Origin of the sequence: Terrabacter sp. MAHUQ-38, assembly GCF_014518425.1 — a bacterium.
Taxonomy (GTDB): domain Bacteria; phylum Actinomycetota; class Actinomycetes; order Actinomycetales; family Dermatophilaceae; genus Terrabacter.
On record NZ_JACVCU010000002.1, the window covers coordinates 575,691 to 632,946 of the forward strand.

Annotated in this window: 50 protein-coding genes (2 of these 50 only partly in view); 16 read left to right on the plus strand and 34 right to left on the minus strand. The window is 71.2% G+C overall.

Translation table 11 applies throughout. The features are described 5' to 3' along the window. The 4 genes in view from bioB to bioD are tightly spaced (each overlapping or abutting the next) and all read left to right on the plus strand, a layout consistent with a single transcriptional unit that may run on beyond the window. Positions 1-630, plus strand: the 3' portion of a protein-coding gene (gene bioB / locus H9I49_RS09645; RefSeq protein WP_188030120.1) for a biotin synthase BioB. 447 nt of this gene lie to the left of the window's left edge; 630 of the gene's 1,077 nt are visible here — the last part of the coding sequence; the start codon falls outside the window, past its left edge; it ends in the stop codon at positions 628-630. Continuing rightward, entirely contained in the window at positions 623-1,963 is a 1,341-nt protein-coding gene (gene bioA / locus H9I49_RS09650; protein ID WP_188030121.1) for an adenosylmethionine--8-amino-7-oxononanoate transaminase, read from the plus strand. The genes bioB and bioA overlap by 8 nt, the downstream gene beginning before the upstream one ends. After that, complete coding sequence (locus H9I49_RS09655; protein ID WP_188030122.1) at positions 1,960-3,222, plus strand: 8-amino-7-oxononanoate synthase; 1,263 nt, start codon at positions 1,960-1,962, stop codon at positions 3,220-3,222. The genes bioA and H9I49_RS09655 overlap by 4 nt, the downstream gene beginning before the upstream one ends. Continuing rightward, positions 3,215-3,919 (plus strand): dethiobiotin synthase, encoded by a 705-nt coding sequence (bioD, locus tag H9I49_RS09660; protein ID WP_188030123.1) that lies wholly within the window; start codon positions 3,215-3,217, stop codon positions 3,917-3,919. The genes H9I49_RS09655 and bioD overlap by 8 nt, the downstream gene beginning before the upstream one ends. A gap of 59 nt (positions 3,920-3,978) precedes the next feature. Here bioD and cimA read toward each other — a convergent pair whose 3' ends face one another. From cimA to H9I49_RS09710, 10 genes are all read right to left on the minus strand, one after another. Beyond that, positions 3,979-5,559, minus strand: a complete 1,581-nt coding sequence (cimA, locus tag H9I49_RS09665) for a citramalate synthase (protein ID WP_188030124.1) — start codon at positions 5,557-5,559, stop codon at positions 3,979-3,981. A gap of 324 nt (positions 5,560-5,883) precedes the next feature. Next, complete coding sequence (locus H9I49_RS09670; RefSeq protein WP_188030125.1) at positions 5,884-6,606, minus strand: gamma-glutamyl-gamma-aminobutyrate hydrolase family protein; 723 nt, start codon at positions 6,604-6,606, stop codon at positions 5,884-5,886. A 38-nt stretch (positions 6,607-6,644) separates the two neighbouring features. Then, positions 6,645-7,412, minus strand: a complete 768-nt coding sequence (locus H9I49_RS09675; protein ID WP_188030126.1) for a 3-oxoacyl-ACP reductase — start codon at positions 7,410-7,412, stop codon at positions 6,645-6,647. Between the two features lie 39 nt (positions 7,413-7,451). Further along, positions 7,452-8,825 (minus strand): aldehyde dehydrogenase, encoded by a 1,374-nt coding sequence (locus H9I49_RS09680; protein WP_188030127.1) that lies wholly within the window; start codon positions 8,823-8,825, stop codon positions 7,452-7,454. Between the two features lie 50 nt (positions 8,826-8,875). Further along, positions 8,876-10,243, minus strand: coding sequence for a glutamine synthetase family protein (locus H9I49_RS09685; protein ID WP_188030129.1), 1,368 nt, complete (start codon positions 10,241-10,243; stop codon positions 8,876-8,878). 11 nt (positions 10,244-10,254) lie between these two features. Then, on the minus strand, positions 10,255-10,998 hold the full coding sequence (locus tag H9I49_RS09690) for a FadR/GntR family transcriptional regulator (protein WP_188030130.1): 744 nt from the start codon (positions 10,996-10,998) through the stop codon (positions 10,255-10,257). Between the two features lies 1 nt (position 10,999). Continuing rightward, the gene (locus H9I49_RS09695; RefSeq protein ID WP_188030132.1) at positions 11,000-12,574 is read right to left on the minus strand and encodes an amino acid permease; all 1,575 of its coding nucleotides are present in this window, start codon (positions 12,572-12,574) and stop codon (positions 11,000-11,002) included. 131 nt (positions 12,575-12,705) lie between these two features. Beyond that, positions 12,706-13,530 (minus strand): HAD family hydrolase, encoded by an 825-nt coding sequence (locus tag H9I49_RS09700; RefSeq protein WP_370587509.1) that lies wholly within the window; start codon positions 13,528-13,530, stop codon positions 12,706-12,708. A 40-nt stretch (positions 13,531-13,570) separates the two neighbouring features. Continuing rightward, positions 13,571-14,695 carry a branched-chain amino acid aminotransferase gene (locus H9I49_RS09705; RefSeq protein ID WP_188030134.1) on the minus strand — a complete coding sequence of 375 codons (1,125 nt, stop codon included), beginning with the start codon at positions 14,693-14,695 and terminating at the stop codon, positions 13,571-13,573. A 295-nt stretch (positions 14,696-14,990) separates the two neighbouring features. Next, complete coding sequence (locus H9I49_RS09710) at positions 14,991-16,055, minus strand: 3-isopropylmalate dehydrogenase (RefSeq protein ID WP_188030136.1); 1,065 nt, start codon at positions 16,053-16,055, stop codon at positions 14,991-14,993. Positions 16,056-16,657: 602 nt separating this feature from the next. Here H9I49_RS09710 and H9I49_RS09720 point away from each other — a divergent pair. After that, positions 16,658-17,938: an AI-2E family transporter gene (locus tag H9I49_RS09720; RefSeq protein ID WP_188030138.1), complete on the plus strand. Its 1,281-nt coding sequence runs from the start codon at positions 16,658-16,660 to the stop codon at positions 17,936-17,938. A gap of 127 nt (positions 17,939-18,065) precedes the next feature. Here the strand turns inward: H9I49_RS09720 and serA are convergent, their stop codons facing one another. After that, positions 18,066-19,649, minus strand: a complete 1,584-nt coding sequence (gene serA, locus H9I49_RS09725) for a phosphoglycerate dehydrogenase (RefSeq protein ID WP_188030140.1) — start codon at positions 19,647-19,649, stop codon at positions 18,066-18,068. A gap of 249 nt (positions 19,650-19,898) precedes the next feature. Between serA and H9I49_RS09730 the strand changes: the two genes are divergently transcribed. Then, complete coding sequence (locus H9I49_RS09730) at positions 19,899-20,654, plus strand: SDR family oxidoreductase (RefSeq protein ID WP_188030141.1); 756 nt, start codon at positions 19,899-19,901, stop codon at positions 20,652-20,654. A 141-nt stretch (positions 20,655-20,795) separates the two neighbouring features. Here H9I49_RS09730 and ilvC read toward each other — a convergent pair whose 3' ends face one another. The 3 genes from ilvC to H9I49_RS09745 all read right to left on the minus strand — a co-directional run bounded on the left by ilvC (position 20,796) and on the right by H9I49_RS09745 (position 24,266). Then, positions 20,796-21,824 (minus strand): ketol-acid reductoisomerase, encoded by a 1,029-nt coding sequence (gene ilvC, locus H9I49_RS09735; RefSeq protein WP_188030143.1) that lies wholly within the window; start codon positions 21,822-21,824, stop codon positions 20,796-20,798. Between the two features lie 67 nt (positions 21,825-21,891). Next, positions 21,892-22,404, minus strand: a complete 513-nt coding sequence (gene ilvN, locus H9I49_RS09740) for an acetolactate synthase small subunit (RefSeq protein ID WP_188030145.1) — start codon at positions 22,402-22,404, stop codon at positions 21,892-21,894. Positions 22,405-22,406: 2 nt separating this feature from the next. Next, entirely contained in the window at positions 22,407-24,266 is a 1,860-nt protein-coding gene (locus H9I49_RS09745; protein WP_188030146.1) for an acetolactate synthase large subunit, read from the minus strand. 366 nt (positions 24,267-24,632) lie between these two features. Here H9I49_RS09745 and H9I49_RS09750 point away from each other — a divergent pair, with 366 nt between their 5' ends. After that, positions 24,633-25,604 carry a GNAT family N-acetyltransferase gene (locus H9I49_RS09750; RefSeq protein WP_188030147.1) on the plus strand — a complete coding sequence of 324 codons (972 nt, stop codon included), beginning with the start codon at positions 24,633-24,635 and terminating at the stop codon, positions 25,602-25,604. 108 nt (positions 25,605-25,712) lie between these two features. Here H9I49_RS09750 and ilvD read toward each other — a convergent pair whose 3' ends face one another. The 4 genes from ilvD to H9I49_RS09770 all read right to left on the minus strand — a co-directional run bounded on the left by ilvD (position 25,713) and on the right by H9I49_RS09770 (position 30,763). Next, entirely contained in the window at positions 25,713-27,413 is a 1,701-nt protein-coding gene (gene ilvD / locus H9I49_RS09755; RefSeq protein WP_188030148.1) for a dihydroxy-acid dehydratase, read from the minus strand. 71 nt (positions 27,414-27,484) lie between these two features. Beyond that, positions 27,485-28,018 carry a histidine phosphatase family protein gene (locus tag H9I49_RS09760; RefSeq protein ID WP_188030149.1) on the minus strand — a complete coding sequence of 178 codons (534 nt, stop codon included), beginning with the start codon at positions 28,016-28,018 and terminating at the stop codon, positions 27,485-27,487. Positions 28,019-28,079: 61 nt separating this feature from the next. Further along, the gene (locus tag H9I49_RS09765; RefSeq protein ID WP_188030150.1) at positions 28,080-30,143 is read right to left on the minus strand and encodes a YhgE/Pip domain-containing protein; all 2,064 of its coding nucleotides are present in this window, start codon (positions 30,141-30,143) and stop codon (positions 28,080-28,082) included. Further along, positions 30,140-30,763 carry a hypothetical protein gene (locus tag H9I49_RS09770; protein ID WP_188030151.1) on the minus strand — a complete coding sequence of 208 codons (624 nt, stop codon included), beginning with the start codon at positions 30,761-30,763 and terminating at the stop codon, positions 30,140-30,142. Before H9I49_RS09770 ends, H9I49_RS09765 begins: the two co-directional genes overlap by 4 nt. Positions 30,764-30,858: 95 nt before the next feature. Here H9I49_RS09770 and H9I49_RS09775 point away from each other — a divergent pair, with 95 nt between their 5' ends. Next, on the plus strand, positions 30,859-31,488 hold the full coding sequence (locus tag H9I49_RS09775; protein WP_188030152.1) for a TetR/AcrR family transcriptional regulator: 630 nt from the start codon (positions 30,859-30,861) through the stop codon (positions 31,486-31,488). 34 nt (positions 31,489-31,522) lie between these two features. On the opposite strand, the gene H9I49_RS09780 is transcribed toward H9I49_RS09775, so the two are convergent. From H9I49_RS09780 to H9I49_RS09790, 3 genes are all read right to left on the minus strand, one after another. Then, positions 31,523-31,819, minus strand: a complete 297-nt coding sequence (locus tag H9I49_RS09780; RefSeq protein WP_188030153.1) for a MoaD/ThiS family protein — start codon at positions 31,817-31,819, stop codon at positions 31,523-31,525. A gap of 17 nt (positions 31,820-31,836) precedes the next feature. After that, entirely contained in the window at positions 31,837-32,919 is a 1,083-nt protein-coding gene (locus H9I49_RS09785) for an exo-alpha-sialidase (protein WP_188030154.1), read from the minus strand. A gap of 89 nt (positions 32,920-33,008) precedes the next feature. After that, positions 33,009-33,950 carry a 2-hydroxyacid dehydrogenase gene (locus H9I49_RS09790; protein WP_188030155.1) on the minus strand — a complete coding sequence of 314 codons (942 nt, stop codon included), beginning with the start codon at positions 33,948-33,950 and terminating at the stop codon, positions 33,009-33,011. A gap of 80 nt (positions 33,951-34,030) precedes the next feature. Between H9I49_RS09790 and H9I49_RS09795 the strand changes: the two genes are divergently transcribed. From H9I49_RS09795 to H9I49_RS09805, 3 genes are all read left to right on the plus strand, one after another. Further along, positions 34,031-34,690: an MOSC domain-containing protein gene (locus H9I49_RS09795; RefSeq protein WP_188030156.1), complete on the plus strand. Its 660-nt coding sequence runs from the start codon at positions 34,031-34,033 to the stop codon at positions 34,688-34,690. 40 nt (positions 34,691-34,730) lie between these two features. Then, positions 34,731-35,915 carry a sorbosone dehydrogenase family protein gene (locus H9I49_RS09800; RefSeq protein WP_188030157.1) on the plus strand — a complete coding sequence of 395 codons (1,185 nt, stop codon included), beginning with the start codon at positions 34,731-34,733 and terminating at the stop codon, positions 35,913-35,915. A gap of 118 nt (positions 35,916-36,033) precedes the next feature. Then, a complete protein-coding gene (locus tag H9I49_RS09805) occupies positions 36,034-36,726 on the plus strand; it encodes a DUF937 domain-containing protein (RefSeq protein WP_188030158.1) in 693 nt (230 codons plus the stop codon). Between the two features lie 94 nt (positions 36,727-36,820). Here H9I49_RS09805 and gatB read toward each other — a convergent pair whose 3' ends face one another. From gatB to gatC, 3 genes are all read right to left on the minus strand, one after another. Then, on the minus strand, positions 36,821-38,368 hold the full coding sequence (gatB, locus tag H9I49_RS09810; protein ID WP_188030159.1) for an Asp-tRNA(Asn)/Glu-tRNA(Gln) amidotransferase subunit GatB: 1,548 nt from the start codon (positions 38,366-38,368) through the stop codon (positions 36,821-36,823). A 1-nt stretch (position 38,369) separates the two neighbouring features. Beyond that, the gene (gene gatA, locus H9I49_RS09815) at positions 38,370-39,899 is read right to left on the minus strand and encodes an Asp-tRNA(Asn)/Glu-tRNA(Gln) amidotransferase subunit GatA (RefSeq protein ID WP_188030451.1); all 1,530 of its coding nucleotides are present in this window, start codon (positions 39,897-39,899) and stop codon (positions 38,370-38,372) included. A 115-nt stretch (positions 39,900-40,014) separates the two neighbouring features. Beyond that, positions 40,015-40,311 carry an Asp-tRNA(Asn)/Glu-tRNA(Gln) amidotransferase subunit GatC gene (gene gatC, locus H9I49_RS09820; RefSeq protein WP_188030160.1) on the minus strand — a complete coding sequence of 99 codons (297 nt, stop codon included), beginning with the start codon at positions 40,309-40,311 and terminating at the stop codon, positions 40,015-40,017. Between the two features lie 158 nt (positions 40,312-40,469). Here gatC and H9I49_RS23435 point away from each other — a divergent pair, with 158 nt between their 5' ends. Next, positions 40,470-41,006, plus strand: a complete 537-nt coding sequence (locus H9I49_RS23435) for a hypothetical protein (protein WP_223128476.1) — start codon at positions 40,470-40,472, stop codon at positions 41,004-41,006. 30 nt (positions 41,007-41,036) lie between these two features. On the opposite strand, the gene H9I49_RS09830 is transcribed toward H9I49_RS23435, so the two are convergent. The 6 genes from H9I49_RS09830 to ligA all read right to left on the minus strand — a co-directional run bounded on the left by H9I49_RS09830 (position 41,037) and on the right by ligA (position 48,346). Then, positions 41,037-42,056 (minus strand): branched-chain amino acid ABC transporter permease, encoded by a 1,020-nt coding sequence (locus tag H9I49_RS09830; RefSeq protein ID WP_188030161.1) that lies wholly within the window; start codon positions 42,054-42,056, stop codon positions 41,037-41,039. After that, on the minus strand, positions 42,053-42,922 hold the full coding sequence (locus tag H9I49_RS09835) for a branched-chain amino acid ABC transporter permease (protein ID WP_188030162.1): 870 nt from the start codon (positions 42,920-42,922) through the stop codon (positions 42,053-42,055). The genes H9I49_RS09830 and H9I49_RS09835 overlap by 4 nt, the downstream gene beginning before the upstream one ends. Continuing rightward, on the minus strand, positions 42,922-44,166 hold the full coding sequence (locus H9I49_RS09840) for an ABC transporter substrate-binding protein (RefSeq protein ID WP_188030163.1): 1,245 nt from the start codon (positions 44,164-44,166) through the stop codon (positions 42,922-42,924). Before H9I49_RS09840 ends, H9I49_RS09835 begins: the two co-directional genes overlap by 1 nt. Positions 44,167-44,310: 144 nt before the next feature. Beyond that, positions 44,311-45,090, minus strand: coding sequence for an ABC transporter ATP-binding protein (locus H9I49_RS09845; protein ID WP_223128477.1), 780 nt, complete (start codon positions 45,088-45,090; stop codon positions 44,311-44,313). Then, on the minus strand, positions 45,083-45,847 hold the full coding sequence (locus tag H9I49_RS09850; RefSeq protein ID WP_370587510.1) for an ABC transporter ATP-binding protein: 765 nt from the start codon (positions 45,845-45,847) through the stop codon (positions 45,083-45,085). The genes H9I49_RS09845 and H9I49_RS09850 overlap by 8 nt, the downstream gene beginning before the upstream one ends. A gap of 312 nt (positions 45,848-46,159) precedes the next feature. Continuing rightward, positions 46,160-48,346, minus strand: a complete 2,187-nt coding sequence (ligA, locus tag H9I49_RS09855) for an NAD-dependent DNA ligase LigA (RefSeq protein WP_188030164.1) — start codon at positions 48,344-48,346, stop codon at positions 46,160-46,162. A 128-nt stretch (positions 48,347-48,474) separates the two neighbouring features. On the opposite strand from ligA, the gene H9I49_RS09860 reads away from it, so the two are divergent. Further along, positions 48,475-49,986, plus strand: a complete 1,512-nt coding sequence (locus H9I49_RS09860) for a long-chain fatty acid--CoA ligase (protein WP_188030165.1) — start codon at positions 48,475-48,477, stop codon at positions 49,984-49,986. A 275-nt stretch (positions 49,987-50,261) separates the two neighbouring features. Beyond that, positions 50,262-51,491: an Ig-like domain-containing protein gene (locus H9I49_RS09865; RefSeq protein ID WP_370587511.1), complete on the plus strand. Its 1,230-nt coding sequence runs from the start codon at positions 50,262-50,264 to the stop codon at positions 51,489-51,491. Between the two features lie 62 nt (positions 51,492-51,553). On the opposite strand, the gene H9I49_RS09870 is transcribed toward H9I49_RS09865, so the two are convergent. Further along, a complete protein-coding gene (locus tag H9I49_RS09870) occupies positions 51,554-52,534 on the minus strand; it encodes a methionine synthase (RefSeq protein ID WP_188030166.1) in 981 nt (326 codons plus the stop codon). 145 nt (positions 52,535-52,679) lie between these two features. Then, entirely contained in the window at positions 52,680-53,333 is a 654-nt protein-coding gene (locus H9I49_RS09875) for a hypothetical protein (RefSeq protein ID WP_188030167.1), read from the minus strand. Positions 53,334-53,427: 94 nt separating this feature from the next. Here H9I49_RS09875 and H9I49_RS09880 point away from each other — a divergent pair, with 94 nt between their 5' ends. Next, positions 53,428-54,315, plus strand: a complete 888-nt coding sequence (locus H9I49_RS09880; RefSeq protein ID WP_370587512.1) for a GNAT family N-acetyltransferase — start codon at positions 53,428-53,430, stop codon at positions 54,313-54,315. A gap of 82 nt (positions 54,316-54,397) precedes the next feature. Here H9I49_RS09880 and mnmA read toward each other — a convergent pair whose 3' ends face one another. After that, positions 54,398-55,504: a tRNA 2-thiouridine(34) synthase MnmA gene (gene mnmA / locus H9I49_RS09885; protein WP_188030168.1), complete on the minus strand. Its 1,107-nt coding sequence runs from the start codon at positions 55,502-55,504 to the stop codon at positions 54,398-54,400. Further along, entirely contained in the window at positions 55,501-56,691 is a 1,191-nt protein-coding gene (locus H9I49_RS09890; protein ID WP_188030169.1) for a cysteine desulfurase family protein, read from the minus strand. Before H9I49_RS09890 ends, mnmA begins: the two co-directional genes overlap by 4 nt. A 181-nt stretch (positions 56,692-56,872) precedes the next feature. Between H9I49_RS09890 and H9I49_RS09895 the strand changes: the two genes are divergently transcribed. Further along, positions 56,873-57,256, plus strand: partial view of a S8 family serine peptidase gene (locus H9I49_RS09895; RefSeq protein ID WP_255523806.1) — the start only. It continues 1,137 nt past the right edge of the window; the window shows 384 of its 1,521 coding nt (coding positions 1-384); it begins with the start codon at positions 56,873-56,875; its stop codon lies off the right edge, out of view.

Genomic DNA, 57,256 nt, shown 5'->3' on the forward strand with positions numbered 1-57,256 from the left:
AAGGACGGTCAGGCCGAGCGCCTGCGCCAGGCCGGGGTCGACGCCTACAACCACAACATCAACACGGCCGAGTCACACCACGACGACATCGTCACGAGCCACACGTACGCCGACCGCGTCGACACCGTGACCAAGGCCAAGGGCGCCGGCCTGTCGCCGTGCTCGGGCCTCATCGCCGGCCTCGGCGAGAGCGACGAGCAGCTCGTCGAGGCGCTCTTCGCGCTGCGCGACCTCGGCTCGGACTCGATCCCCGTCAACTTCCTGATGCCCTTCGACGGCACGCCCCTCGAGGGCACGTGGGAGCTCACGCCGGGTCGCTGCCTGCGGATCCTGGCCATGGCCCGGTTCGTCTGCCCCGACAAGGAGATCCGCATCGCGGGCGGTCGCGAGATGCACCTGCGGTCACTGCAGGGGCTGGCGCTGCACGTCGCCAACTCGATCTTCCTGGGCGACTACCTGACGTCGGAGGGGCAGGCGGCAGAGGCCGACCTCGAGCTCATCCGCGACCACGGCTTCGTCGTCCTGGGGAGCGAGGCCCAGTCGACCGCCGGCCTCGCCGCCGCGACAACGACGCACGACCCCGCCAAGCGACGCCGCGGCGCCGGGACCGACCTGCCCGCCAATGCCTGACCCCGTCGGGACGCCGCTCGCCGCCCGCGACCGCGGCCTCGTCTGGCACCCGTACGCACCGCTCGACGGCCCCGAGCCGTACGCCGTCGAGGCGGCCTCCGGCGTGCGCCTGCGCCTCGTGGCCCCCGACGGGGAGACGTTCGAGGCCGTCGACGCGATGGCGTCCTGGTGGTGCGCCGTCCACGGCTACCGGCACCCCGTGCTCGACGCGGCGGCGCACGAGCAGGTCGAGCGGTTCAGCCACGTCATGTTCGGCGGCCTGACGCACGAGCCGGCGGTGAGCCTCGCGGAGCGGCTGACGGCAATGGCGCCGGGACCCATGGCGCACGTCTTCTTCGCCGACTCGGGCTCCGTCTCGGTCGAGGTCGCCCTCAAGCTGTCGTTGCAGTACCAGGCGGCGCGCGGCAGGCCGGGCCGCCAGCGCTTCCTCACCGTCCGCGGCGGCTACCACGGTGACACGTTCGCCGCGATGAGCGTGTGCGACCCCCTCGACGGCATGCACTCCGCCTTCCCCGGCGCGTTGGCACGACAGGTGTTCGCGCCTCGACCACCGGCGGCCCGTCTCGTCATCGGTCCGGACGGCGAGGAGCACTGGGAGGTCGACCGGTCCGCGGTCGAGCAGTGGGCCGTGGAGGTGCGTGCGCTCGCCGCCGCCCACACCGACGAGCTGGCGGCCGTCGTCGTCGAGCCCGTCCTGCAGGGTGCCGGAGGAATGCATGTCTACGACCCGGGCTGCCTCGGCGTGCTGCGCGAGGTGGCCGACGACCACGGCCTGCTCCTCATCGTCGACGAGATCGCCACGGGCTTTGGTCGCACGGGCCGGCTCTTCGCGTCGGAGTGGGCCGACGTGTCCCCCGACGTCATCTGTGTGGGCAAGGCGCTGACCGGCGGATACCTCACTCTTGCAGCGGTACTCACGACCCGGCGAGTGGGCGAGGCGATCACCCGGTCGGCGTTCCGCGCCCTGTTGCACGGCCCGACCTTCATGGCCAACCCCCTCGCGTGCGCGGTCGCCAACGCATCGCTCGGTCTCGTCGAGGAGCGCTGGAAGGACGACGTCCCGCGCGTCGGACGATTGCTCGCCGAGCACCTCACGCCGGCGCGAGGCCTGGCCCACGTCGCCGACGTGCGCACGCTTGGGGCGGTCGGCGTCGTCCAGCTCGACTTGCCCGTCGACGTGCAGGCCGTGACCCGCGCGGCCCTGCGCCGCGGGGTCTGGGTGCGCCCGTTCCGCGACCTCGTCTACACGATGCCGCCCTACGTCTGCACCGACGCCGAGGTGCGCCTCGTCGCCGAGGCGGTCGTGGGGGCCGTCGCGGAGGTGCACGCATGAGCGGAGTCTGGGACGCGTGGCTGCAGGAGCGGTCGGCCCTGCGCTCGGAGCGCGGCACCGAGCGCTTCGACCCCGTGCTCCGTCTCGGCGGCCGCCTACCCGGCCGCCACGACGCTCTCGACCTCGCCTCCAACGACTACCTCGGGCTCTCGCAGGACGAGCGCGTGGTCTCGGCGGCCCGTGAGGCGCTCGAGCGCTACGGCGCGTCCGCTACGGCGAGCCGCCTCGTCACGGGGACCCTCCCGATTCACCGGGACCTCGAGGCCGCGCTCTGCCGCCTCACCGGCCATCCTGCGGCCCTCGCCTTCTCCACCGGGTATGCCGCCAACCTCGGGGCACTGACCGCGCTGAGCGGGCGCGGGGCCGAGATCCTGCTCGACGCTCACGCGCACGCCTCGCTCCACGACGCGGCACGGATGTCGCGCGTCCCGTACGCGACCTTCGCGCACAACGACCCGGTCGACCTGGACCGCGAGCTGGCCGCCCGCGCCGGTCGCCGCGTCGTCGTGGCCATCGAGTCGATCTACTCGGTGCTCGGCGACGCGGCGCCTGTGCGCGCCTTCGTCCAGGTGTGCCGGCGACGCGGCGCCCTTCTCGTCGTCGACGAGGCGCACGGCATCGGTGTCGCCGGACACGGTCGCGGGCTCGTCCACGAGCTCGGCCTGACCGGTACGCCGGACCTCGTCGTGACGATGACCCTGTCGAAGTCGCTCGGGTCGCAGGGCGGCGCGGTGCTCGGTTCGACGGCGGTCCGCGACCACCTCGTCAACACGGCGCGCAGCTTCATCTTCGACACCGGCCTCGCACCCGCGTGCGCAGGCGCGGCCACGGCGGCGGCAGACCTCGTCGCCGACGACCCGACCCTCGCTGCGGCCGTGCGTGCCAACGCGCGCACGATCGCAACCGTGTGCGGGATCGACCAGGCGGCCGGGGCGGTGCAGTCGCTCCCCATGCCCTCTCCCGCCGCGGCCGTGGCCGCGGCCCTCCGGCTGCGCGAGCAGGGGGTCCTCGTCGGCTGCTTCCGGCCGCCGAGCGTCCCCGACGGCGTCTCCCGGTTGCGGGTCACCGCCCGCGCCGACCTGACCGGCGACGACCTGCTCGCGGCCGCCCGCCTCGTCGCCCGCGCCGTCGAGAGGTCACGGGCGGACGATGCTCCCTCGCCCGTCCGTGGCCTCCCGTCGGTCGCGGCCGGCGAGCCGGTCGACCCGGCCCGGCCGGCCGCGCTGCACGTCGTGCCGCCGCAGGACCCGCATGGCTGACGCCGGGTGGCCGAAGGTGCTCGTCGTCACGGGCACCGACACCGACGTGGGCAAGACCGTCGTCACGGCGGCTATCGTGGCGACGCTGCGTGCAGCGGCACGCACCGTGGTGGCCTACAAGCCGACGCAGACGGGCGTCGCGCCCGACGAGCCCGGCGACATGGCCGAGGTCGCCCGTCTCACCGGGGCGCCCACGTCGGAGGGCGTACGCCTCCGGGCACCGATGGCGCCGCGCCCGGCTGCCGCGCTCGAGGACGCGACGCTCCCGACGCTCGACGACCACCTCGCGGCCGTCCACCGGCTGGGCCAGCACCACGACCATGTCGTCGTCGAGGGTGCAGGGGGCCTGCTCGTCGAGCTGACCGAGGCGGGCGAGACGGTGGCCGACCTGGCGCGCCTGCTCCCCGGCAGTGGCATCGTGCTCGTCGCCCGCAGCGCACTCGGCACGCTCAACCACACGATGCTGACCCTAGAAGCGCTCGCGCACAGGGGCATTCGAACGCTGGGCGTCGTCATCGGTGGATGGCCCGAGGACCCGAGCGTCGTCGAGACCACGAACCGCGACTACCTCGAGGCCCTGCCGGAGGGCCTGCTCGGCGCCGTCCCGTGGGGGGCGCCGGCACTGGCACCCGAGGCGTTCCGTGCCGCGGCACCCACGTGGCTACCGCGACTGCACGACGGGCTCACCGGGCCCTGAGGGGTATCGGGCCACGCGGCATACCTGTCCGCGGTGTGCGACGCTGCCGCGGACGCGCCTCAACGACGCGGGATGCCCTGGCGCAGCAGGCCGTGGACGATGCCGTCGGTCAGGGCCCGCCACGACGCCGCGAGGATCGAGCCCGCCACGCCGATGGTGTCCCACGACGTCTCGCCGTCGGAGGTCTCGATGAGCACGCGCGTGATGGCGTCGGTGCCGTGCGAGGCATCGAGGATGCGCACCTTGAAGTCGATGAGCTCGATCTTCTCGATCTCCGGGTAGGCGCGGCTCAGGGCCTCCCGCAGGGCGTGGTCGAGGGCGTTGACCGGGCCGTTTCCCTCGCCGGTCGCGATGAGGCGTGAGCCGTCGGCGCGCAGCTTGACGGTCGCCTCGGACGTCGCGGCACCCTCCCCCGACGAGTCGGTGATGACGCGCCACGACTCGACCTCGAAGTAGTGGGTGCAGCCGGGCTCGAGCGCCTCGCGCACCATCAGCTCGACCGTGGCGTCGGCCGCGTCGAAGGTCCAACCACGCAGCTCGAGGTCCTTGACCTCTGCGAGCACCTTCGCCACGACGTCGGGCCGGTCGGAGAGGTCGAGCCCGGCCTCTCGCGCCTTGAGCTCGATGCTCGCGCGCCCCGCCATGTCGGAGACGAGCGTGCGCATGCCGTTGCCCACCAGGGCAGGGTCCATGTGCTGGTAGAGGTCGGGGTCGACCTTGAGGGCACTCGCGTGCAGGCCGGCCTTGTGCGCGAAGGCGCTCGCGCCCACGTACGGTTGACGGCTGTAGGCGGGGACGTTGGTCACCTCGCTGATGGCGTGCGCGATGTGCATGGCGCGCCGGAACGCGTCGGCCTCCATGGCTTCGAGCTCGAGCTTGAACTGGAGGTTCGCCGCGACGGTGACGAGGTCGGCGTTGCCCGTGCGCTCGCCGTAGCCGTTGACCGTGCCCTGCACGTGCGTCGCGCCGGCGCGGACAGCGGCGACGGAGTTGGCGGCCGCGCAGCCGGTGTCGTTGTGGCAGTGGGCCCCGATGCGGGCGCCGGTCTCGGCGATGACGTCGGCGACGACCACCTCGACCTGGTGCGGGAGCATGCCGCCGTTCGTGTCGCACAGCACGACGACCTCGGCGCCCGCCTCGTGTGCGGTGCGCACGACCGACAGTGCGTAGTCGCGGTCGAGGTGCCAGCCGTCGAAGAAGTGCTCGCAGTCGACGAAGACCCGGCGGCCCTGCGCGACGAGGAACGAGACGGTGTCGCGCACCATGGCGAGGTTCTCCTCGAGCGTGGTCTTGAGGGCGCGCTCGACGTGGCCCGTGTGTGACTTGGCCACCAGACACACGACGGACGCCCCCGAGTCGACGAGGGCGCGTACGAGGGGATCCTCCGCGGCGAGCCCGCCGGCCCGTCGGGTGGCCCCGAAGGCGGCGAGCGTCGCGCGGCGGAGGCTCAGCTCGCCCTTGGCGCGCTCGAAGAACTCGGTGTCCTTCGGGTTCGCGCCCGGCCAGCCCCCTTCGATGAAGTCGACCCCGAGATCGTCGAGCAGTGCGGCAATGGCGAGCTTGTCGGACACCGAGAGGTTGAGCCCCTCCTGCTGGGCGCCGTCGCGCAGGGTGGTGTCGTAGACGTGCAGCGCTTCCATGGCCCTCATTGTCCTCGATCTCGGGGATGCGGCCGACCGCGGCGTGGCGGTCGGCTCGGAGTGACGTCGCGTCTCGTTTCTCTTCTCGTGCGGTGGGGCCGGGGTGGTGGCCGCCGCGGGTCTCCCTCAGGGGTGGGTCGGGAAACAAAAAGACCCCCCAGGGTTGGGAGGTCTGCGCAACGAGGGGTGCTCGTCGCGCTATTCGATAATGAGCGTGCCGGTGGGCACGAGGCGCTTCATCACACGCCAAAGGTAGGGCTCACGAAACACGGGCGAAACACCCCGTCCGGATCGTGGACCCGCTGTCCACCTGGTGGCCGCGGCTCAGCCCTGTCGCACGGCGACCGCCGCCTCGACCAGCGCGCGGAAGAGACGCGGGTCGCTCCCGACCTCCGGGTGCCACTGGACGGCCAGGCGGAAGGCTGCGTCGGCGTCCTCCATGGCCTCGAGCGTGCCGTCGTCGGCCCAGGCCGAGGGCTCGTAGCCGGGGTGCGTCAGCACCGACTGGTGGTGGTAGCTCGGCACGTCGGTCTGCTCCCCGAGGATCTCGGCCAGCCGCGTGCCCGGCACCGTGCGTACGGGGTGGCTGCCGTACGTCGCGGGGCCCGGTGAGTGGTCGTCGTGCCCGACCCGGTCGGGGACGTGCTGCTCGAGCACTCCCCCGGCAGCCACGGCCATGACCTGCATCCCGCGGCAGATTCCGAGGAGCGGCAGGTCGAGCGTGGCCGACGCGCGGGCGATGGCGAGCTCGGTCGTGTCGCGGTCGGGTCGCGACGCCTGGACGGTCGCGTGCCGCTCGTCGGCGTAGAGCTCGGGGGCCACGTCGACGCCGCCCGCGAGCACCACGCCGTCGAGGCGCCTGAGGATCTCGAGGGCGACGCCGTCGTCGGTGTCGGGGCGCGGGGGGATGACGACCGCGATGCCCCCGGCATCCTCGACCATGCGCACGTAGCGATGCGGGACGAGTGCACCCGGGACGTCGACCCAGTGGCCCCACGAGGCGCGCTCGACGTAGGCCGTGATCCCGATGACCGGCCGGCTGGTCACGTGCGCCACCTCATCCCTCCCATGAGACCACGCGTGGCTCAGAGAGGTGTGACATACGCGCCGGAGATCCCGCCGTCGACCAGGAAGGTGGAGGCCGTGATGAAGCTCGACTCGTCGGAGGCGAGGAAGAGCACGGCGTTGGCCATCTCCTCGGGCTCGCCGAACCGCCCCATCGGCACGTGGACGAGGCGTCGTGCGGCGCGCTCCTCGTCCTTGGCGAACAGCTCCTGGAGCAGCGGCGTGTTGACCGGCCCAGGGCACAGGGCGTTGACCCGCACGCCCTCGCGGGCGAACTGCACGCCGAGCTCGCGCGACATCGAGAGCACGCCACCCTTGCTGGCGCTGTAGGAGATCTGCGAGGTCGCGGCGCCCATGACGGCGACGAATGACGCCGTGTTGATGATGGAGCCCTTCTTCTGCTCGAGCATGTAGGGCAGGGCGGCCTTGCAGCACAGGTAGACGGACGTCAGGTTGACCTCCTGCACCTTGCGCCACGCGTCGAGGTCGGTGTCGAGGATGGAGTCGTCCTCGGGCGGGCTGATCCCGGCGTTGTTGAAGGCGATGTCGACCGAGCCGTACGTGTCCTTGGCCGTGCGGAAGAGTGCGTCGACGTCCGCCTTGCTCACGACGTCGGTGCGCACGAAGCCGCCACCGACCTCCTCGGCGACCCGTGGCCCGTTGGTCTCATCGAGGTCGCCGATGACGACCTTCGCGCCTTCCTCGGCGAACCGCCGCACCGTTGCGAGACCGATGCCGGAGCACCCTCCCGTGATGACCGCGACCTTGCCGTCGAGCCTGCCTGCCATGTGGATTCCTTCCAGCCCAGTGGATGCGTGATGTGTCGGTCAGTCGGTCGAGATGAAGACGTTCTTCACCTCGGAGAACGCGTCGAGCGCGTCGGGGCCGAGCTCGCGGCCGAGGCCGCTCTGCTTGAAGCCGCCGAAGGGAGTCGAGTAGCGCACGCTGCTGTGCGAGTTGACGGAGAGGTTGCCGGCCTCGACACCGCGCGCGACGCGCAGCCCGCGACCGATGTCGCGCGTCCAGATCGAGCCGGAGAGTCCGTATGCCGTGTCGTTGGCCTTCGCGACCGCGTCGGCCTCGTCGTCGAACGGCATGACCGCGACAACCGGTCCGAAGACCTCCTCCTGCCAGACCCGGTCGCTCGTGGAGCGCGGGAGCACGACGGTTGCCGGGTACCAGTACCCGGCCCCGTCGGGCGCCCCGCCACGGAAGGCCACGTCGACGTCGTCGGTCGACTCCTCGACGAACGATCGGACGCGCTCCTGCTGCCCGGCGCTGATGAGGGGACCCATCTCGGCCGACTCGTCGTGCGGGTCTGTGACGACGACGCCGTGCACGGCCGTCTCGAAGTGCTGCATGAACGTGTCGAAGACGCTGCGCTCGACCAGGATCCGGCTGCGGGCGCAACAGTCCTGTCCCGCATTGTCGAAGACGCCGTATGGCGCCCGCGCCGCGGCCAGCTCGAGGTCGGAGTCTGCGAAGACGATGTTGGCGCTCTTGCCGCCGAGCTCCAGGGTGACCCGCTTGACCTGGTCGGCGGCGCCCCGCATGATTCCCTGCCCGACCGCCGTCGAGCCGGTGAAGCAGATCTTCCGGACGTCGGGGTGCGTCACGAACCGCTCTCCCACCACCGACCCCTTGCCCGGGACGACCGTGAACACGCCCTCGGGCAAGCCTGCCTCGAGGGCGAGCTCACCGAGGCGCATCGCGGTCAGTGGTGTCAGCTCGGCCGGCTTGAGCACCACGGTGTTGCCGGCCGCGAGGGCCGGTGCGAAGCCCCAGCCGGCGATCGGCATGGGGAAGTTCCACGGCACGATGATGCCGACGACGCCGAGCGGCTCCCGGAACGTGACGTCGACGCCGCCCGCGACGGGGATCTGCCGCCCGAAGTGCCGCTCCGGGGCGCCGGCGTAGTACGCGAGGACGTCGCGGACGTTGCCGGCCTCCCACCGGGCGTTGCCAATGGTGTGGCCGGCGTTCTCGACCTCGAGCAGGGCGAGCTCCTCCTGGTGCTCACCGACGAGGTCGGAGAAGCGGCGCAGCAGCAGGGCCCGGTCCGCAGGGCTCACGGCCCGCCAGGCCGGGCCCGCTGCCGAGGCGTGGGCGATCGCGGCGTCGGCCTCCTGCACCGAGGCGAGCTCGACCGTCCGGACCACCTCCTCGGTGGCCGGGTTGATGACGTCGTGGGTCGTGGTCATGTCGTGCGTGTCGCTTTCCGTGTCGGTCCTGCGGTCCGGTCGACGGTGGGTCAGAGTCGCTCGAAGCCGCGTCGGCGTTCCCAGTCGGTCACTGCGGCGTCGAACGCCGTGATCTCCACGTCGGCGGCGTTGACGTAGTGGTCGACCACTGCGTCGCCGAACAGCCGCCGGGCGAGAGCGGAGCAGTCCAGCAGGTCACGCGCCTCGCGAAGGGTGGCGGGGACGTGCTCCTTGTCGGACCGGTAGGCGTTGCCCTCGAAGGCGGGCTCGAGCTCGAGCTTCTGCTCGATGCCGTGCAGCCCGCCCGCCATCATCGCCGCGACGGCCAGGTACGGGTTGACGTCGCCGCCGGGGACCCGGTTCTCGACGCGCAGAGCGGAGCCGTGGCCGACGACGCGCAGGGCGCACGTGCGGTTGTCGTGCCCCCAGGCGATCGCGGTCGGCGCGAAGGTGCCGGGCTGGAACCGCTTGTACGAGTTGATGTTCGGCGCGTAGAAGTACGTCAGCTCGCGCATCGTGGCGAGGATGCCGGCGATGAAGTGGTCGAACACCTCGCTGTGTCCGTGCTCGCGGGAGTCGTCGGCGAAGGCGAGACCGCCGTCGGCCCCGCGCAGCGACAGGTGGATGTGGCACGAGCTGCCCTCGCGCTGGTCGTACTTCGCCATGAAGGTGAGCGACTTGCCGTGCCGGGCCGCTATCTCCTTGGCGGCGTTGCGGTAGACGACGTGGTTGTCGCAGGTCTTCACCGCCTCGTCGTAGAGGAAGGAGATCTCGTGCTGGCCGAGGTTGCACTCCCCCTTGGCACCCTCGACGACGATGCCTCCCTTGTACATCTCGTTGCGGATCTCACGCAGGAGCGGCTCGACGCGGTCGCCGCCGAGGATCGAGTAGTCGACGTTGTACCGGTTCGCCGGCGTCATGCCGGTGTAGCCGCGGTCCCAGGCGGCGTCGAAGGAGTCCTCGAAGACGATGAACTCCAGCTCGGTGCCGCAGAAGGCGGCGAGCCCCATCGACTCGGCCCTGTCGACCTGTGCCTTGAGCACCGATCGGGGCGCCTGCGCGACCATGCCGCTGCCGTCGAGCCACGTGAGGTCGCACTGGATCGTCGCCGAGTGCGGCGACCCGGGCGTGCGCCGCAGCGTCGAGAGGTCCATGTCGAAGAACATGTCGCCGTAGCCGCGTTCCCACGACGAGATGGCGTAGCCGTCGACGGTGTTCATGTCGACGTCGACGGCGAGCAGGTAGTTGCAGCCCTCGGTGCCCTGCTCGAGCACGTGGTCGAGGAAGTAGTGGCCGTGCAACCTCTTGCCCTGCAGGCGTCCCTGCATGTCGGTGAAGGCGACGATCACCGTGTCGACGGTTCCCGACTCGATGTCGGCGCGGAGCTGCTCCAGGGTGAGCGTGGGCGCTGGTGCCATGTCGTGCCGTCCTATCCGATGAGTCCGCGCAGCAGGGCGGAGGTGGCGTCGCAGTGCTCCTCCATGACGGCGCGGGCGCGGTCCGCGTCGCCGGCGAGGATCGCCCCGACGATCTGGTGGTGCTGCTCGTTGGAGTGCCCGATGTTCGTCTTGAGCACGGGGATCGCGACGAGCATCTCGTGCAGGGCCGCCTGCGAGCGCGTCACCGCGTCGATGAGCATGGCCGAGCCCGCGAGCGTCGCGATGGCCAGGTGCAGCCGCGAGTCGGCCACGCGGTGGGCGGCCGGACCCTCGGCGTCGTCGACGGCCGCGAGGCTGTCGGCGAGCCAGGCCCGCTGGTCGGCCGCGAGCGCCTGCGAGGCGGCAAGCCACGCAGCCCCGGGCTCCACGACCCGCCGGAACGTGAGCGCGTCGAGCATCGCGGCTCCGCTGCGCACGAACGTGCCGCCCGCCTCGGTCCGGACCTGCTCGGCACGGGTCACCCAGGTGCCTCCGCCCCGACCGCGACGGGTCGTGAGGAGACCCGACTCGCGCAGCGCCGCGATGGCGTCGCGCAGCGTGTTGCGGCTGACCCCCAACCGCTCAGCCAGGTCACGCTCGGGTGGCAGCTGCTCGCCGTCGGCGAGCACGCCGAGGCGGATGGCCCGGGCCAGCTGCTCGACGGTGTTCTCGAACGCGTTGCCGGGAGCCGGGCGCAGTACGGCATCCGGCAACGCGTTCCGTGCGAGGTCGCTCGCACCCCCGACTCCGGCCATGTCAGTCGAGCAGCTCCGCCGCCGGCTTCGTGTCGTGACCCTCGGGCACGTCGCGCATGAAGTGCTTGCGGCCGACGACGAGCCACGACACGAGCGCGAACACCGCCACGACCGCGACCGTGACCGGCGCGAAGTTGAACGTCGCGTCGCCGAACGTGCCGGGCGAGTACTGCGGCAGCAGGAACAGCACGACGATGAACCCGACCCAGACCACGGCGACCCAGCCGATCGGGGCGCTCCACCGGCCGAGGTTCCACCGGCCCTGCCGGAAGTCCGGGTTGAGCCGGCGGAGCAGGATCGGCGTCGCGTACGCGATGTAGAGGCCGATGACCGCGACCGAGGTCACCGCGAAGAAGGCCGTCGTGTTCCAGACGGCCGGGACCGTCAGGACGAAGGACAGTGCCGCGCAGAGCCAGATGGAGTTGGTCGGCGTGCCGGTGCGCGGGTTGATCCGGGCCCAGATGCGGGAGCCGGGAAGCGCGTTGTCGCGGGAGAACGCATACGACATCCGGGAGTTGGCCGTGACCGACGCCATGCCGCAGAAGAACTGCGCCACGCCGCAGATGACGACCATGACGAGCCCGAGTCGGTCACCGAGCGCGTCGAGGAAGATCTGCGCCGGGGGAAGCCCGTTGGCGTCGGCGGCCTCGCGGGCCGTGCCGTAGTCGGTGATGGCCGCCGTCACCGAGACGAGCAGCACCGAGCCGGCGATGATCGACACCCAGACGCTGCGCACGATGCCCTTGGGCGCCTCGATGGCGGCGTTGCGCGTCTCCTCGGCGACGTGGGCGGACGCGTCGTAGCCGGTCAGCGTGTACTGGGCCATGAGCAGCCCGACGAGGAACGCGTAGATCGGCAGGCCGAAGACGCCGCCCGTCCCGGAGAAGCCGGTCTCGTTGACGTAGTGGGTGAAGGTCCACGAGAGCGACTGGTGCTCGATGGGGGCGGCCCAGAGTGCGACGACGATGACCGTCACGCCGCCCACGTGCCACCAGGCACTCACCGACGACAGGAGCTTGACGAGGTCGACCCCGAACGTGTTGAGCAGGGCGTGCGCGACGAGCAGGACGACGAAGACGAGGAAGACCTGCGGCAGGCCGAGCGAGTTGCCGGTCGCCATCGTGTAGACCGCCGACCACGTCACGGCTGCGCCGTAGTCGATGGAGGCCGTGACGGCGACCTCGCCGAGGAAGTTGAACCAGCCGACGAACCACGCCCACTCGCGCTTGTTCGTCCGGGCGAGCCGGCCGGCCCACCAGTAGAGGCCCCCCGCCGTCGGATAGACCGAGCAGATCTCGGCCATCGCGAGGGCGACGCAGAGCACGAAGGCGCCGCAGATGAGCCAGCCGGTGTTGATGGCCAGCGGGCCACCGGCGTCCATCGCCAGGTAGTAGGTCGTGATGCATCCGGCCAGGATCGAGATGATGGAGAAGGAGACGGCGAAGTTGGCGAAGCCGCTCATGCCGCGGTGGAGCTCTTGCTTGTAGCCCAGCTCGGCGAGCATCGACTCGTCGTCGGACTCTGAGACCGTGCCCGTCGGGCTCAGGGTGTCGGGGGTGGAAGGAGGAACGCTCATGCACTACCTCGCAAACATCGTGCAGCGGACCTTTGTCCACCGCTCCCGGAAGGTGCTTGGCATCCTCTACCCGCCTGCGCGGTGCCGTCAATGGTTCTTGTTCAAACCTTTGATGGCGGAGCGTCCCCGGCTCAGGATGTGAACAGACTCTCGAGCGTACGTGCCACACCGTCCTCGTCGTTCGACGGACACACGCGGTCAGCAGCCGCGCGCGCGTCCGGATGGGCATTTGCAACCGCCCAGGCGGTGCCGGCCCACTCGAGCATCGGGACGTCGTTCGGCATGTCACCGAAAGCCCACACGTCGGCCGCGTCGATGCCCAGCCGAGCGCACCAGCGGACCAGGCCCGCGGCCTTCGTGACGCCCGGCGCCGAGATCTCGGCCAGACCACCGGTGCCGGAGTGCTGCACGAGCGCTCGGTCGCCGATGATCTCTGCGACGCGCGGGATGACGTCGTCGTCGGGCAGCTGCTCCGTGCGGGCGAGGAGCTTGCCGACGACGGCCTCGAGGGGCAGGTCGTCGATCGGCGCGGGCACGAGGTCGGCCGGCACCCACCGGGGATGCAGCTCGGGGTAGTCGGGCTCCGTGTGCACGCCGTCCGTCAGCTCGGCGCTGAAGCCGATGCCGGGCAGCGCCGCTCGAAGGTCCGCGACGAGCTCGCGCACGAGCTCGCGGTCGAGCGGGTAGGCCGCGGTCACCCGGCGCGTCCGCACGTCGTAGTCGAAGGCCCCGTTGGCGCTGATGACGGTGCCGTCACCGCCTACGGCGTCGGCCAGCGGGTCGAGCCAGCGAGGCGGTCGCGCCGTGACGAAGACGACGCCGACACCCTCGGCCTCGACGGCGCGCAGGACATTGCCGGTGCGTCGCGAGATCGAGCCGTCGGAGCGCAGCAGCGTGCCGTCGAGGTCGGTCGCGACGAGGCGTGGACGCCTCAGGCCCGAGACGTCCACGGTCACCGCTCCGCCTCCCCCTGCCGGAAGAGCGTCACACCCGCCGTCACACGAGCCGGGTCAGCCAGCCGTGGGCGTCCTCGACGCGGCCGTACTGGATGTCGAGGAGCTTGTTGCGGATGGCCTCGGCGTAGCGGTCCTCGTGCCCGTCGCGGCGGTGGTCGACCGATCCGCCGTCCCAGCGCAGCTCGCCGACCGGGGTGACGACGGCGGCCGTGCCGCAGGCGAAGATCTCGACGATGTCGCCGTTGGCGGCGCCTTCCTTCCACTCGTCGATCGGGATGCGGCGCTCCTCGGGCTCGAGGTCGAGCTCCTTGGCGATCTCGAGGATCGAGCTGCGGGTGACCCCTTCGAGGATCGTGCCGGTCAGCTCCGGCGTGATGATGCGGCCGTCCTTGGTCACGAGGAAGAGGTTCATGCCGCCGAGCTCCTCGATGTACGTGTGCGTCGAGGAGTCGAGGAACACGGCCTGGTCGCAGCCGTGGTCGATGCCTTCGAGCTGGCCGGCGAGAGAGCTCGCGTAGTTGCCGCCGCACTTGGCCGCGCCGGTGCCTCCCTCGCCCGCGCGGGCGTAGTCGGTCGAGATCCACAGCGTGACGGGCTTGAGGCCGCCCGGGAAGTACGCGCCGGCCGGCGAGGCGATGACCGAGTACGTGACCTGCTGGGCCGGGCGCACCCCGAGGAAGGCCTCGGAGGCGAACATGAACGGGCGCAGGTAGAGGCTCTTCTCCCCCGCGTCACCGGCCGGCACCCACGCCTGGTCGACGGCGACGAGCTGGCGCAGCGACTCGATGAAGTCCGCCTCGGGCAGCTCGGGCAGCGCGAGGCGTCGGGCGGAGCGGGCGAAGCGGGCGGCGTTGGCCTGCGGACGGAAGGTCCAGATCGAGCCGTCGGCGTGACGGTAGGCCTTCATGCCCTCGAAGATCTCCTGGGCGTAGTGGAGCACCGCTGCCGCGGGGTCGAGCTGGAACGGCCCGTAGGGCTTGACCTGGGCGTCGTCCCAGCCGCCGTCGGCCGTCCACGTCGCGACGACCATGTGGTCGGTGAAGGTCCTGCCGAAGCCGGGGTTGTCGAGGATCTCGGCGATCCGCTCGGTGGGCGTCGCGTCGTCGCGGCGGGTGACCGCGAAGGACAGCCGGGTCGAAGAAGCCTGGGCGGCGTCCGTGGTCATGGCAAACCTCCAAAGACAATCAGCAGTGATCGACGTCAGGCTATCGCCCACATCGTGAGATGAGACACCGGCCCCGCCTCGTGCGAGGCCGGAGCGGGCCCGGAATCCCGGGTGTTTCGCGCGCTCGTCGAACGAGCGCGCGATCGGCACGCCGGTCGCGCGCAATGTTGCGCGCGCCGTGCCGGGTTCGCGCGCTCCATGCACGAGCGCGCGAAACAGGTGAGCGTCGTCCGTATGCCGTGGGGTGCGCCCGCCGCAACGGGCACACGGGCGGGCGGGTGGCCCGCCGAGTGGCTCAGAGTCGGGATACGACCGCGTCGCCGACGGCAGTGGTGCTGCGTACGCTGTCGCCGCGCTCGGCGAGGTCGGCCGCGACGGCTGCCTCGACGCGCTCCGCCTCGGTGTCGAGGCCCAGGTGGGCGAGCAGCATGCCGACCGAGAGGATCGCCGCGGTCGGGTCGGCCTTGGACTGGCCCGCGATGTCGGGGGCAGAGCCGTGGACCGGCTCGAACATGCTCGGGGTCGTGCGGGCGGGGTTGATGTTGCCCGACGCCGCGAGTCCGATGCCGCCGGCGATGGCGGCGGCGATGTCGGTGAGGATGTCGCCGAAGAGGTTGTCGGTGACGATGACGTCGAAGCGGCCCGGGTCGGTTGCCATGAAGATCGTCGCGGCGTCGACGTGCTGGTAAGCGGTCTCGACCTCGGGGAACTCGGCGCCGACCTCCTCGACCGTACGGCGCCACAGGTGGCCCGCATAGGTGAGGACGTTGTGCTTGTGCACGAGGGTCAGGTGCTTGCGCGGGCGCGCCTGGGCGCGGGCGAAGGCGTCCCGGACGACGCGCTCGACGCCGTAGCGCGTGTTGACGCTGACCTCGGTCGCGATCTCGGCCGGAGTGCCGACGCGCAGCGCTCCACCGTTGCCGGTGTACGGGCCCTCGGTGCCCTCGCGCACGACGACGAAGTCGATGCCGTCGGGCGCGACGCGAGCGACGTCGAGGGGGCTCGCGACGCCGGGGAAGAGCTTGGCCGGGCGCAGGTTGACGTAGTGGTCGAGGGCGAAGCGGAGCGGGAGCAGGACCCCTCGCTCGAGGACACCGCTCGGGACGCTCGGGTCGCCGATGGCGCCGAGAAGGATCGCGTCGTGGCCGCGCAGCTCGTCGAGGACCGAGTCCGGCAGGGTCTCGCCGGTCGCGTGCCAGCGGCGGGCACCCAGGTCGTAGTCGCTCGTCGCGAACTTCGGGCCGCCCGCCCCGGTGACCGCGTCGAGGATCTTGAGCCCTTCGGCGACCACCTCGGGACCGATCCCGTCACCGCCGATGACGGCGATGGAGTAGGCGTCCCTGAGCTGCGTCTGTCCCATGGTCGTCAGCCTAGAACCCGTCTTGTGATGTGGAATGCGTGTCTCATTTGGTGAACGACAGCAGAGGCCCCCACCCGGCGGGTGGGGGCCTCTGCGAGGTCATGCTGCGCCGGACTCGGTCGGACCCAGTCGGACTCGGCTCGACACCGTCGACTCAGTTGTCGGTGTGGCCCTGGTCGCGCAGGTCCATGGACTCCTGCAGAGCCTGACGGGCTGCTCTGGCGTCTTCGCTCATGGTGATCACGTCTTTCGATTGCAGTGCGTTTGGTGGTCTCAGGTGGCTCCAGCCCGGGTGGGCGAACCGGTCAGCAGAGGGGTGCGCGGGATCTCCGCGGCGAGGTTGCTGACTACCTGGACTCGCCGCGGCGGGGAATAAGTACGACCTGCCGCGTCATGCGATTCACGGTACGCGCGGCTACCCACGAGTAAAGGGGGTTTCCACTAAATGAGACGTGCAGTCCGGCATGTGTCCACAACATCCTGTGCCGGGTGACAGGGGTCACGACCAGGCCGGTCGCCCACGAGGCCGGCCCGCACGACGCCGACTCGTGACCTCGCCGCGCATCCCCCGTTCGCGGGCACCCGGACCGTAGGCTCGCCGCGTGAGCGCCGACCAGCCCGACGCGCCATCCGACCTCACGTCCGGCGCCCCTCGTGACCCAGCCGACAGCAAGCGGCAGGACAGCCACGCCGTCCCCGGTGTGCCGTTCGACGACCAGGCCCGCTGGATCGCCATCACCCCTGGCAACGCGCGCCGGGTCACCGCCATCGTGCTCAGCTCCCTGGTCCTGCTCTGGATCGCCTCGTGGGCCTTCAACGCCATGGGCAGCTTCCTCTTCCTGCTGCTCCTGGCCTGGCTGCTGTCCATCGCGATGGAGCCGGTCGTCCTCTGGCTCGCGGGCCGCGGCCTGCGGCGTGGGCTCGCGACGGGGCTGACCATGCTCGGCATGCTCGTGCTCTTCGCCGGGGTCGCCGAGCTCTTCGGGCAGGTGTTCGTCTCGCAGCTCTCGGAGCTCGGTTCGCAGCTGCCGACGGCGGTCACCGCAGCCATCGACTGGGTGAACTCCACCCTCGGCACGAGCTTCGACCTCGAGCAGATCCAGAAGGCTCTGAGCCTCACGCCCGACAAGCTCGGCGAGCTCGCGGGCAAGTACGGCGGCGGCATCGTCGGCGTCTTCGGCTCGGTCGTGACCTTCCTCTTCGACAGCCTGACGATCCTCGTCTTCGCCTACTACTTCTCGGCCGACAGCCCGCGGCTGCGCCAGACCATCGGTTCATGGCTGCCCCAGCGCTACCAGCGGGTCTTCGTCACCGTGTGGACGATCTCGGTCGAGAAGACCGGCGGCTACGTCGTCTCGAAGCTCGTGCTCGCCACCCTCTCGGCGGTCTTCCACGCCGCGTTCTTCTGGTTCATCGACGTGCCGTTCTGGCTGCCCCTCGGCGCCTTCGCCGGCATCGTCGGGCAGTTCATCCCGACGATCGGCACCTACATCGGCGTCGTCCTGCCGGCGCTCTTCGCGCTGCTCGACAAGCCCATCAACGCCCTCTGGATCGCGCTCTTCGCCACCGTCTACCAGCAGGTCGAGAACTACGTCTTCACGCCGAAGATCAGCCGTCGCACCATGGACGTGCACCCGGCCGTGGCACTCGGCTCGGTGATCGCGGGCGCCGCGCTCTTCGGCCCCATCGGCGCCCTCATCGGCATCCCGGTCGCGGCGGTGGCCCTCGCGATCATCGACACGTTCAGGAAGCGCCACGAGCTGTTGCCCGAGCTCGCCGACCTCGAGACGTCGGTCGACGCCCCTGTCAGGGACAGTGTGCCGGACGCCGGCGCCGGCGAGTCCCCGGCGGGGACGGCGCCGACCGGGCCTGACCGGGCCTGACCGGGCCTGGCCTGACCGGGCCTGACCGGCATTGCCGGGTATGCCGCTGGGCGGGCCCCCGCCGGATGGCTCCGGCCGGGGACCCGCCCGGAGGACGTACGTCGGTGGCGCGTCGGGCGCCGGGTGCTCAGTCCTGCAGGTCGACGGCCGTGAACGTCTTGGCCTCGACGACCTCGGAGAGCTCCGAGGCGAGGGCCGGCGGCACGGCGGTGTCGACGTTGAGCACACCGATGGCGCGATCCTCCTGGCGCGAGACCTGCATTCCGCCGATGTTGATGCCGGCGTCGCCGAGGATGCGGCCGACGGACCCGATGACGCCGGGACGGTCGGAGTACTCGAAGACGAGCATGTGCTCGGTGAGCGGTACCTCGAGGTCGTAGCCGTTGACGCCGACGAGCTTCTCGACCATCTTCGGGCCGGTCAGCGTGCCGGAGACCGACACCACCGTGCCGTCGACGAGCGTGCCGCGCAGCGTCGTGACGTTGCGGAAGTCACCCGAGTCGGGATCGGTGACGAGGCGCACGACGCAGCCGCGCTGCTCGGCCAGGACCGGTGCGTTGACGTAGGTCACGGCGTCCTCGACGACGTCGGTGAACAGGCCCTTCAGGGCGACGAGCTTCCACACGCTGACGTCGTGCTCGATGATCTCACCGCGCACGTCGACATCGAGCTGGGCCGGGACGGAGCCCGCGACGGCGGTGAAGATGCGGCCCAGCTTCTCGACGAGCGGGATGCCCGGACGGACCTCCTCGGCGATGAAGCCGCTGCTGACGTTGACCGCGTCGGGGACGAGCTCGCCACCGAGCGCGAGGCGCACGGACCGGGCGACCGCGATGCCGGCCTTCTCCTGGGCCTCGTCGGTCGACGCGCCCAGATGCGGCGTGACGACCACAGACTCGTGCTCGAAGAGCGGCGACTCGGTCGTCGGCTCCGACGCGAAGACGTCGATGCCGGCCCCGGCGACACGGCCGTCGGCGATGGCGCGCGCGAGGGCGGCCTCGTCGACGATCCCGCCGCGGGCCGCGTTGACGATCCGCACCGACGGCTTGACCTTGGAGAGGGCCTCCTCGCCGATGAGGCCGAGCGTCTCGGGCGTCTTGGGCAGGTGGATGGTGATGAAGTCGGACTGCGCGAGCAGCTCGTCGAGCCCGACGAGGTGGGCACCGAGCTGGCCGGCCTTCGCGGGCGAGGCGTAGGGGTCGTAGGCGAGGATCTTCATGCCGAAGCCCTTGAGCCGCTCGGCGACCAGGGCCCCGATGCGGCCGAGGCCGACGACGCCGACGGTCTTGTCGAACAGCTCGACACCGGAGTACTTGCTGCGCTTCCAGGCGCCGGCCTTGAGGGCCTGGTTCGCCGGGGCGATGTTGCGGGCCGTGGCGAGGAGCAGGCCGACGGCGAGCTCGGCTGCCGAGGTGATGTTGGAGGTCGGGGCGTTGACGACCATGACGCCCGCCTGGGTGGCCGACTGCACGTCGACGTTGTCGAGGCCGACGCCCGCGCGGGCGATCACCTTGAGCTGCTTGGCTGCCGCGATCGCCTCGGCGTCCATCTTCGTGGCCGAGCGGATGAGCACGGCGTCGACGTCGGCGAGGGCGGGGAGCAGCTCGTCGCGGTTGGCTCCATCGGCCGAGCGGACCTCGAAGTCGGGCCCCAGTGCCTCGATCGTGGCGGGCGACAGCTCTTCGGCGATGAGGACAACGGGCTTGCTCACAGGGAATTCCCTTTCCGAGGCGGATGCGTGGCGGGTGCCGTAGTGGGCGCGAGGCCCTGGTCCATCCCGGACGCGGGCCGCTGAGGCACCGCGATGTGCCGCAGTCACTCTAGGCGCTCGGCGAGCGGAGTTCACGCGTTGTAACCAACATGTGAACAGCAGAACGCAGGCGTCCACGCGTCTTGGGTTGTGGACAACCCATCCCGTATGCCGGAACGCCGCGCTCGCGCTCCGGCTAGCGTGGACGCCATGCGGATCGTCGTGACGGGTGGTGCCGGTGACCTCGGGTCCCGTGTCGTGTCCGAGCTCTCGGGACGCGGTCACGAGGCCGTCCCCGTGAGTCGGCGGACAGGCCTGGACCTCACGACGGACGCGGGCCTCGAGGCGGTCCTGGTCGGTTCCGACGCCGTCGTGCACTGTGCCGACGACCCCTCGCGCGGTGATGTGGTGACCGTCTACGCGACCCGTCGGCTCGAGGACGCGGCAGCCACGCACGGCGTCCATCTCGTCCACATCTCCATCGTCGGCATCGACGAGCACCCCCTCGCCTACTACCGCCGCAAGCTGCGTGCCGAGCAGGGGATCGAAGCCGCCGGCGGTGCAGCCACGGTCCTTCGAGCCACCCAGTTCCACTCCCTCGCAACGTTCTTCGCACGTACGTTCACCAAGGGGCCGCTCACGGTGACGATCGGCGACATGGCGTTCCAACCGGTCGACACCGACTTCGTGGCCGTGCGGCTGGCCGACCTCGCGCTGGGTCCGCGGCCGGCGGCATACGCCAGGGCGGCGGACGTCGCCGGTCCGGACCTGCTGACCCTCGGCGAGATCGCCACCCTCGTGCGCGCCCACCGGGGGGCGTCCGCGCCACGGGTGCTGCACGCGCCGGCGGTCGGCCGGGTCATGCGGGCGTTCGCGCAGCGCCGCAACGTTCCCGCACCGGGGTCGGCCGACGAGGGCGGGCGCACCTTTGCCGAGTGGCTGACCCAGGAGGTTCCACGCGGCTGAGCTCGGGAGTCCGCGCCACGGGGTGCCGGACGCGCGGCAGGACCATCCGGCACGGGGACGGGCACCCGCGTGTCCTGGCTCGGGACGCAGACGACCGGCCACCCCGCGTTCGGGTGGCCGGCCGTCAGGCAAGCGAAAGGGTCAGCGCGCAGCCGAGCCCTCGATGTAGTCCGAGTCGGTCTGCTTGACCCACGCCATGAGCTTGCGCAGGTCGCGGCCCGTGGCCTCGATCGGGTGCTGGGCACCCTTCTCGCGCAGCTGCGTGAACTCCGGCGCGCCGGCGTCCTGGTCGTCGATGAACCGCTTCGCGAAGGCGCCGTTCTGGATGTCCGTGAGGACGGCCTTCATGTTCTCCTTGACGTGCGGGTCGATGACGCGCGGCCCCGAGACGTAGTCGCCGTACTCCGCCGTGTCGGAGACCGACCAGCGCTGCTTGGCGATGCCACCCTCGATCATGAGGTCGACGATGAGCTTGAGCTCGTGGAGGCACTCGAAGTACGCGACCTCGGGCTGGTAGCCGGCCTCGACGAGGGTCTCGAAGCCGTACATCACGAGCTGGCTCGCGCCACCGCAGAGGACGGCCTGCTCACCGAAGAGGTCGGTCTCGGTCTCCTCGGTGAAGGTCGTCTTGATGCCGCCCGCGCGCAGGCCGCCGATCGCCTTGCCGTACGCCTTGGCGAGGTCCCACGCTGTGCCGGAGGCGTCCTGCTCGACGGCGAGGAGCACGGGCACCCCTCGGCCATCGGCGAACTCGCGTCGGACGATGTGACCGGGACCCTTGGGGGCGACCATGAGCACGTCGGCGTCGGCCTCGGGCTTGATGTAGCCGAAGCGGATGTTGAAGCCGTGCCCGAAGAGCAGCGCGGCGCCGTCCTTGAGGTTGGGCTGGATGTCGTTGGCGTAGACGCTTCGCTGGACCTGGTCGGGCGTCAGGATGACGACGAGGTCGGCCTCCTTGACGGCGTCGGCGACGGAAGAGACCGACAGGCCCTCCGCCTCGGCCTTCGGCCGGCTCTTGCTGCCCTCGGCGAGGCCGACGCGCACGTCGACTCCGGAGTCGCGCAGGTTGAGCGCGTGGGCGTGACCCTGGCTGCCGTAGCCGATGACGGCGACCTTCTTGCCCTGGATGACGGACAGGTCGGCGTCGTCGTCGTAGAACATCTCGGCCATGGTGGCCTTCTCCTTCGGTTGCGGTGTGCGGTTGGTCTGGTGGATCGGGTGGAGCGGATGCGCCGCGTCAGGCGCTGCGCAGGCTGCGGTCGGTGATCGAACGCGACCCGCGCCCGACGGCGACCATGCCGGACTGGACGAGCTCCTTGATCCCGAACGGCTCGAGGACGTCGAGCAGGGCGCGGAGCTTGTCCGAGTTGCCGGTCGCCTCGATGACGATGGCGTCGGTCGTCACGTCGACGACCTTGGCCTTGAAGAGCTGGATCGTGTCGATGACCTGGCTGCGGGTTGCGGCGTCGGCCCGGACCTTGACGAGGAGGATCTCGCGCTGCACGGAGGCGTGCGGGTCGAGCTCGACGACCTTGAGTACCTCGATGAGCTTGTTGAGCTGCTTCGTCACCTGCTCCAGGGCCGAGCCCTCGACCTCGACGACGACCGTGATGCGCGAGATCTCGGGCAGCTCGGTGGGACCGACCGCCAGCGAGTTGATGTTGAAGCCTCGGCGCGAGAAGAGCGCCGCGACGCGGGTGAGGACGCCGGGCTTGTCCTCGACGAGCACCGACAGGGTGTGCTTGCTCATGCTCAGTCCTCCCGCTCCCAGACCGGCGCCTCATGACGCGCAGCCTGGATCATGTCGTTGCTGACGCCCGCCGGCACCATCGGCCACACCATGGCGTCACGGTGGACGATGAAGTCGATGACGACCGGGCGGTCGTCGGTCTCGAGCGCCTGCTTGATGACGGCGTCGACCTCCTCCGGCGTCTCGGCGCGCAGGCCGAGGCAGCCGTAGGCGTCGGCCAGCTTCACGAAGTCGGGCACCCGCTGGCTCATCGGCTGCAGGTCGGTGTTGGAGTAGCGCTCGTTGTAGAAGAGCGTCTGCCACTGGCGCACCATGCCGAGCGAGCTGTTGTTGATGACCGCGACCTTGATCGGGATGTTGTTGATGACACAGGTCGCGAGCTCCTGGTTGGTCATCTGGAAGCAGCCGTCGCCGTCGATGGCCCAGACGGTGCGCTCGGGCTCGGCGACCTTGGCACCCATGGCCGCCGGGACGGAGAACCCCATCGTGCCGAGGCCACCGGAGTTGATCCAGGCGTTGGGGCGTTCGTACTGCACGAACTGCGCGGCCCACATCTGGTGCTGGCCGACACCCGCGACATAGGTCGACTCGGGGCCGGAGAGGGCCCCGATGCGCTCGATGACGTACTGCGGCGACAGCGTGCCGTCCTCGCTGTCGGTCCAGCCGAGCGGGAACGTCTGCTTCCAGTCGGCGACGCGCGTGCGCCAGGCCGCGTAGTCCCAGCCGTGCTCGGCTCCTTCGGCCGAGGCGCGGTCGAGCGTCACCTGCTCGATGAGGTCCTTGATGACCTCACCCACGTCACCGACGATCGGCACGTCGGCGATGCGGTTCTTCGAGATCTCGGCGGGGTCGATGTCGGCGTGGATCACCTTGGCGTGCGGGGCGAACGTCGACAGCTGTCCGGTGACACGGTCGTCGAAGCGGGCGCCCAGGGCGATGATGAGATCCGACTTCTGCAGACCCGTGACGGCCGCGACGGTGCCGTGCATGCCGGGCATGCCGAGGTTGAGCGGCTCGCTGTCGGGCACCGTGCCGCGCGCCATGAGAGTCGTGACGACCGGGATCTGGGTCAGCTCCACGAGCCGACGCAGCTGCTCGCTGGCGCGGGCCCGCACGACGCCACCACCGACGTACAGGATCGGCCGCTTCGCCGCTGCCATGAGCCGCGCGGCCTCGCGAATCTGCTTGCCGTGCGGGCGAAGCACGGGTCGGTAGCCGGGCAGGTCGATCTGCGGCGGCCAGGAGAACGTCGTCTTCGCCTGGAGGGCGTCCTTGCTGATGTCGACGAGGACAGGGCCCGGGCGGCCGGTGCTCGCGACGTGGAACGCCTCGGCGATGGCCTGCGGGATCTTCGCCGCGTCGGTCACGAGGTAGTTGTGCTTCGTGATCGGCATGGTGATGCCGCGGATGTCCGCCTCCTGGAACGCGTCGGTGCCGATCGCGGCGCTGGCGACCTGGCCCGTGATCGCCACCATGGGCACCGAGTCCATGTGCGCGTCGGCGATCGGCGTCACGAGGTTCGTCGCGCCCGGGCCCGAGGTCGCCATGCAGACGCCGACCTTGCCCGTGGCCGCCGCGTAGCCCTCGGCCGCGTGACCGGCTCCCTGCTCGTGGCGCACGAGGATGTGGCGGACCTTCTTGGAGTCGAGCATCGGGTCGTAGGCCGGCAGGATCGCGCCGCCCGGGATGCCGAAGACGGTGTCGCAGCCGATGGCCTCGAGGGAGAGTACGAGCGCCTGCGCCCCGGTGACCTCGCGGGCCGGCGTGACGGCCTCGGCGGGCTTCGCCTCCGCCGTCGGTCGGGGACGGGCCAGGGAGGCCACGTCAGCGGGCGATGGCGCCTGCTTGGTCGTGTCGCTCACGATCTTTTCCTTGTCTCGAGCACGTCATGTGTCCTGCCGTGTCTGGCTGACTCCACCCACAAAAAAACCCTTCGGTCCCATGGCGGGACGGAAGGGAGCGCGCTGACCGGTCGGGCTGGTCGGCGCGCTATGGAAGTACGAGGAGTCGGGCCACGGGTCAACCGTCCTACGCAGCCACACCGGTGTCAATCGGCCGTCACGGGCGTCTCAGGATGTGACCTCGTGATCTCACCCACCGTCGGCCGAGGAGGCGCGCGTCGGTGCGCCGAAAGTCGGTTGTCGGCACCGCGGCCCCTCGGGACACTGACGGCAGTGACCGCGCAGTGGCCGACCCGTGCCCTGACGACACGCACCTGGAGGAGATCCATGAACGCCACCTCCGTCGAGCGCAACGAACCCGTCGATCTGGCCCTGCCGGCGGGAGCGAGCGACCTCGCCGCCCGGGCGCTGACGCGAGACGATGCGGCCGCCGTGGCAGCGCTCATCGGCGCGTGCGAGCTGCACGACGTCGGCGAGGTCCTCATCGAGGAGGCCGACATCGTCGGCGACTGGCAGCGACCGGTCTTCGACCTCGCCACGCAGTCGGTCGGCGTCCTCGACGGCGACCGGCTGGTCGCGTACGCGGAGGTGTACAAGGGCCGCTGGGCAGACGCGGCGGTCGACCCGGCATACCGCGGACGTGGGCTCGGGACGGCGCTCTCGCGCTGGACGCGCGCCGTCGGGGCCCGTGACGGCGGGACGGTCGTCGGGCAGCCGGTGCCCGGCGACTCGGCCGGCGAGCGGCTGCTCTCCTCGCTCGGCTACCGCAACCTGTGGACCTCCTGGGTCCTCGAGCTGCCCTCGGGAGGCACCATGACGCCGCAACCGACCCCCGAGGGCTACTCGATCCGCGAGCCACGCGACGGTGCCGACCTGCGCGCGACCTGGACCGTCAACGAGGACGCCTTCCTCGAGTGGTCCGAACGCGAGCGGACGACCTACGAGGAGTGGGCGGCCACGGTCACCGAGCGGCCCGGCTACGAGCCGTGGCAGCTGCGCCTCATGGTCGACCCCGCTGGAGAGGTCGTCGGCATGGCCTTCGTCATCGTCTCCAGCGGGTGCGCGTACGTCGACAAGCTGGCCGTGCGCCGTGACCAGCGCGGCCGCGGGCTCGCGCGGGCGCTGCTCGTCGACGCGTTCGAGGTGGGTCGCTCGCACGGCGGCGAGCGCTCGGAGGTGTCGACGGACTCGCGCACCGGTGCGCTCGGCCTGTACGAGAAGGTCGGCATGCAGGTGACGTCGGTGTGGCGCCACTGGGCGGCCGACGTGGAGCCTGCACCCGTCGCTGCCCGGGACTGAGGTCGCGGCCAGGCCGCAGGCCTCCCGCAACACACCGGGAAACCGCGAACGCACCGGGATCGGGTCCCGGTGCGTCGCGAGCTGCTCGGTGGGTTGCGGTCCGGTCGGTCAGTCGCAGACGGCGCCGCGGCTCGCGCTCCCGACGAGCTTGCGGTACTTGGCGAGCACGCCCCGCGTGTACTTCGGCTCGGGGTGCGTCACGCCCTCGGCGCGGCGCCGCTCGAGCTCCGCGTCGTCGACGAGCAGGTCGAGCGTGCCGCCCGCGACATCGAGCCGGATGCCGTCGCCGTCGCGGACGAAGGCGATCGGGCCCTCGTCGACGGCCTCGGGTGCGACGTGGCCCACGCAGAGTCCGGTCGTGCCGCCGGAGAAGCGTCCGTCGGTGAGCAGCAGCACGTCCTTGCCCAGGCCGGCGCCCTTGATGGCGCCGGTGACGGCCAGCATCTCGCGCATGCCCGGCCCGCCCTTGGGCCCCTCGTAGCGGATGACGACGACGTCGTTCTTCTGGAGCGACCCCTGCTCGACGGCGTCCATCGCGGCGCGCTCGCCGTCGAAGACACGTGCCGTGCCCTCGAAGACCGACTCGTCGAAACCGGCCGACTTCACGACCGCGCCCTCCGGGGCGAGCGATCCCTTGAGGATCGTCAGGCCACCGGTGTGGTGGATCGGCTCGGACAGCGCACGCAGGACCTTGCCGTCGACGTCCGGCGGGTTGATGTGGGCGAGGTTCTCGGCGAGCGTCTTGCCGGTCACGGTGAGGCAGTCACCGTGCAGCAGGCCCGCGTCGAGCAGTGCACGCATGACGACGGGCACGCCGCCGACGCGGTCGATGTCGGTCATGACGTACTGCCCGAACGGCTTGACGTCGGCGAGGTGAGGCACCTTGGAGCCGATCCGGGCGAAGTCGTCGATGGTCAGGTCCACCTCGGCCTCGTGGGCGATCGCGAGCAGGTGCAGCACGGCATTCGTCGACCCACCGAACGCCATGACGACGGCGATGGCATTCTCGAACGCCTCCTTGGTCATGATGTCTCGGGCGCGAATTCCCTTGCGCAGCAGCTCGACCACAGCCTCACCCGACTTGCGGGCGAAGCCGTCGCGGCGACGGTCGGTGGCGGGTGGGGCTGCGGAGCCGGGCAGCGACATGCCGATGGCCTCGGCGACCGAGGCCATGGTGTTCGCGGTGTACATGCCGCCGCACGCGCCCTCGCCGGGACAGATGGCGCGCTCGATGGCGTCGACGTCCTCGCGGGACATCCGACCGGCGGCGCAGGCCCCGACGGCCTCGAAGGCGTCGATGATGGTCACCGTCTTCTCGGTGCCGTCGGAGAGCTTGGCGATGCCGGGAAGGATCGAGCCGGCATACAGGAAGACCGACGAGAGGTTGAGGCGTGCAGCCGCCATGAGCATGCCCGGCAGGGACTTGTCACAGCCGGCGAGCAGCACTGAGCCGTCGAGCCGCTCGGCGTTCATGACGGTCTCGACGGAGTCGGCGATGATCTCGCGCGACACGAGGCTGAAGTGCATGCCCTCGTGGCCCATCGAGATGCCGTCGGACACGGAGATGGTGCCGAACTCGAGCGGGTAGCCGCCGCCGGCGTGGACGCCGTCCTTGACGGCCTTGGCGAGCCGGTCGAGGGACAGGTTGCACGGAGTGATCTCGTTCCACGAGCTCGCGACGCCGATCTGCGGCTTGGCGAAGTCGTCGTCGCCGAGGCCTACGGCCCGAAGCATCCCCCGCGCGGCGGTCTTCTCGAGACCGTCGGTGACGTCGCGGCTGCGGGGCTTGATGTCAGGCGTCTGCGTCATGCTCAGCAGCATAAGACCGTGTCCGCTGGGTGGACACCGCATCTCACTGCCTGATCGACGCGTGCGTCGCCTCAGTCCTCGTGCCCTCGGCTCAGGTGGAACCGGGTCAGCGCGCACGATCCGGCCTCGAGGTCGGCCCACTCCCCCTTGTAGCTGAGCACCGCCAGCCCGCTCGTCCCGAAGCCCTCGGCGAGCGCCTCGTGCGCCTCGCGCGAGCCCTCGCCGTCGGTGAGCAGGCTCGTCAGCTGCGCCACCGTCGGGTTGTGGCCGACGAGGAGGACGGTGGAGGTGTCGCCGGCGTCCTCGCGCAGCGTCTCCAGCGTCTGCACCGAGCCGCCGAGGTAGACGCTGCGGCGGTACTCCACGAACTCGGCCTTGGCGCCGCCGTGGCACGCCTCCTCCCACGTCTGGCGGGTGCGTTGGGCGGTCGAGCAGATGACAAGGTCGGGCACGAGCCCCTGGTCGCGCAGCCACCTGCCGGCAGCCTTGGCGTCACGCCGACCACGGGGCGCGAGCTCGCGGTCGTGGTCGGCCTTGCCGTGGCCCTCCTCGGCCTTGGCGTGGCGCATGAGGATGAGGGTCTTCTCTCTCGCGGCACTGCTCATACGTCAAGAGCATGCTCGGGGGTGGCCGCTTTGTCAGCCCCGGACACGCCTTCCGCCGGGGTCACAGGCTCAGCTCGGGCTTGATCCGCGCGGGAGTCCACACGCGCGAGCGTCGCGCTGCCACGGTCGCGACCGCGAGCGCCCCGACGAGGTATGCCGTGAGGACCCCCAGGTCACCCACCACCGGTGAGAGGCCGGCGCCGTACATGAGCCGCCGGAGCCCGTCGATGGCATACGTCATCGGGACGACGTGGTGGATGGCCTGGAGCGGGCCGGGCAGCGTCTGCCAGGGGAACGTGCCGCCCGCGCTGACGAGCTGGACGACCATGAAGACGAGGCCGATGAACTTGCCCACTGCGCCGAGGCGGGCCGCGAGGGCGTGCAGGATCGCGACGAACGTCATCGAGACGAACCCGAGGAACAGGAGCGCGAGCACGGGGTGCGCGACCCGGATGCCGAGCGCGAGCGACACGACGAGGTAGAGCGCGACGGTCTGGGCGAGGCCCACCGCGACCGGCGCGAGCCAGCCGCCGAGCGCCGTGCGCAGCGAGCGCTGGCTCGTCGCGAGGGCGCGGGTCGAGAACGGGCGCACGAGCAGGAACAGGGTGTAGGCGCCGATCCACAGCGCGAGGCTCAGGAAGAGCGGGGCGAGTCCGGCGCCGTAGGTCCCCGCCGCTGCCATGCTGCTCGACGTGACGTCGACCGGGTCGCCGATCGTCCTGGCCGTTGCCGTGCGTTGCGCGTCGGTGGGGTTCGGCACGGCGGCGCGGCCCCTCGCCAGCTCGGAGTGCAGCCGACCTGCTCCCGAGGCGAGGCGGTGCACACCGTCCTCGAGCTGCGCGACTCCGGTCGCGAGCGAGTCCCCGCCCGAGGCCGCCCTCGTGGCGCCTGCCTCGAGCTGAGCCGACCCGGCGACGAGGCGGCCGAGGCCGCTCTCGAGGGTGGCTGAACCGTCGCGCAGCCGGCGTGCGCCCGTGGCAGCCTCCCCGATCCCGTCCGTCAGGGCGGGGGTGGCCTCAGCGAGGGCACGCGCTCCGGTCGCCACCTGGTCGGCGCCCGCCGAGAGGTGGTCGAGCTCGTCGGAGGCCTTCTGGATGCGACCGTCGGCCGTGTCGACGAGGCCGTCGACACGGTCGAGCCGGCTCTCCACGAGGGCGATCTGCGCATCGTCGAGGCCCGCGGAGCGCAGCTCGTCGAGTAGGACCTCGCGCTGGCTCCGGAGATCGCCCTTGAGGTCGCTCGAGACCCCGGCGACCGTGCGCCCGAGGCCGGCGATCTTCTCGTTGCCCCCGGCGACCTGGGCTGCGCCGTCGGCGAGCCGGTCGGTCTGCGCCGGGAGCGTCGCGGTGCGTTGCTCGAGGGTGCCGAGCCCGGAGGCCAGCGCCGTCGCGCCCGAGTGGAGGCGCTCGGCACCGGAGAACGCCGAGGCGACGCCATCGTGCAGCCGGGCAGCCCCGCTCGCGAGGTCGTGGAGTCCCGAGGCGAGCGACCGCGCGCCCGCCGCGGCCCTCGCCGCGCCCTCCTCGGCCGTGCCGATACCGTCGCGGAGCCTCCCCGCACCGTCTACGGCCTTGCCGAGGTCGTCGTGGACCTGGTTGAAGCCGAGGAGGAGCCGGTCGGCCGCCGTCTGGCTGACCTGCGAGGCGACCGAGGCACTCACCTGCTTGATGACGGTGTTGCCCATGATCGTCGTCATGTAGTTGTTGGCGTCGTTCGTCTCGAGCGCGACGGTGGCCTGCCGCGGCGTGAAGTCGGCGGTCGCAGCGAGGTCGGCCGAGAACGTGGCGGGCAGCAGGACGGCGAAGGAGTAGCGCCCGTCGTGGACGCCTTGGAGCGCTTCGGCATGCGAGACCTTGTGCCAGTCGAAGGACCCTGACTCGACGAGGTGGTCGGCGACCTCGTCGCCGACCTCGAGCGTCTCTCCGGTGGAGAGCGTCGCGCCGGTGTCGTCGCTGGCCACGGCGGCGGGGACCTGCGGCAGGGCGGCATACGGGTCGTGGTTGGCGTAGAGGTACAGCCCGCCGTAGAGGGTCGGGATGATGGCGAGCGCGATGAGGCCGAGCCGCGCGAGGCGCGAGGAGGTGAGGCGCCGGAGCTCGGCGAGGGCCAGTCGGACGGGGTTCATGCGCTCACCCGGTCTGACGTCACGGGGTGCAACGTGTCGGCGACGGCCGGCGAGCACAGGACGACGACGGTCAGGCCACTGTCGGCGAGGGCGGATGCGGCCTCGAACCACTCGCGCGGGTCGCCACCGTGGCGGTCCGGCCCGGCGAGGACCACGACACGGACCTGGGGATGCCAGGAGCCGAGCTCGAGCAGCAGCCTCGTGCGCAGGCCGGAGCGCAGGCTCTCCCACCGGCGTGCGGCGAGGGCGGTGAGCTCACGGTCGGCGAGGAAGGCCGCCACGTCCCTGCGCGACGAGGGTCGCTCGGCGAGCGCGAGCTCCTCTGCGACGACGGCGCGCAGCGGGAGCGAGTCCTCAGGCGCCGTCACGTCGGGCACGTCGACGAGGCGGGTGCGCAGCTGGAGGTGCGACCGGTGGCTCGAGCCGCCGATGCTGATCGACCCGCCGATCAGGTCGACCCGGCCGCCGATGGCGAGGGCGAGGGCGGTCTGCGCCGCTCCCGGGTCGACACCGACGACGGTGACCTCTCCGGGCGGTGCCACGAAACCCACCCCGGACACGAACGGCTCGTGGGTGCCCTGGACCGACACGTCGCGCGCGATGACCTGGCGCTCGTTCACGCTTGCACATCCCTCCGGCGGGACGATCCCGCCTTTCGATACAAGTATGCATCCAATACGAGCTCGTATCCAATTCGAGGGCGTATCCTGTGCGTATGCCGTCCGTCACGTCGCCGAGGTCAGCCCCGTCCCGCATCACCGCCCGCCGCCAGGCCACCCGCGACCGGGTGCTCGACGCCGCGAGCGACGTCTTCGCCGAGCGCGGGTTCCACGGGGCGACCGTCGAGGACATCTGCGAGCGGGCCGGCTTCACACGCGGCGCGTTCTACTCGAACTTCGCCTCGAAGGACGACCTCGTGCTCGAGCTGTCCCGACGGCACTCCGAGGCGCTCGTCGACCGGATCCGAAGGGCGAGCAAGCGTGAGAGCGGCAGCGCCGAGGAGGTGCTCCGTGACGTCTTCGCGGCACTCGCCGACGAGACCCGCAGCAAGGAGCAGTGGCTCGTCCTCACGACCGAGTTCACCCTCCACGCCATCCGCGACGCGGGCGCCCGCCGCGCGTGGGCCGCCCAGCAGCGGCGCGTGCGTGACGAGCTGGTCGCCGTTGTCGACGAGGCCGTCGCGCGGCAGGGGCTCACGCTGCCGATGCCGACCGAGCTGTTCGTGCGCGCGGCCATCTCGCTCGCCCAGGGCACGATGACGCAGCGCCTGGTCGAGCCCAGGTCGCTCGCGGTGGGCGAGCTCGAGCGGACCGTCCTGCCGATCCTCCTCGGCGTCGACACCTGACCGTCCGCCGCGTGGGCGCGGCGGTCTCGGCGGGTCAGCCGCCGGAGACGGCGTTGATGATGTGGACCCTGGCTCCTGCCGGCACCGGCGCCCCGATGCCCTCACCGCGCGTCGCGTCCTCGCCGTTGACGAAGACCTTGACATGGCGCCGGATCTGGCCCCGCTCGTCGCGCACCTTGCCCTCGAGGATGCGGTGCTCCGCGAACGCGCGGTCGAGCAGCTCGGCCACGGTCTGGCTCTCGGTCGGCGACTCCACCTCGATCTCCGCCACACCGCCGACGAGGTCGCGCAGCATGCCCGGCAGGATGATGCGGACTGGAGCGGACGGCATACGAAACCCCTTGGGACTCAGGCGAGCTGGGCTGCGCGTACGGCGAGCACGTCGGGCAGCTGGGTGGCGATGCGCTGGAACGACTCGCCCTCGTCGGCCGAGGCGAACACGTCGCCGTTGCGCGTGCCGAGGTACACGCCGACCGGGTCCGCCGAGTCGAGTGAAGCGGCGTCGCGCAGCACGCACGTGTAGCTGTGGTCGGGCAGACCGGTGGCCTGTTGGCGCCACGTCGAGCCCGCATCGTCGGACCGCTGCACCTGCAGCTGCGCGTCCGGCGGTATGCGCTCGCCCCCGTCCACGACGGGGACGACCCACACGACGCCGGGCCTGCGCGGGTGCGCCAGGATCGTGAAGCCGAAGTCCGTGGGCAGCCCGTCCGCGATGGAGTCCCACGTCGCGCCGTTGTCGTGCGAGCGGTAGACCCCGTTGTGGTTCTGCGCGAAGAGCTCGCCCTCCCCCTGCCCACGTGCCACCTTGTGCACGCACTGGCCGAACTCGGGGTACTCGTTCTCCGGATTGAAACCTGCGCGGATGCCCGGGTTGCTCGGCGCCCAGCTGTCGCCGCCGTCGCCGGAGCGGTAGACGCCACCGGTGCTCATCGCGACGAGCACCGACTCGGGGTGGCCTGGCTCCGGCAGGATCGTGTGCACCGCTCCCCCGCCGAAGCCTGGCTCCCACGTGGGTCGGTGCGGGTGGTCCCACAGACCGCGCACGAGCTCGTAGTGCTCGCCGCGGTCTGTGCTCTTGAACAGGGCGTGCGGCTCGACGCCCGCCCACACGACCTCGGAGTCGTTGGGGTCAGGGGTGAGCTGCCAGACGCGTTCGAGCGCGGTGTCGGTGTCGGACGGGAAGGCGATGGCGCGCTCGGCACTCTCGGTCCACGTGCGTCCGCCGTCGGTCGACGCCTGGACGGTCGGGCCCCAGTGCCACGACTTGACCCCGGCGAGGAGGGTCGAGCGTCCCTCGCGGGTGTCGACGGCGACGGAGGCGACCTCACTCATGAGGAAGTGCGGTCCCTCGAGGGTCCAGTCCTGCCGGTCGGTGCTGCGGGCGATCCAGAGCCCCTTGCGCGTGCCGATGGCGACGATGGTCTCGGTCATGTTGACAGTGTCCACTAGGTCCGAGAACACGACAAGGGCTCGAGACGCGAACCCGTGCCCAACCTCGCCTGCCGCGCCGGGAACGCCCCTCAGCCGGTCGGGTTCACGACGTTGTCGACCGGTTCACCGGCCAGCATCGCCTCCACCTGCCGGCGCACGAGGGCCTTGGCCCTCGGCCGCATCGCCCGGGTCGCGCCCCCGATGTGCGGAGTCACGAGCACGCCCGACGTCGTCCAGAGCGGGTGGTCCCGGGGCAGCGGTTCGGGGTCGGTGACGTCGAGCGCGGCGCGCAGCCGCCCGGACGCGCACTCCGCGACGAGGGCATCTGTGTCGACGACCGGCCCGCGCGCGACGTTCACGAGCAGCGCCCCGTCCTTCATCCGGCCGAGGGCCGCTGCGTCGAAGAGGCCTCGGGTCGCGTCGGTGAGGGGCACGATGACGACGACGACGTCGTGCTCGGGCAGCAGGTCGGGCAGCTCGTCGATGCCATGGACGTGCGGCACGAGCCCGTCGCCCGCGCGCGCACGAGAGGCGACCGCGCTGAGCGTGACCTCGAAGGGCGCGAAACGCCGCGCGACCGCTCGGCCGATCTGGCCGTAGCCGACGACGAGCACGCGGCTGTCCGCCAGGGATGGACGCAGCACGAGCGGCTCCCACGTCGACCGCGCCTGGGCCGCGACGAACCACGGGATCTCGCGGATCGAGGCGAGCGTCAGCGTCAGCGCCAGCTCGGCGGTCGACGCGTCGTGCACACCCGCCGCATTGCACAGCCTCACCCCGTCAGGGACGTCGGGCAGGAACTCCTCGTAGCCCGCGCTCTGGAGCTGGACGACCTCGAGTGCCTCGAGCCCGCGCACGACGTCGGCCAGCCGCAGGCGCGTCATGTACGGCAGGACGGCAAGCCGGATCTCGGCGCCCCGCTCGTGTGGCTGCTCCATGTCCCAGACCACGACGTCGACGCCGTCGAGGTCGTCGAGTGCCTCGGCGTACTCGGGCTCGGGCACGGACACGACGAGCGGGGTGGCAGCCATGCGGCCACGCTAGATGACGCGGGCGAGGGCGCCGACGGGCAGTCCACGCGGACAGGGCCCGCGTGGCTAGGCTCGCACACGTGACCACCCCGCACGTCCTGAGCCTCAGCTCCGGTCTGCGCACGCCACCTCCCGGCGGCGGCCGACCGACGGCCATCGACAAGAAGGCCGTCGACTCCTTCACTGTGCGCGACCCCGGACCGAAGCACGGCGGCCTCGGCAGCGGCGTCGTCGGCGACGAGATCGGCAACCCCAAGCACCACGGTGGTGAGCTGCAGGCGGTGTACGCCTATGCACGCGAGGACCACGAGTATTGGGAGCGGCAGATCGGGCGACCCATCGCCCCAGGCGGATTCGGCGAGAACATCACCACGCTCGGCGTCGACACGACGCATGCGCGTGTCGGCGAGCTGTGGCACGTCGGCGACGTCGTGCTTCGCGTCGAGGTGCCGCGCATCCCGTGCGCGACGTTCGCCGCGCACATGGGTGAACCGCGATGGGTGTGGCGGTTCACGGAGGCCGGCCGGACCGGCGCCTACCTGTCGGTCGTGTCCCCCGGCACCGTGCGGACCGGGGCGGACATCGTGATCGAACGACCCGACCACGACGTCGACCTGCTCGTGCTCTTCCGGGCCCTCACCGGCGACCTCGCCGCGGCGCACCGGGTCGTCGAGGCGGGCGTCGGCCACCCGGACGTGCGGGCCGGGCTCGTCGAGAACCTCGAACGGCGCGGCGCCTAGAGCAAACCGCTCGCCGAGGACGTGTGGGACACAATGAGGTATGCCGCATCCTTCCCGATCGATCGGCCGTGCCCTCGCCGTGGTTGCCGCCGTCGCCCTCGTGACGGCCTCGTGCTCGACGGGTGAGCCGACGGGCTCGTCCACGAGCCGGAGCGCCAGCGAGACGAGCCCGGCGGCGTCGACGACGACGACCGGCTCCAGCTCGACGACGACAGCGACGACCCCTGCCACGACGACGAGCGCTCCCGCACGCCAGCCCGCGGGCCCGGTCACGTTGCTCAGCGGGATCGACATCGCATGGTCCGTCGCGGTGCTGCCCGACGGCAGCTCGCTCGTCAGCGAACGCAACACCGGCGACGTCTACCACGTGCCGCGACCGGGTTCGGGCGGTAAGGCCGGCGTCGCCGGGCGGCTGCCGATCACGCGCACGGAGGGCGAGGGCGGCCTGCTCGGGCTCGCCGTTGCGGACGACTTCAGGGCCGACCCCGTCTTCTACGCGTACTACTCCACGGAGAGCGACAACCGCATCGCGGCCGTGCCCTGGCGCGACGGCAGGATCGGCGAGCCCGACGTCATCTTCACCGGCATCCCGCGAGGGCGGAACCACAACGGCGGCCGCATCGCCTTCGGACCCGACGGCTACCTCTACGTCGGCACGGGAGAAGCGGGCGACACGGCGCTGTCGCAGAACCTCGGCTCGCTCGGCGGCAAGATCCTGCGCATCACCCGGGACGGCGAACCGGCACCTGGCAACCCGTTCGGCGGCTCCCCGATCTGGTCCTACGGTCACCGCAACGTCCAAGGCCTCGCGTGGGACAGCCGGAAGCGCATGTGGGCCAGCGAGTTCGGGCAGAACACGTTCGACGAGCTCAATCTCATAGAGCCGGGCAAGAACTACGGCTGGCCCGAGGTCGAGGGCCGCGGCGGCGACCCCGACTTCGTCGACCCGGTCGCGCAGTGGCCGACGTCCGAGATGTCGCCCAGCGGCATCGCGGTCGGGCCGGACGGCGCGGTCTACATGGCGGCGCTGCGTGGAGAGTCCGTGTGGCGGGTGCCGGTCAACGCCGACGGCACCGTGGGGCAGCCGACACGGCTCCTGCAGGGCACCTACGGCCGCGTCCGCGACATCGCGTTCGTGTCGGGCCGGGCCTGGATCACGACGAGCAACAACGACGGCGCCGACCGGCTCATCTCGTTGCCGCTCGCCGACGTCGGGGCACGCTGACCGGTCTGTCAGCCCGATGTCGGCGGGGGGAACGCAGGCCTCCCGTGGCCGCTGCCCCCGTGACTAGCCTGTCGAACAGGGGTCGGCAGCGGCGCCGCCCCGTGACGAGGAGGGCACCATGGCTTCGTACGACGAGATCCTGGACCAGGTACCGATCGACGAGCTGGCGCGCCAGCTCGGCGTCGAGCGTGACGAGGTGCGGCAGGCGGCCGAGACCGCCGTGCCAGCCCTGCTCGGCGGCCTCCACGCCAACGCCTCCGACCCGGCCGGTGCGGACTCCCTGCTCGCCGCGCTGTCCGACCACCAGGGCACCATCGGCGGCCTCGACGACGTCGACGAGCAGGACGGCCGGGCCATCGTCGGCAACATCTTCGGCGACAACACCGACCAGGTCGTCAACCAGCTCGGCGGGGTGGGCGGCTCCTCCGGTGGCCTCGTCCGGAAGCTGCTCCCGATCCTCGCCCCGATCGTCCTGTCGTGGCTCGCCAACCGGATGGGCCAAGGTGGCCTCGGCGGCATGCTCGGCGGTGCCGACGACCAGAGCGGCTCGGGCGACTCGAGCGGCTCGTCCGGCTCGTCCGGGTCCTCGGGCGCGACCGATGGCGGTGCGCTGTTCCCCGGCGGGGCGGGGGCCGGGACCGGTCCGGTGCAGGCGCCCGGCAGTGCGACCTCCACCGGCACCGCCTCGAGCGGCTCGAACCCCCTGCAGGACATCCTCGGCCAGGTCCTCGGCGGCGGAGGCTCGTCCTCAGGCGCCGGCGACATCCTCGGCGGGCTGCTCGGCGGCCTCCTAGGAGGCGGCAAGCGCTAGCACCGAGGTGGAAAGCGCCCACTCGACTCACAGGGGTCGAGTGGGCACTTTCACCCCAAATCGTCGAGTGGGCCCTTTCACCCACACCCAGGGCCTACTGGAGCTTGGCGAGGATGAGCTCGCGGGCCTTGCCGGCATCGGCCTGGCCCTTCATCTCCTTCATGACCTGCCCGATGAGCGCGCCGGCGGCCTGCACCTTGCCGTCGCGGATCTTTGCGGCGACGTCGGGGTTGGTCTCGATGACCTTGTCGACGGCGGCCTCGAGGGCGCCGTCGTCCTTGACCAGCTCGAGCCCGCGCGCGTCGGCGACCGCGGTCGGCGTGCCCTCCCCGGCGAGCACGCCGTCGAGCACCTGCCGCGCCATCGAGTCGTTGAGCCGACCCGACGTGACGAGTGCGTCGAGCTCTGCGACGTGCGCGGGGGTGAAGCCCAGCGCGGCTGCATACGTGACGATGTCCTGGCCCTCGGCGTTCGCGCGGCGCGACGGCTCACCGAGCCACCACTTCTTCGCCGCGCCCGCACTCGCGCCCGCGGCGACGGTCTCCTCGATGAGCTCGACCGCTCCTGCGTTCATCACGTCGCGCATCTCGAGGTCGCTGTACCCCCAGTCGGACTGGAGCCGCTTGCGGCGCTGTCCGGGAGGCTCGGGCAGGGTGGCACGCAGCGCCTCGACCATCTCGCGGGTCGGCGCGACGGGCACGAGGTCGGGCTCCGGGAAGTAGCGGTAGTCCTCGGCATCGGACTTCACGCGGCCCGACGTCGTGATGCCGGTGTCCTCGTGCCAGTGCCGGGTCTCCTGCAGGACCGAGCCGCCGGCGTCGAGGATCGCCGCGTGGCGGGAGATCTCGTAACGCACGGCGCGCTCGACCGAGCGCAGCGAGTTGACGTTCTTCGTCTCGGTGCGCGTGCCCAAGGGGACGGCGAGCTGCTCGCTGCTCAGCGGGTCGCCGACCTTCGGGCGGAGCGACACGTTGGCGTCGCAGCGCATCGAGCCCTGCTCCATCTTCACGTCGCTGACGTCGAGGGCCCGCAGCAGGTCACGCAGGGCGGAGACGTACGCCTTGGCGACCTCGGGTGCGCGCTCCCCCGCCCCGACCATCGGCTTCGTGACGATCTCGATGAGCGGGATGCCGGCGCGGTTGTAGTCGACGAGGGAGTGGTCGGCGCCGTGGATGCGGCCGGTGGCACCGCCGATGTGCAGCGACTTGCCGGTGTCCTCCTCCATGTGGGCGCGCTCGATCTCGACCCGGTAGATGCTGCCGTCCTCGAGCTCCACGTCGAGGTACCCGCCGTAGGCGATGGGCTCGTCGTACTGCGAGGTCTGGAAGTTCTTCGGCATGTCCGGGTAGAAGTAGTTCTTCCGGGCGAAGCGACACCACTCGGCGATCTCGCAGTTGAGGGCGAGGCCGATGCGCATGGCCGACTCGACTGCTTTCTCGTTGACGACGGGCAGGGCGCCCGGCAGGCCGAGGCAGACCGGGCAGACCTGCGAGTTCGGCTCGGCGCCGAACCCGGTGGGGCAGCCGCAGAACATCTTCGTGGCCGTGTGCAGCTCGACGTGGACCTCGAGGCCCATGACGGGGTCGAACTTCGCCATGGCCTCGTCGTAGTCCATGACGGCGTCAGTCGCGACAGCGGTCATGTCAGGCTCCCTTCGCAGCAGCGACGCCACCCAGCTCGGGTGCGCGGTCGAGGATCGGACCGCCCCAGCGGTCGACGAGTGCGGCCTCGAGGGCGGCGCCCACCGAGTAGAGGCGCTCGTCCTTCGTGGCCGGCGCGAGGATCTGGATGCCGGCGGGCAGACCGTCCTCGTCGGCGAGGCCCGACGGGATCGACATGCCGGGCACCCCCGCGAGGTTGGCGGGGATCGTCGCGATGTCGTTGAGGTACATGGCCATCGGGTCCTCGAGCTTGTCGCCGAGCTTGAACGCCGTCGTCGGCGCGGTCGGGCTGACGAGCACGTCGACCTGCTCGTACGCGTTGGCGAAGTCCTGCGCGATGAGCGCGCGGACCTTCTGGGCCGAGCCGTAGTACGCGTCGTAGTAGCCGGAGCTGAGGGCGTACGTGCCGAGGATGATCCGGCGCTTGACCTCGGGACCGAAGCCCGCGTCGCGCGTGGCTGCCATGACCTGCTCGGCGCTCGGGTCGTCGACGCCGTCGGGCAGCACGCGAAGGCCGTAGCGCATCGCGTCGAACTTCGCGAGGTTGCTCGAGGCCTCGCTCGGCAGGATGAGGTAGTACGCGGCGAGGGCGTAGTCGAAGTTGGGGCAGCTGACCTCGACGACCTCGGCCCCGAGCTCCTCGAGAAGGGCCACGGACTCGTCGAAACGGGCGCGCACGCCTGGCTGGTAGCCCTTGCCGCCGAGCTCCTTGACGACGCCGACGCGCATGCCGCGCACATCGGCGGCCCGCGCAGCCTCGACGACCGGGGGCACCGGAGCGTCGATCGAGGTGGAGTCCATCGGGTCGTGGCCGCCCATGACGGCGTGCAGCAGCGCCGTGTCGAGGACCGTGCGGCCACACGGGCCGGCCTGGTCGAGCGAGCTCGCGAGGGCGACGAGACCGTAGCGCGAGACGCCGCCGTAGGTCGGCTTCGTGCCGACCGTCGCCGTCACCGCCGCGGGCTGGCGGATCGAGCCACCCGTGTCGGTCCCGGTCGCGAGCGGGGCCTGGAACGAGGCGAGCACCGAGCTCGAGCCACCGCCCGAACCGCCGGGGATGCGCTCGAGGTCCCACGGGTTGCGGGATGGGCCGTACGCGGAGTGCTCGGTCGAGGAACCCATCGCGAACTCGTCCATGTTCGTCTTGCCGATGATCGGCAGGCCCGCCTCACGCAGCTTCGTGACGACGGTCGCGTCGTAGGGCGGGATCCACCCTTCGAGGATCTTGCTGCCGCACGTCGTGGGCAGGCCCTTCGTCGTCATGACGTCCTTGACGGCGATGGGCACGCCGGCGAGGGCGCTGAGGCTCTCACCGGCGCCGCGGCGCTCGTCGATCGCGCGCGCCTGGGCGAGGGCGCCCTCCGCGTCGACGTGGAGGTACGCGTGCACCTGGCCGTCGACGGCGGCGATGCGGTCGAGGTGCGCCTGGGTCACCTCGACGGACGAGACCGCCTTGGTCGCGAGCGCGTCGGCCAGGGCGGCGGCGGTGGCCCGGGTCAGGTCGGTTGGCAGGTCGGTCACGTCGTTGCCTTCGGGTTCGGTTCTGCTGCAAGAGGTTCGTGATGCCCGTGAGGGCGGCGTATGCCGGGTGCTCGGCCCGACGGCATTCGCAGGCTGCGGTGGTGGCTCAGTCCTCGTCGAGGATGCGCGGCACGGAGAAGCGCTGCATCTCGGCCTCCGGGGCGCCGGCGAGCGCGGCCTCGGCGCCGAGGCTCGGACGCACCACGTCGGGGCGGGTCACGTTGGTCAGCGGCATCGGGTGCGACATCGGGGCCACGCCGTCGGTCGGGGCCTGCTGGACCTTGGCCACGGACTCGAGGATGACCGACAGCTCACCCACCATGCGGTCGAGCTCGGCGTCGGAGAGCTCGATGCGGGCGAGGCCGGCCAGATGGGCTACGTCTTCGCGGGACAGGGAGGACATGCGGGCCAGTCTATGGGGCCGACGGAACCGAACCGACCACGTGCCCGGGTGGCCGATGCGGTCGAACTCGGGCGGGTCGGGGCGTGTCCCGGGACGGGGTTCGCTCGTTGGGCACGGCAGAGCAATGGACCGGTCCGGGACAGCCAAGGAGACCCTCGATGACGAGCCCCGCCAGCACGACGAAGACCACGCCCACCGACGGTGCCGCCTCCGCGGAGCAGCCGACCGGAGGACAGCCCACCATCGCTGAGCCCGGCGGCACCCCCGCGAGTGAGCCCCCGGACAGGCCGGCGAGCCAGCCGACGGACCGCGCCGCCGCCAAAGCCGAGAAGGGCCGGCCTTCACCCGACCTGCGCGCCGGCGCGCGTCGGGCCGCGTCCCTCACGCGCACCGGCGTGGCCCGAGTGCGGACCGTGCTCGGTGAGCTGGTGTGGCTCGCCTGCCTGCTCGCAGCGACGGCGCTGCTGCTCGGTGCGGTGCTCGTCGTTCTCGAGGCGAACACCAGCAACGCGCTCGTCGAGGCGGTCCTGCGCGCGGCGGACTGGGCCGACCTCGGGGTCTTCAGCCGCGATGCCGGGGTCAAGCAGTTCACCGGCGAGGGCGCCGTCGTCAGGAACGCGGTCGTCAACTGGGGTCTCGGTGCGCTCGCCTGGCTCGTCGCCGGCCGCATCGCCCGACGCATTCTCACTCCCTGATGTCGTCCGCTTCCTCGACCCGCCCGGGGGTCAGTCGCGCGTCCTGCGACGTCGGTCGAGCACGTAGCGGCGCAGGACGTTGCGGCCGGTACCCCAGATGCCGTGGCGGAAGAGCAGGACGATGAGCACGAAGATCGTCCCGGTGATGAGGCCGATGCCCTCGAAGCCCGAGCTCGCGAGGTAGTCCTCCAGCGACACCACCACGCCCGCGCCGGCGAGGCCGCCCCACAGGGTGCCGATGCCGCCGAGCACCGTGACGAGCACGACCTTGCCCGACGTCGTCCACATCAGCTCCTGGAGCGAGGCGAACTGGTGGCTGATCGCGAAGACGCCACCCGCCAGGCCCGCGAGTCCGGCCGAGATGACGAACGCCTTGATCTTGTACCTCTCGACGTCGTAGCCCAGGGCGCGGGCGCGAGCCGGGTTGTCGCGCACGGCCGTCAGGACGCGCCCGAAAGGCGAGTTGACGACCCGCCAGGCCAGGAGCACGCCGAGCAGGATCAGCGCGGCGCCGACGTAGTAGAAGTAGAAGGAGTCCGTCTCGACGGGCTCGATGGCGAAGAAGCTCTTCGGGATGCCCTGCAGGCCGTTCTCGCCACCGGTCAGCGCACGGGCCTGGTTGGCGATGAAGTACAGCATCTGCGCGAACGCGAGGGTGACCATCGCGAAGTAGATACCGGTGCGCCGCACCGACAGGTAGCCGATCGGCCACGCGATGACCATCGAGAAGACGGCGCCACCCAGGACCGCGACGGGGAACGGCACGCCCCAGTGGGTCGCGATGAGGCCGGTGCAGTACGCCGAGCCGCCCCAGAACGCGGCGTGCCCGAAGCTGAGCAGGCCGGTGAAGCCGAGGAGCAGGTCGACGCTGATGGCGAAGAGCCCCCAGCAGAGGATGTCCATGGCGACCGGCGGGTAGATCCAGTACGGCAGCAGCACGGCGACCGCGAGACCGCCGAGCAGCATGACGTAGCGCAGCGGGCCCCGCCGCGACAGGACCGAGGGCTGGGCCAGGTCGACGTCGACCTTTCCGGTCATCTGCTCGCTCATGCGATCTCCTCCCGTCCGAAGAGCCCCGAGGGCCGGACGAGGACGACGAGCGCCATCAGCACGAAGATGACGATCTGGGCGTACGTGGGGGCGTAGGCGATGCCGTAGGCCTCGACGAGCCCCACGAGGAAGCCTGCGACCACCGCCCCGAGGATGCTGCCGAGGCCGCCGATGACGACGACCGCGAACAGGACGATGATGAAGTTGCTGCCCATCTCGGCCGTGATGGCGCGCGTCGGCGCGGCGAGGACGCCGGCAAGGCCCGCGAGCGCGATGCCGAAGCCGAACACCGGCGTCACCCAGCGCCCGACGTTGATGCCCAGGGCCCGGGTGCGCTCGGGCGCCTCGGTCGCCGCGCGCACGATCATCCCGATGCGCGTCCTCGTCAGGGCCAGGCCCACGCCGACGCAGACGACGACCGAGAACACGCAGGCGAAGATCGCGTACACCGACAGGTTGACGCTGCCGATCGTCACCTGGCCGCCGAGCCCCGCGGGGATCTCGTACGGCAGGCCCGAGACGCCGTACCGCTGCTTGACGGCCTCGACGAGGATCAGGGTCAGGCCGAACGTGAGCAGGAAGTTGTAGAGCGGGTCGAGGGCCAGGAGCCAGCGCACGAGCAGCCGCTCCATGAGCACGCCGAAGCCGTACATGAGGATCGGCACGACGAGCAGCGCGACCCAGAACCCGACGTGCAGCTCGGCGAGGAGCACGGCGGAGATGACGGCACCGAGCATGTAGCAGGCGCCGTGGGAGAAGTTGACGACGCCGAGGACGCCGAAGATGACGGCCAGGCCCAGCGCCGACAGGGCGTAGAAGCCTCCGGCGGCGAGCCCCTGGAGCGTGTACTGGATGAACTCGCTCATCAGCTCATCGAGCAGGCGGGGTTTGCCTCGCCGTACGCCTCGGCGGCGGGGATGGTCTTGACGATCTGCTCGTAGTCCCACTCCTCGGGTGCGGAGCTCTTGACCTTGGCGAGGTAGACGTCGTGGGTCACGGCGTGGTCGGCCTTGCGGATCTCGCCGTTGCGCAGGAACACGTCGTTGATCTTCTTGCCCTCGAGCGTGCCGACGACCTTGTCGGCGTCGTCGGTGCCGGCCGTCTGGACGGCCTCGAGGTAGTTCATCGCGGCCGAGTAGTTGGCGGCGTGGGCGAAGGACGGTCGCGTGTTCGTCTTCTGCTTGAAGCGGTCGGCCCACTTCTTGTTCTGCTCGTCGAAGTTCCAGTACCACGCGTCGGTGAACTGCGTGCCGGCGAACTGGTCGACGCCCAGCGAGTGGATGTCGGTGATGAACATCAGGCCGACGGCGAGCTGGACCTTGCCCTTGAGCGGGCTCTGGTTGAACTGCTTGACGAAGTTGATGAGGTCGCCGCCGGCGTGCATCGAGCCGACGACCTTCGGGTTGCCCTCGCCGGCCTTCGTGATGAAGGTCGCGAAGTTGTCGCTCGGGAACGGCGAGGCGATCGACTCGCCGACGGAGCCGCCGGCACCGGTGACCTCCTTGGTGAAGGACTTGTTCATGTCCTGCCCGAACGCGTAGTCGGGGTAGACGATGTTCCAGGAGGTGCCGCCCTCCTTCGTGATCGTGCCCGCCGTGCCACGGGCGAGGACGGCGGTGTTGTACGCCCAGTGGAAGGTGTACCTGTTGCAGCTCGCGCCCGTCAGCGCCGTCGTGCCGGCGCCGATGTTGATGTACAGCTTCTTCTTGTTCTTCGCCTGGGTCGCGACGGCGAGCGCGGCGGCGGAGTTCGGCACGTCGAGGATGATGTCGGCCTTCTGCCGGTCGTACATCTCCTGCGCCTTGGAGTTGGCGATGTCGGCCTTGTTCTGGTGGTCGGCCGTGACCACCTCGATGGTGTTGGCGACGGCCTTGTCGCCGTACTTGGCCTTGTAGTCCTCGATGGCCAGCTCGATGGCCGTCTTCGAGTTGGGCCCGGAGAGGTCCTTGTAGACGCCGGACTGGTCGTTGAGCAGGCCGATGACGACCTTGTCGTCGGTGAGCTTGCTCGAGCCGCCGGACTGCGGACCGCCGGCGCCGCCGCACGCGGCGAGCGCGAGTGAGGCGGTCGCGGCGATCGCGACGGAGCCCTGGACTGTCCTGCTTCGCATGTCCCCTCCTGGGGTTGTGACGGGGTGTGACGGGGTGTGACGGGTGTGACGGGTGTGACGGGTGTGACGGGTGTGACGAGAGGGCGGGCGCGCCGCCGTGGTGGCGTGGGATGCCGGTGGGCCGCGGGCCGGCGGTGGCGGGCGCTACATCCCGAGGTAGGTGAGCAGCTCGCCCTCGCGAGCCGTGAAGTCGTCGTTGCCGAGGTGCTCGACGACCTGGCCCTGTGCGAGCAGGTAGTGCCGGTCGGCCACCGTCGAGGCGAACTTCACGTTCTGCTCGACGAGGAGCACCCCGACCCCCTGCCCCTTGATCTCGCGGATGATCTCGCCGATGCGCTGGACGATGACGGGCGCGAGACCCTCGCTCGGTTCGTCGAGCAGCAGCAGGCGCGAGCCCATCCGCAGGACGCGGGCCATGGCGAGCATCTGCTGCTCACCGCCCGACAGCTTCGTGCCGGGGAAGTCGCGGCGTTCGTGGAGGACCGGGAAGAACTCGTAGACCCGCTCGATGGGCCACGCGTCGGGGTGCACCACCGGTGGCAGCAGGAGGTTCTCGGCGACGGTGAGGCTCGCGTAGATTCCGCGGTCGTCGGGCACCCAGCCGATGCCGGCGCGGGCCCGGGCGTCGGCGGACCTCCTGCCGAGGTCGGCGCCGTCGAGGCTGATCGTTCCCTGCATCTGCGGGTGCAGGCCCATGACGGAGCGCAGCAGCGTCGTCTTGCCTGCGCCGTTGCGGCCGACGAGCGTGACGACCTCGCCCGGGGCGACGTCGATACTGACGTCCGACAGGACGCGCGCCTCGCCGTACCAGGCGGACAGGCCGGTCACCTCGAGCATCCGCGAACGGCGCTCTGCCGCAGGCGCGCTCGCCGTCGCGGTCCTCGCGCCGGCGCTGCTCGCGGTGCTGGTCGTGTCGTCAGTCATGGGTGGCTCCCAGGTATGCCGTGATGACCCGATCGTCGGCGCGCACCTGCTCGTAGGGCCCCTCCGCGAGCACCTGCCCCGACTGGAGCACCGTGACCCGGTCGGCGAGGGAGCCGACGACGTGCATGTTGTGGTCGACGAGGACGACCGTGCGTCCGACGGCGAGCTGCTTGACGAGCGCGATGGTGCGGTCGACGTCCTCGATGCCCATGCCCGCGGTGGGCTCGTCGAGGAGCAGCAGCTTGGGGTCGAGTGCCATGGCGATGGCCAGCTCGAGCGCGCGCTTCTGGCCGTACGCGAGCGATGATGCGGGCGCTCCGGCGCGGTCCGCGAGCCCGACCTGCTCGAGCAGGTCCATCGCGCGGTTCCGGAACACCGCCAGGCGCGTGACCGAGCGCCACCACTGCTTCCCCATGCCGGTCGGGCTCGCGAGTGCGAGCTCGAGGTGCTCGGCCAGGCTCATGGCCTCGAAGAGGCTGGTGATCTGGAAGGAGCGGGCGATGCCGAGCGGGGCGATCTGCTCGGGCGCGCGGCCGGTGATGTCCTGACCGTCGAAGAGGACGGTGCCCGAGGTCGGTGACAGGAAGCCGGTGAGGAGGTTGAAGAGCGTGGTCTTGCCGGCTCCGTTGGGCCCGACGAGGGCATGGACCGTGCCGCGGGCCACGGACAGGTCGACGTCCCAGACCGCCCGGAAACCGCGGAACTCCTTGGTCAGGGCTCTGGTCTCGAGCAACGGGGTACCCGTCAAGACCTGCACCTCCTCGTGCGTCGCGCTGAGTCAGCGGTTCGCCGACCTGGCGGCCGGCGATGGTTGCCTTGCTGGTTCCGGCGGAACCGGAAACTTCGGGCAAGCCTAGGAGGGCGGCACGGCGAAAGGACGGTGGGGACCCACACACCTGTCGTGGTTCTGTGGGGTGGGCACACATGAGGGCGTAGAAGCACCCGGCCGCGGAGGGAACGAGCACGGAACGGGGTCAGGACGGAGACGGAACGGGGTCAGGACGGGGACGGAACGGGGTCGGAACGGGGACGGAACGGGGTCAGGACAGAGTCTTTGGGATCGGTCGGCTCAGTCCGGGGAGCCCGATTCGAGAAGTCGGCGGAAGCCGTCCTCGTCGAGGACCGTCAGCCCGAGCTCCTCCGCCTTCGCCGCCTTGGACCCGGCGTTCGCGCCGACGACGACGAAGTCGGTGCTCTTCGAGACCGACCCGGAGGCCTTGCCGCCGCGGCTGATGATCGCCTCCTTCGTCTCGTCGCGCGAGAAGCCCTCGAGCGAGCCCGTGACGACCACGGTCTTGCCCTCGAGCGTGCGCGGCACCGACTCGTCGACGTCGTCGACCATCCGCACCCCGGCCGCCGCCCAGCGCTCGACGATCTCGACGTGCCAGTCGACCTTGAACCACTCGATGACGGCGTCGGCGATGACGCCCCCGACGCCCTCCACATGGGCGAGCTCCTCGCGACTCGCGGCGCGGATCGCGTCCATCGAGCCGAAGTGGCTCGCGAGCGCGCGGGCTGCCGTGGGGCCGACGTGACGGATCGAGAGGGCCACGAGCACTCGCCAGAGCGGCTGCGACTTGGCCTTGTCGAGCTCGGCGAACAGCACCTCGGTGTTGGCTCGCGGCTTCGACGGGGTCTTCTCCGTGGGCTTGGTGAAGAAGTAGAGCTCCTGCTGCCACGGACCCGGCACGCCCTTGACCTTGCGCCGCCGCCACACCCGCACGTCACGCAGGTCGTCGGGCGTCAGGTCGAACAGCCCCGCCTCGCCGGGCAGCACCGGGGCCGCGGGCGGCTCTGTGGCGTCGTCGGGCCGGTCGAGCTCCGGGTCGGTGAGCGCGATCGCCGCCTCCCAGCCGAGGGCCTCGATGTCGAGGGCGCCGCGTGAGGCGAGGGCGAAGACGCGCTCACGCAGCTGGCTGGGGCAGGTGCGTGCGTTCGGGCAGCGGATGTCCTTGTCGCCCTCCTTCTCCGGCGCGAGAGGCGTACCGCAGGCCGGGCACTCCGTCGGCATGACGAACGCCCGCTCGGTGCCGTCACGCAGGTCGACGACGGGACCCACGATCTCGGGGATGACGTCGCCGGCCTTGCGCAGCACGACGGTGTCGCCGATGAGCACGCCCTTTCGCTCCACCTCGTAGGGGTTGTGCAGCGTGGCCTGCTCGACGGTGGAGCCGGCGACGACCACCGGCTCCATGACGCCGTAGGGGGTGACGCGGCCGGTGCGGCCCACGTTGACCCGGATGTCGAGGAGCTTGGTGTTGACCTCCTCGGGCGGGTACTTGAACGCGATCGCCCACCGGGGCGCGCGCGACGTCGAGCCGAGCTGGCGTTGGAGCGGCACCTCGTCGACCTTGATGACGATGCCGTCGATGTCGTGGAGGCGGTCGTGCCGGTGCTCGCCGTGGTGGGTGACGAACGCCTCGACGGCCGCGACGTCGTCGAGCACGCGGAACTCGTCGGACGTGGGAAGGCCCCAGGCGCGCAGGGCCGCATACGCGCCGCTCTGCCGTTCGACCTCGAAGCCGCGGCGGGCGCCGAGGCCGTGCACGAGCATCTGCAGCCGCCGCGAGGCGGTGACCTTCGGGTCCTTCTGCCGAAGCGAGCCGGCGGCCGCGTTGCGGGGGTTGGCGAACGGCGCCTTGCCGGCCTCGACGAGGCTCGCGTTGAGGTCGGCGAAGGCCGCCGTCGGGAAGAAGACCTCGCCGCGGATCTCGACGAGGTCGGGCACGCCGTCGCCGGTCAGTCGCTCGGGGATGCCGCGGATGGTGCGGACGTTGTTGGTGACGTCCTCGCCCGTGCGGCCGTCGCCCCGGGTGAGGGCGCGGACCAGCCGGCCGCCCTCGTAGAGCAGGTTGATCGCGAGCCCGTCGATCTTCAGCTCGCAGAGGTAGTGCGCACCCGCACCGACCTCGCGCTCCACGCGGTCCGCCCAGGCGCGCAGCTCCTCGAAGGAGAACGCGTTGTCAAGGCTCAGCATGCGCTCGAGGTGGTCGACGGTCGCGAAGCCGGTCGCGAATGCGGCGCCACCGACGTTCTGGGTCGGGCTCTCGGACGTGCGCAGCGACGGGTACTGCTCCTCGAGCGCGTTGAGACGACGGATGAGCTGGTCGTACTCGCCGTCGCTGATCGTCGGGGCGTCCTTGACGTGGTAGGCGAACTGGGCCGCGCCGGCCTGCTCGGCGAGGTCGGCCCACTCCTGGTGGGCGTTGCTCGGGACGTCGTCGGTGACCGGCGTGGGGCTGCTGCTCTCGCTCACGCGCTCATCCTGCCAGCCACCCCCGACCGCGACGGATCAATGACGCTCGTCACGTCGCGGCGGGTCTGTTCACCGGCCGGACCAGCGGTGACAATGGGCGCGAGCCCGCCCGCTGCAAAGGAGCAGAGATGACCAACCTCGCCGGCAACCTCGTCGCGACGGCAGCCCGCGTCCCCGACAAGGTCGGCATCAAGCTGGACCAGCTCGAGGTGACGTGGTCGGCGCTGCACCGCGCCGCGGCCGCGGTGGCCGGGCAGCTGCGGGCGGCCGGGCTCGAGCCCGGTGACCGCGTCTCGCTCATCCTGCCCAACGTGCCCGCCTACCCCATCGCCTTCTACGGCACGCTGCTCGCGGGCGGGGTCGTCGTCCCGATGAACCCGCTGTTGAAGTCCGGCGAGATCCAGTACTTCTTCGAGGACAGCGGCGCCCGCTTCAGCTTCGTGTGGCCCGACTTCGCCGACGAGGCCGGCAAGGCGGCCGCCGAGACCGGCACGCGCCTGGTGGTGTGCGGTCCGATGGGCCCGGCCGACGGCCAGTTCGACGCCTCCGAGACCGGCGGCGCCCCGGTCACCGAGCCGGTCGAGCGCGCCGACGACGACACCGCGGTGATCCTCTACACGAGCGGCACGACGGGCAAGCCCAAGGGCGCCGAGCTGACCCACTTCAACCTGCACCGCAACGCCGAGCGCTCCGCCGCGGACATCATGCAGATCACCGAGGACGACGTGATCATGGGCTGCCTGCCCCTCTTCCACGTCTTCGGCCTGACCTGCGGGCTCAACACGTCCGTGCAGCAGGGCTGCACCCTGACGCTCATCCCCCGCTTCGACCCCGCCAAGGCGATCGAGGTGCTCGGCCGCGACCGCGTGACGATCTTCCAGGGCGTCCCGACGATGTACGCCGCGATCCTCAACCACCCCGACGCCGACCGAGCCGACACGACCAGCCTGCGCACGTGCGCCTCGGGCGGCTCGGCCATGCCGGCACAGGTGATGAAGGCGTTCGAGGAGAGGTTCGGCTGCCAGATCCTCGAGGGCTACGGCCTGTCCGAGACCTCGCCCGTCGCCTCGTTCAACATGCCGGACAAGCCGACGAAGCCCGGCACCATCGGCCGTGCCATCCCCGGCTGCGAGATGAAGCTCGTCGACATCGAGGGCAACGAGACCCCCGCCGGTGAGATCGGTGAGATCGCGATCCGCGGCGAGAACATCATGAAGGGCTACTGGAACCGCCCCGAGGCGACCCAGGAGGCCATCCCGGACGGCTGGTTCCGCTCCGGCGACCTCGCGACCGTCGACGACGATGGCTACTACACGATCGTGGACCGCAAGAAGGACATGATCATCCGCGGTGGCCTCAACGTGTACCCGAGGGAGGTCGAGGAGGTGCTCTACACGCACCCCGACGTCCTCGAGGCGGCCGTCGTCGGGGTCCCCGACGAGCTCATGGGCGAGGAGGTCGGCGCCGCCGTCGTCTTCCGTCCCGGCTCGACCGCGACCCTCGAGGACGTCCAGACCTTCGTCAAGGAGCGGCTGGCCGCCTACAAGTACCCCCGCCGCCTGTGGACGCTCGACGAGCTCCCGAAGGGCCCGACCGGCAAGATCCTGCGCCGTGAGGTGCGCCCGAAGGACGCCTCCTGACCCCCTGCTGAGCACGTCGCGGACGAGCAGGCGGCCAGCACCGCGAACCGCCGGCGTATGCCGTCCGCGCACGTCCCGGGGACCTGCGCAGACGGCATTCCCCGGGGTCGTCGGGCACCCCGTCGTACGCGGCGACACGCTGACGGTTTGGACTCGCCGTCCGTTTTGGAGTATCGACCCCCTTTCGGCGACACTTGTGCGGGGTCACTATCGACGCGCCGCACCCCGACCCGCCCTGGGCCGCCCGGCGTCGCGTCTGCGAAGGGTATTCACGCGTGAAGTTGAGCATCCGTTCCGCCGCAGTCTCGGGGATGGCCGTCCTGGCCATGCTCGGCGCCACGGCCTGCAACGCCACGGCCACGGCCGACAACGGCGCGCAGACCGCCTCGTCCGCCGGACCCGGCGAGACCACGACGCAGGCTCCCACGCCGACGACCGATCCGGTCGTCTTCACGACCACGCCCGACGACGACGCCGACGACGTCGCGGTCGACACCCGCGTCAAGGCCTCCGCCGAGAAGGGCACGCTCACCAAGGCCTCGCTCTCCTACAAGAGCAAGAGGGGCAACAGGATCAAGGTCGACGGCACGCTCAAGGGCGGCACGTGGACCGCGGGTGACCTGCTCGAGCCGGGGGTCAAGTACACCCTCGCCATGGAGGCGACCGACTCCGACGGCAAGACGGTCGAGTCGACGAAGACCTTCCGCACGGCCGACCTCACGCTCGACGACCAGGTCTACGTCGCGGTGTCGCCGCGCGACGGCGGCACGGTCGGCATCGGCATGCCCGTCGTCATCCGCTTCGACCTGCCCGTCGTCGACAAGGCGAGCTTCGAGAAGCACATGAAGGTCACCTCGACGCCCGCCCAGGCCGGCTCGTGGTACTGGCTGTCGTCACGCGAGGCGCACTGGCGCCCCAAGACGTACTGGAAGGCCGGCACGAAGGTGCACGTCGAGGCCGATCTCAACGGCGTCCCGGCCGGAGGCGGCCGCTGGGGCGAGCAGTCCCGCACGTCGGACTTTACGATCGGGCGCGCGCTCATCGCCAAGGTCAACCTCAAGACGCACCAGATGGACGTCTTCATCAACGGCACATGGACCAAGCGCATCCCGGTCACCGGCGGCCAGCCCGGGTTCATCACGCGCTCCGGCGTCAAGGTGATCATGGACAAGCAGACCAACATCACGATGCGTGCCGAGACGATCGGCCTCAAGAAGGGCGACGACGGGTACTACGAGGACACCCCGGTCAAGTACGCCATGCGCGTGACGAACTCCGGCGAGTTCCTCCACACCGCCCCGTGGTCGGTCAAGGACCAGGGCTACCGCAACGTGAGCCACGGGTGCACGGGCATGAGCGACGCCAACGGCAAGTGGCTCTACGAGCAGACGCGCATCGGTGACGTCGTCGAGACCACCGGCACGAACCGCCCGATGACGATGGGCAACGGCTACGCAGACTGGAACCTCGGCTGGGCGACGTGGAAGGCGGGCTCCGCGCTCTGACGCGGTCCGCACACGACGAGAGGCCGGTCACCCTCCACGGGTGACCGGCCTTCTGCGTCGGCTCAGTCTGCGCTGCGCTCGTCGAGCTCGCGGGCCGTGTCGACGGCGGTGCGGTGGATCGTCCGGGCCAGCTCGGGGGATGCTCCCGCGAGTCCGCACGCCGGTGTGACGACGACGTCGGCGAGCGCGGCGAACGGCATCCCGATCCGGCGCCAGGCGTCGACGAGCCGGCCGGCGACGTCCTGCGGCCGCGTGAGGGAACCATCCGTCGGCACCGCTCCCGCATGCAGCCGTATGCCGTCCTCGACCGCCACGGCCAGGCCCTCCCACCCGCGCGGGCGCAGCACGGACGTGTCGACCGACAGGGCCGACGGTCCGGCCGCGCGCAGGAGCGGCAAGGGCGGGTCCGCGGCGCAGCAGTGAAGCACGGTCTCGCCGTCGTGGGCGGCGAGGACGGTCCTGAGCCCGGCCGCCGCCACCTGCGGGTCGAGGCTCGGCAGCCGGCCGAAGCCGGACGAGGTCGGCAGCCGCCCCGCCAGGACCGTCGGCAGCGACGGCTCGTCGACCTGCAGCACGATCTCGGCGCCGGGGACGAGCCGGCGCACCGAGGCGACGTGCACGCGTATGCCTTCAGCGAGCGACTCGACGAGGTCACGGCGCGCGCCCGCGTCGACCACGACGCGCTCCCCGCGGGAGAGCCACACGTTCGCGCTGAGGGTCCAGGGGCCGACGACCTGCACCTTGACCCTTCCGGCGTACCCGTCGAAGGCCTCGGCGAGCTCGTCGAGGTCCTCCCGCATGAACGCACCGGTGCGGTTGGCGTCGAGGCCGGGTCGGTCGACGAGCCGCCAACCGATGGGCTGGAGGTCGACGGGCATCTCGACGAGCAGACCCGCCGTGCGCCCGATCATGTCGGCGCCCGGGCCTCGTGCCGGCAGCTCCGGCAGGTAGGGCAGGTGGCCGTCGAGCAGCTCGCGGACCTGGGCGAGCGCCTCGCGGATGGAGGTGCCGGGCCAGGAGCCGATGCCGGTCGCGAGAGTCACCGGCCCAGCCTAGGCGGGTGCCGGACGGCCGGAGGCCCCGAGTCGCCACGGGACGCACCGTAGGCAGAGGTACGGCGAGCGGAGGCTCGTCAGCGCGCCGGCCCCCGATCGCACCGCACCAGCCCGTTGGAGACCCCGGCTGGTGTCACGGCTGGGAGTGAGAAAGCAGCCCGCCGACGGTGACGCGCTCACCCACTTGGAAGTACAGCGGCAGGTCGGGCCCCACGGCCGCGACGATCCGCGCCCGCACCACGGCCACATCGGCTCCGCTCTGGGCACGGATCTCGTCCGCGGTGCTGTCGAGGGGCGTGATCCGCACCTGCAGCCCACCGGTGCGAGGGTCCGGGCCGTACCCTCCGATCATCGGGGAGTCCTCGGGAAGCCGCCGGATGGTGTCCATGGCGGCGAGCTGGTCGGCCAGCGAGTGTGGCACCTCCGTGATGCGGACGAGAGCCGGATGCGCTCGTGCCAGCTCGACCGCCTTCGCCCTCGTCGGGCCGTCGGCGGGTGACAGGTAGATCCCGACGCTCGACACGTCGCTGCAGAACGCCACCCCACTCGACTCGTCGGGATGCTCGTTGGCGACCTGCTGCAGTTCTTCTCCGAGCGGCGAGACCTGCGCGGAGATCGTGCCGCCCTGCCACCGCGGGTAGCCGTTCACGTCCACGTGCAGGCACTCACCGGGCACGCTCGTCGAGTCTGCGCCGGGCGTCCGGTCAGGGCTGCCGCACGCCCCCGTCGCTACCACCGCGATCCCCGTCACCATCGCGACCAGCGCCGTCCTCGTCCCCTGTCCCATCGCCACAGTCTGCCGAGGGATCACCCGGGCCCGGGCCGGAATCAGGTGCATCGACCGGTCACGACTCGGACACGCGGCGGCTAGCGTGTCGCGGGTGACACGGAGAGACTTCGCCGGACCCGATGACCTGCGCGCGATGCAGGACCTCGCCTCGCGCCTGTGGTCACCCACGAGCAGGTTCCACCCGGGGCAGCTCGCGTGGAGCCGGTACTACCGCCCGGTCGGCCCGGCGGCCCTCGACGACGGCGAGGCCATCGCGATCTGGTCCGACGGCGACGAGACCGTCGGCTTCGGGTGGGCCGAGGTCCCCGACTGGCTCGAGCTGCAGGTCGATCCTGCACGTCCCGACGTCGCCGCAGAGCTCGTGGACTGGTTCGAGGAGGTGAGCGACGCGGAGACCCAGTCAGCCCTCGTCATGGACGGCGACGTCACCGAACACGCCCTTGCTGCAGCCGGATTCGAGCCGGACCGGGAGGCGCCGTGGTTCACCCACCACACGATCGACGTCGCCGACCTGCCGGCGGTCCCCGACGTCGAGGGCTACCGCTTCCGCCCCGTCGAACGCCACGAGGCCCGTGAGCGCGCGGCTGTCCACGCCGCGTCGTGGTCGGCCTTCGGCCCGTCGAAGGTCGACGAGCAGGCCTACCGGCAGCTCATGGACGCGTGGCCCTACCGGCACGACCTCGACTGGGTGGCGGTCGACGCCGAGGGCGCAATGGTGGCGTCCGTGCTCGTGTGGCTGGACGAGTCGCACGGGGCCGGTCTCGTCGAGCCCGTCGGCTGCGTGCCGGAGCACCGGGGGCATGGCCTTGCCGGTGCCGTGACCCTCGCGGCCCTGCGCCACCTGGCCACGCTCGGTGCGACCGTGGCGCAGGTGAGCCCTCGCGGCGACGACGGTTATCCGGCACCGCAGCGTCTCTACCGGTCGCTGGGGTTCCGGCCCCGGGCCCGCACCGTCACCTGGACCAGGTCCCTCACCTGACCCCGCCCAGCGCGCGTCGAGGTGATCCTCGCGACGAGGCGCGACGGCATACCTCGACCGCCACGTGCCAGGCGCCGAGGGCTCAGGCGACGGAGGTGCGTTCGAGGCGGGCCGCCGCGATCGTGGCGGAGCCGACGACCCGCGTGCCGTCGTAGAGCACGACGGACTGCCCGGGGGCCACGCCACGGATGCGGCCCTCGAGCCGCACCTCGACCCGGTCGCCCTCGGCCCAGGCCGAGGCGGCGTACTCCTCGCCGTGCGCGCGCACCTGTGCGCCGACGCGCACGACACCCTCGGGCGGGGGCCCGCACCAGCGGGCGTGGTCGCCCGTGATGGCGTTGACGCCGAGGAGGTCGGCCGCGCCGACGACGACCTGGTTGCTCTCGGGCCGCACCTCGACGACGTAGCGCGGCTGCCCGTCGGCCCCGGGTCGCGAGAGGCCGAGCCCACGTCGCTGACCCACGGTGTACGCGAAGGCGCCCTCGTGGTGTCCGACGACCTCGCCGCTCGTGTCGACGATCTCGCCGGGGGCCACGCCCAGCTCGCGGGTCAGCCAGCCACGGGTGTCACCGTCGGCGATGAAGCAGATGTCGTGGCTGTCGGGCTTCTTCGCGACGTAGAAGCCGCGCTCGGCGGCCTCCTCGCGGATGTGCGGCTTGGTCGTGTCGCCGAGCGGGAAGAAGGACCGCGCGAGCTGGTCGGCGTCGAGCACGCCCAGGACGTAGCTCTGGTCCTTGGCGGAGTCGACGGCGCGGTGCAGCTCGCGGCGCACTCCCCCTCGCCCGTCGGAGGTCTCGACGACCTGCGCGTAGTGCCCGGTCGCGACGGCGTCGAAGCCCAGGGCGAGAGCCTTGTCGAGCAGGGCCGCGAACTTGATCTTCTCGTTGCAGCGCAGGCACGGGTTGGGCGTGCGTCCGGCGGCGTACTCGGCGCGGAAGTCGTCGACGACGTCGCGCTTGAACCGGGCGGCCATGTCCCACACGTAGAACGGGATGCCCAGCACGTCGGCGACCCGGCGGGCGTCGCCGGCGTCCTCGATGGTGCAGCAACCGCGGGCCGACTCACGCAGCGTCGCTGCGCTCTGGCTCAGCGCGAGGTGGACGCCGACGACCTCGTGGCCCGCGTCGAGCATACGGGCCGCGGCGACCGCTGAGTCGACGCCGCCGCTCATCGCTGCGACGACCCTCACGACGCGGTCGCCTCCCGTGCGCGCCGCGCCCGCTCGATGGCCGCGGGCAGCGCCTCGATGAAGGTGTCGACGTCGGCCTGCGTCGACGTGTGTCCCAAGGTCAGTCGGAGCGCGCCGCGCGCGTCACCCTCGGGTACGCCCATGGCGAGCAGGACGTGGCTCGGCTGCGGCACGCCGGCCTGGCATGCCGACCCCGTCGAGCACGAGACCCCGGCCGCGTCGAGGAGGTAGAGCAAGGAGTCGCCGTCGCAACCCGGCACGAGCAGGTGGGCGTTGCCCGGGAGGCGACTCTCACCGTCACCGCGCCGCCACCTGCCGCTCGGACGGATGTCGGGCGAGATCGCCATGGCACGCTCGATGAGGTCGTCACGCAGCCCCACGAGGCGCGCAGACTCCTGCTCGACCGCCGCGGTCGCCTCGACGAGGGCCACGGCGAACCCGACGATCGCCGGGGTGTCGAGCGTGCCCGAGCGCACCTGGCGCTCCTGACCTCCGCCGTGGCTCAACGGGACGAGCCTGGCGTCGCGGCGCACCACGAGTGCGCCGACGCCGATGGGTCCACCGAGCTTGTGAGCCGTGACGGACATGAGGTCCGCGCCGCTCGCGGCGAAGTCGACCGGCAGGTGGCCGGCCGCCTGCACGGCATCCGTGTGGAAGGGGACTCCGAACTCGTGCGCGACCTCGGCGATGGCCCGGACGTCCTGCACGGCGCCGACCTCGTTGTTGGCCCACATGACCGAGACGAGGGCGACCGACGCCGGGTCGGCCTCGATGGCGGCACGCACGGTCGCCGGCTCGACGACCCCCTCGGGCGTGCACTCGAGCCACGTCACCTTGGCACCCTCGTGGGCGACGAGGAAGTCGACGCAGTCGAGGACGGCGTGGTGCTCGGTCACGCCGACGAGCAGGCGCACGCGCGCGGGGTCACGGTCGCGGCGGGCCCAGTAGGTCCCCTTGATCGCGAGGTTGTCGGACTCGGTGCCGCCAGAGGTGAAGACGACCTCCGAGGGTCGGGCGCCGAGGCAGCGGGCGATCTTCTCGCGGGACTCCTCGACCGCCCGACGGGCCGCGCGGCCGGTGCGGTGCAGCGACGACGCGTTGCCGACGACCGCGAGCTGCTCCGTCATCGCCGCGAGCGCGGCAGGGAGCATCGGCGTCGTCGCCGCATGGTCGAGATACGCAGTCACCCACCGATTCTAGGGCGCGTCGACAGGGGCGCCCGACCGTCCGCGCCTGCGGTCCCACGGGCCGGTCCCGCGTCCGGGGGCGGCCCGGCTACCCGTCCGTAACCTCCGGGTGCCGCGTGTCGTTGGCCTAGCACGTCGCCGCCCTCCACTGCAGTGGGGCGGCCCTGCAGAGAGGGAGCTCATGCGCTTGACCACGTCCCGCCGCCTCCGCCTCGGAGCGGTCACCCTGGCAGCCGCCACCGCGCTGACCACGGCCACCGTCGCAGCCGCCTCGCCGGCGGCGCCCGGACCCCAGTCGGATGGCCTGAACGGCGCCGTCGGGGGCCTGCTCGGATCGTCCCAGGCCAAGGCCCCGCTGTCGGCGTGGCTCTCAGCGAACTGGTCGAAGCTCTCCGCCGTGACGCCGACGACCGTCATGGTCCACGCGACCGACGTCGCCACCGCCAAGCGGGCGGCCACGGCATCCGGCCTCGTCGTGCGCGACACGTTCGACAGGATCGGCGTCGTCGTCGCTGCGGGTCTGCCCGTCCAGATCGACGCCGTGCGCTCGGTCTCCGGTGTGACC

What these genes read in the sequence shown, in the direction of transcription:
- bioA (WP_188030121.1), top strand. Translation starts at nt 623, where the DNA reads ATGCCTGACCCCGTCGGGACGCCGCTCGCCGCCCGCGACCGCGGCCTC.
- H9I49_RS09655 (WP_188030122.1), top strand. Translation starts at nt 1,960, where the DNA reads ATGAGCGGAGTCTGGGACGCGTGGCTGCAGGAGCGGTCGGCCCTGCGC.
- bioD (WP_188030123.1), top strand. Translation starts at nt 3,215, where the DNA reads ATGGCTGACGCCGGGTGGCCGAAGGTGCTCGTCGTCACGGGCACCGAC.
- cimA (WP_188030124.1), bottom strand. Translation starts at nt 5,559, where the DNA reads ATGGAAGCGCTGCACGTCTACGACACCACCCTGCGCGACGGCGCCCAG.
- H9I49_RS09675 (WP_188030126.1), bottom strand. Translation starts at nt 7,412, where the DNA reads ATGGCAGGCAGGCTCGACGGCAAGGTCGCGGTCATCACGGGAGGGTGC.
- H9I49_RS09680 (WP_188030127.1), bottom strand. Translation starts at nt 8,825, where the DNA reads ATGACCACGACCCACGACGTCATCAACCCGGCCACCGAGGAGGTGGTC.
- H9I49_RS09685 (WP_188030129.1), bottom strand. Translation starts at nt 10,243, where the DNA reads ATGGCACCAGCGCCCACGCTCACCCTGGAGCAGCTCCGCGCCGACATC.
- H9I49_RS09690 (WP_188030130.1), bottom strand. Translation starts at nt 10,998, where the DNA reads ATGGCCGGAGTCGGGGGTGCGAGCGACCTCGCACGGAACGCGTTGCCG.
- H9I49_RS09695 (WP_188030132.1), bottom strand. Translation starts at nt 12,574, where the DNA reads ATGAGCGTTCCTCCTTCCACCCCCGACACCCTGAGCCCGACGGGCACG.
- H9I49_RS09705 (WP_188030134.1), bottom strand. Translation starts at nt 14,695, where the DNA reads ATGACCACGGACGCCGCCCAGGCTTCTTCGACCCGGCTGTCCTTCGCG.
- H9I49_RS09710 (WP_188030136.1), bottom strand. Translation starts at nt 16,055, where the DNA reads ATGGGACAGACGCAGCTCAGGGACGCCTACTCCATCGCCGTCATCGGC.
- H9I49_RS09730 (WP_188030141.1), top strand. Translation starts at nt 19,899, where the DNA reads ATGCGGATCGTCGTGACGGGTGGTGCCGGTGACCTCGGGTCCCGTGTC.
- ilvC (WP_188030143.1), bottom strand. Translation starts at nt 21,824, where the DNA reads ATGGCCGAGATGTTCTACGACGACGACGCCGACCTGTCCGTCATCCAG.
- ilvN (WP_188030145.1), bottom strand. Translation starts at nt 22,404, where the DNA reads ATGAGCAAGCACACCCTGTCGGTGCTCGTCGAGGACAAGCCCGGCGTC.
- H9I49_RS09750 (WP_188030147.1), top strand. Translation starts at nt 24,633, where the DNA reads ATGAACGCCACCTCCGTCGAGCGCAACGAACCCGTCGATCTGGCCCTG.
- ilvD (WP_188030148.1), bottom strand. Translation starts at nt 27,413, where the DNA reads ATGACGCAGACGCCTGACATCAAGCCCCGCAGCCGCGACGTCACCGAC.
- H9I49_RS09760 (WP_188030149.1), bottom strand. Translation starts at nt 28,018, where the DNA reads ATGAGCAGTGCCGCGAGAGAGAAGACCCTCATCCTCATGCGCCACGCC.
- H9I49_RS09765 (WP_188030150.1), bottom strand. Translation starts at nt 30,143, where the DNA reads ATGAACCCCGTCCGACTGGCCCTCGCCGAGCTCCGGCGCCTCACCTCC.
- H9I49_RS09775 (WP_188030152.1), top strand. Translation starts at nt 30,859, where the DNA reads ATGCCGTCCGTCACGTCGCCGAGGTCAGCCCCGTCCCGCATCACCGCC.
- H9I49_RS09780 (WP_188030153.1), bottom strand. Translation starts at nt 31,819, where the DNA reads ATGCCGTCCGCTCCAGTCCGCATCATCCTGCCGGGCATGCTGCGCGAC.
- H9I49_RS09785 (WP_188030154.1), bottom strand. Translation starts at nt 32,919, where the DNA reads ATGACCGAGACCATCGTCGCCATCGGCACGCGCAAGGGGCTCTGGATC.
- H9I49_RS09790 (WP_188030155.1), bottom strand. Translation starts at nt 33,950, where the DNA reads ATGGCTGCCACCCCGCTCGTCGTGTCCGTGCCCGAGCCCGAGTACGCC.
- H9I49_RS09800 (WP_188030157.1), top strand. Translation starts at nt 34,731, where the DNA reads ATGCCGCATCCTTCCCGATCGATCGGCCGTGCCCTCGCCGTGGTTGCC.
- H9I49_RS09805 (WP_188030158.1), top strand. Translation starts at nt 36,034, where the DNA reads ATGGCTTCGTACGACGAGATCCTGGACCAGGTACCGATCGACGAGCTG.
- gatB (WP_188030159.1), bottom strand. Translation starts at nt 38,368, where the DNA reads ATGACCGCTGTCGCGACTGACGCCGTCATGGACTACGACGAGGCCATG.
- gatC (WP_188030160.1), bottom strand. Translation starts at nt 40,311, where the DNA reads ATGTCCTCCCTGTCCCGCGAAGACGTAGCCCATCTGGCCGGCCTCGCC.
- H9I49_RS23435 (WP_223128476.1), top strand. Translation starts at nt 40,470, where the DNA reads ATGACGAGCCCCGCCAGCACGACGAAGACCACGCCCACCGACGGTGCC.
- H9I49_RS09830 (WP_188030161.1), bottom strand. Translation starts at nt 42,056, where the DNA reads ATGAGCGAGCAGATGACCGGAAAGGTCGACGTCGACCTGGCCCAGCCC.
- H9I49_RS09835 (WP_188030162.1), bottom strand. Translation starts at nt 42,922, where the DNA reads ATGAGCGAGTTCATCCAGTACACGCTCCAGGGGCTCGCCGCCGGAGGC.
- H9I49_RS09840 (WP_188030163.1), bottom strand. Translation starts at nt 44,166, where the DNA reads ATGCGAAGCAGGACAGTCCAGGGCTCCGTCGCGATCGCCGCGACCGCC.
- H9I49_RS09845 (WP_223128477.1), bottom strand. Translation starts at nt 45,090, where the DNA reads ATGACTGACGACACGACCAGCACCGCGAGCAGCGCCGGCGCGAGGACC.
- H9I49_RS09860 (WP_188030165.1), top strand. Translation starts at nt 48,475, where the DNA reads ATGACCAACCTCGCCGGCAACCTCGTCGCGACGGCAGCCCGCGTCCCC.
- H9I49_RS09875 (WP_188030167.1), bottom strand. Translation starts at nt 53,333, where the DNA reads ATGGGACAGGGGACGAGGACGGCGCTGGTCGCGATGGTGACGGGGATC.